The organism is Variovorax paradoxus, assembly GCF_029919115.1.
Classification (GTDB): Bacteria; Pseudomonadota; Gammaproteobacteria; order Burkholderiales; family Burkholderiaceae_C; genus Variovorax; species Variovorax paradoxus_O.
The window spans coordinates 3,072,875-3,130,545 of the sequence record NZ_CP123990.1 but is presented as its reverse complement, the minus strand read 5'-3'; the positions used below and the strand labels follow the sequence as shown (position 1 = coordinate 3,130,545).

Annotated in this window: 44 protein-coding genes and 1 pseudogene (2 of these 45 running past the window's edge); 15 read left to right on the top strand and 30 right to left on the bottom strand. The window is 66.9% G+C overall.

Annotated features, from left to right (window positions below; translation table 11 throughout):
* A protein-coding gene (locus QHG62_RS15175; RefSeq protein WP_281146459.1) for a CMD domain-containing protein crosses the window boundary here: on the bottom strand, window positions 1–374 show its 5' portion. 151 nt of this gene lie to the left of the window's left edge; the window shows 374 of its 525 coding nt (coding positions 1–374); the start codon lies at window positions 372–374; the stop codon falls past the left edge of the window.
* A gap of 37 nt (window positions 375–411) precedes the next feature.
* Window positions 412–1,887: an FAD-dependent oxidoreductase gene (locus QHG62_RS15170; RefSeq protein ID WP_281146458.1), complete on the bottom strand. Its 1,476-nt coding sequence runs from the start codon at window positions 1,885–1,887 to the stop codon at window positions 412–414.
* 141 nt (window positions 1,888–2,028) lie between these two features.
* Between QHG62_RS15170 and QHG62_RS15165 the strand changes: the two genes are divergently transcribed.
* The 6 genes from QHG62_RS15165 to QHG62_RS15140 all read left to right on the top strand — a co-directional run bounded on the left by QHG62_RS15165 (window position 2,029) and on the right by QHG62_RS15140 (window position 13,371).
* The gene (locus tag QHG62_RS15165) at window positions 2,029–3,705 is read left to right on the top strand and encodes an alpha-glucosidase (RefSeq protein WP_281146457.1); all 1,677 of its coding nucleotides are present in this window, start codon (window positions 2,029–2,031) and stop codon (window positions 3,703–3,705) included.
* Window positions 3,706–3,710: 5 nt separating this feature from the next.
* Window positions 3,711–5,882 (top strand): 1,4-alpha-glucan branching protein GlgB, encoded by a 2,172-nt coding sequence (gene glgB / locus QHG62_RS15160; protein ID WP_281151663.1) that lies wholly within the window; start codon window positions 3,711–3,713, stop codon window positions 5,880–5,882.
* A gap of 7 nt (window positions 5,883–5,889) precedes the next feature.
* Window positions 5,890–7,962: a glycogen debranching protein GlgX gene (gene glgX, locus QHG62_RS15155; protein ID WP_281146456.1), complete on the top strand. Its 2,073-nt coding sequence runs from the start codon at window positions 5,890–5,892 to the stop codon at window positions 7,960–7,962.
* A gap of 83 nt (window positions 7,963–8,045) precedes the next feature.
* Entirely contained in the window at window positions 8,046–9,344 is a 1,299-nt protein-coding gene (gene glgC, locus QHG62_RS15150) for a glucose-1-phosphate adenylyltransferase (RefSeq protein WP_281146455.1), read from the top strand.
* Between the two features lie 17 nt (window positions 9,345–9,361).
* Window positions 9,362–10,843, top strand: a complete 1,482-nt coding sequence (gene glgA, locus QHG62_RS15145) for a glycogen synthase GlgA (protein ID WP_281146454.1) — start codon at window positions 9,362–9,364, stop codon at window positions 10,841–10,843.
* 44 nt (window positions 10,844–10,887) lie between these two features.
* Window positions 10,888–13,371, top strand: a complete 2,484-nt coding sequence (locus tag QHG62_RS15140) for a glycogen/starch/alpha-glucan phosphorylase (RefSeq protein WP_281146453.1) — start codon at window positions 10,888–10,890, stop codon at window positions 13,369–13,371.
* A gap of 137 nt (window positions 13,372–13,508) precedes the next feature.
* Here QHG62_RS15140 and QHG62_RS15135 read toward each other — a convergent pair whose 3' ends face one another.
* From QHG62_RS15135 to QHG62_RS15120, 4 genes are all read right to left on the bottom strand, one after another.
* Window positions 13,509–13,979 (bottom strand): ExbD/TolR family protein, encoded by a 471-nt coding sequence (locus QHG62_RS15135; RefSeq protein WP_281146452.1) that lies wholly within the window; start codon window positions 13,977–13,979, stop codon window positions 13,509–13,511.
* A 20-nt stretch (window positions 13,980–13,999) separates the two neighbouring features.
* Complete coding sequence (locus QHG62_RS15130; RefSeq protein WP_281146451.1) at window positions 14,000–14,701, bottom strand: MotA/TolQ/ExbB proton channel family protein; 702 nt, start codon at window positions 14,699–14,701, stop codon at window positions 14,000–14,002.
* A gap of 96 nt (window positions 14,702–14,797) precedes the next feature.
* Window positions 14,798–15,598, bottom strand: coding sequence for a 4-hydroxy-tetrahydrodipicolinate reductase (gene dapB, locus QHG62_RS15125; RefSeq protein WP_432445617.1), 801 nt, complete (start codon window positions 15,596–15,598; stop codon window positions 14,798–14,800).
* Between the two features lie 136 nt (window positions 15,599–15,734).
* A complete protein-coding gene (locus tag QHG62_RS15120) occupies window positions 15,735–16,304 on the bottom strand; it encodes an outer membrane protein assembly factor BamE (RefSeq protein ID WP_281146449.1) in 570 nt (189 codons plus the stop codon).
* 86 nt (window positions 16,305–16,390) lie between these two features.
* Here QHG62_RS15120 and fur point away from each other — a divergent pair, with 86 nt between their 5' ends.
* Entirely contained in the window at window positions 16,391–16,810 is a 420-nt protein-coding gene (gene fur / locus QHG62_RS15115) for a ferric iron uptake transcriptional regulator (RefSeq protein WP_126748814.1), read from the top strand.
* Window positions 16,811–16,909: 99 nt separating this feature from the next.
* On the opposite strand, the gene hprK is transcribed toward fur, so the two are convergent.
* The 4 genes from hprK to QHG62_RS15095 form a co-directional block, all read right to left on the bottom strand.
* A complete protein-coding gene (gene hprK, locus QHG62_RS15110; RefSeq protein ID WP_258503639.1) occupies window positions 16,910–17,869 on the bottom strand; it encodes an HPr(Ser) kinase/phosphatase in 960 nt (319 codons plus the stop codon).
* Between the two features lie 107 nt (window positions 17,870–17,976).
* Entirely contained in the window at window positions 17,977–18,444 is a 468-nt protein-coding gene (locus QHG62_RS15105) for a PTS sugar transporter subunit IIA (RefSeq protein ID WP_126748816.1), read from the bottom strand.
* A 180-nt stretch (window positions 18,445–18,624) separates the two neighbouring features.
* Window positions 18,625–18,954 (bottom strand): ribosome hibernation-promoting factor, HPF/YfiA family, encoded by a 330-nt coding sequence (gene hpf, locus QHG62_RS15100; RefSeq protein WP_126748817.1) that lies wholly within the window; start codon window positions 18,952–18,954, stop codon window positions 18,625–18,627.
* A gap of 222 nt (window positions 18,955–19,176) precedes the next feature.
* Window positions 19,177–21,294, bottom strand: coding sequence for an ATP-dependent helicase (locus tag QHG62_RS15095; RefSeq protein WP_281146448.1), 2,118 nt, complete (start codon window positions 21,292–21,294; stop codon window positions 19,177–19,179).
* Between the two features lie 214 nt (window positions 21,295–21,508).
* Between QHG62_RS15095 and corA the strand changes: the two genes are divergently transcribed.
* Window positions 21,509–22,495, top strand: a complete 987-nt coding sequence (gene corA / locus QHG62_RS15090; protein ID WP_258503637.1) for a magnesium/cobalt transporter CorA — start codon at window positions 21,509–21,511, stop codon at window positions 22,493–22,495.
* Here corA and QHG62_RS15085 read toward each other — a convergent pair.
* The 10 genes from QHG62_RS15085 to QHG62_RS15040 all read right to left on the bottom strand — a co-directional run bounded on the left by QHG62_RS15085 (window position 22,488) and on the right by QHG62_RS15040 (window position 33,679).
* Window positions 22,488–23,273, bottom strand: coding sequence for a 5'-methylthioadenosine/adenosylhomocysteine nucleosidase (locus QHG62_RS15085; protein ID WP_281146447.1), 786 nt, complete (start codon window positions 23,271–23,273; stop codon window positions 22,488–22,490). The genes corA and QHG62_RS15085 overlap by 8 nt on opposite strands.
* 3 nt (window positions 23,274–23,276) lie before the next feature.
* Window positions 23,277–24,911 (bottom strand): ABC transporter substrate-binding protein, encoded by a 1,635-nt coding sequence (locus tag QHG62_RS15080; RefSeq protein ID WP_281146446.1) that lies wholly within the window; start codon window positions 24,909–24,911, stop codon window positions 23,277–23,279.
* A 30-nt stretch (window positions 24,912–24,941) separates the two neighbouring features.
* On the bottom strand, window positions 24,942–25,976 hold the full coding sequence (locus QHG62_RS15075) for a peptide ABC transporter ATP-binding protein (RefSeq protein ID WP_281151662.1): 1,035 nt from the start codon (window positions 25,974–25,976) through the stop codon (window positions 24,942–24,944).
* Between the two features lie 5 nt (window positions 25,977–25,981).
* Window positions 25,982–27,013, bottom strand: coding sequence for an ABC transporter ATP-binding protein (locus tag QHG62_RS15070; RefSeq protein WP_281146445.1), 1,032 nt, complete (start codon window positions 27,011–27,013; stop codon window positions 25,982–25,984).
* Window positions 27,010–27,915 (bottom strand): ABC transporter permease subunit, encoded by a 906-nt coding sequence (locus tag QHG62_RS15065; protein WP_281146444.1) that lies wholly within the window; start codon window positions 27,913–27,915, stop codon window positions 27,010–27,012. Before QHG62_RS15065 ends, QHG62_RS15070 begins: the two co-directional genes overlap by 4 nt.
* An 8-nt stretch (window positions 27,916–27,923) precedes the next feature.
* Window positions 27,924–28,928 carry an ABC transporter permease subunit gene (locus tag QHG62_RS15060; protein ID WP_281146443.1) on the bottom strand — a complete coding sequence of 335 codons (1,005 nt, stop codon included), beginning with the start codon at window positions 28,926–28,928 and terminating at the stop codon, window positions 27,924–27,926.
* A 50-nt stretch (window positions 28,929–28,978) separates the two neighbouring features.
* A complete protein-coding gene (locus QHG62_RS15055; protein ID WP_281146442.1) occupies window positions 28,979–30,658 on the bottom strand; it encodes a long-chain-fatty-acid--CoA ligase in 1,680 nt (559 codons plus the stop codon).
* Between the two features lie 103 nt (window positions 30,659–30,761).
* Entirely contained in the window at window positions 30,762–32,186 is a 1,425-nt protein-coding gene (locus tag QHG62_RS15050) for an NAD(P)(+) transhydrogenase (Re/Si-specific) subunit beta (RefSeq protein ID WP_157611679.1), read from the bottom strand.
* The gene (locus QHG62_RS15045; RefSeq protein WP_126748827.1) at window positions 32,183–32,512 is read right to left on the bottom strand and encodes an NAD(P) transhydrogenase subunit alpha; all 330 of its coding nucleotides are present in this window, start codon (window positions 32,510–32,512) and stop codon (window positions 32,183–32,185) included. Before QHG62_RS15045 ends, QHG62_RS15050 begins: the two co-directional genes overlap by 4 nt.
* Window positions 32,513–32,548: 36 nt before the next feature.
* The gene (locus tag QHG62_RS15040) at window positions 32,549–33,679 is read right to left on the bottom strand and encodes a Re/Si-specific NAD(P)(+) transhydrogenase subunit alpha (RefSeq protein WP_281146441.1); all 1,131 of its coding nucleotides are present in this window, start codon (window positions 33,677–33,679) and stop codon (window positions 32,549–32,551) included.
* A 437-nt stretch (window positions 33,680–34,116) separates the two neighbouring features.
* On the opposite strand from QHG62_RS15040, the pseudogene QHG62_RS15035 reads away from it, so the two are divergent.
* Window positions 34,117–34,830, top strand: a pseudogene (locus QHG62_RS15035) (response regulator transcription factor).
* A 45-nt stretch (window positions 34,831–34,875) separates the two neighbouring features.
* Window positions 34,876–35,355 carry an NUDIX hydrolase gene (locus QHG62_RS15030; protein WP_281146440.1) on the top strand — a complete coding sequence of 160 codons (480 nt, stop codon included), beginning with the start codon at window positions 34,876–34,878 and terminating at the stop codon, window positions 35,353–35,355.
* Between the two features lie 30 nt (window positions 35,356–35,385).
* On the opposite strand, the gene mnmA is transcribed toward QHG62_RS15030, so the two are convergent.
* The 9 genes from mnmA to QHG62_RS14985 all read right to left on the bottom strand — a co-directional run bounded on the left by mnmA (window position 35,386) and on the right by QHG62_RS14985 (window position 50,653).
* On the bottom strand, window positions 35,386–36,498 hold the full coding sequence (gene mnmA / locus QHG62_RS15025) for a tRNA 2-thiouridine(34) synthase MnmA (protein WP_281146439.1): 1,113 nt from the start codon (window positions 36,496–36,498) through the stop codon (window positions 35,386–35,388).
* Between the two features lie 50 nt (window positions 36,499–36,548).
* Entirely contained in the window at window positions 36,549–37,535 is a 987-nt protein-coding gene (locus QHG62_RS15020) for an LLM class flavin-dependent oxidoreductase (RefSeq protein ID WP_281151660.1), read from the bottom strand.
* Between the two features lie 44 nt (window positions 37,536–37,579).
* The gene (locus QHG62_RS15015; RefSeq protein ID WP_281146438.1) at window positions 37,580–39,262 is read right to left on the bottom strand and encodes an FxLYD domain-containing protein; all 1,683 of its coding nucleotides are present in this window, start codon (window positions 39,260–39,262) and stop codon (window positions 37,580–37,582) included.
* Window positions 39,259–41,877, bottom strand: coding sequence for a DUF5682 family protein (locus QHG62_RS15010; protein ID WP_281146437.1), 2,619 nt, complete (start codon window positions 41,875–41,877; stop codon window positions 39,259–39,261). Before QHG62_RS15010 ends, QHG62_RS15015 begins: the two co-directional genes overlap by 4 nt.
* Entirely contained in the window at window positions 41,835–42,956 is a 1,122-nt protein-coding gene (locus QHG62_RS15005; protein WP_281146436.1) for an ATP-binding protein, read from the bottom strand. The genes QHG62_RS15010 and QHG62_RS15005 overlap by 43 nt, the downstream gene beginning before the upstream one ends.
* 43 nt (window positions 42,957–42,999) lie before the next feature.
* Window positions 43,000–46,827, bottom strand: coding sequence for a DUF4132 domain-containing protein (locus tag QHG62_RS15000; protein WP_281146435.1), 3,828 nt, complete (start codon window positions 46,825–46,827; stop codon window positions 43,000–43,002).
* A gap of 94 nt (window positions 46,828–46,921) precedes the next feature.
* Window positions 46,922–48,991: an SWIM zinc finger family protein gene (locus QHG62_RS14995; protein WP_281146434.1), complete on the bottom strand. Its 2,070-nt coding sequence runs from the start codon at window positions 48,989–48,991 to the stop codon at window positions 46,922–46,924.
* On the bottom strand, window positions 48,991–50,118 hold the full coding sequence (locus tag QHG62_RS14990; protein ID WP_281146433.1) for a VWA domain-containing protein: 1,128 nt from the start codon (window positions 50,116–50,118) through the stop codon (window positions 48,991–48,993). The genes QHG62_RS14995 and QHG62_RS14990 overlap by 1 nt, the downstream gene beginning before the upstream one ends.
* A gap of 154 nt (window positions 50,119–50,272) precedes the next feature.
* Complete coding sequence (locus QHG62_RS14985) at window positions 50,273–50,653, bottom strand: helicase SNF2 (RefSeq protein WP_281146432.1); 381 nt, start codon at window positions 50,651–50,653, stop codon at window positions 50,273–50,275.
* Between the two features lie 339 nt (window positions 50,654–50,992).
* Here QHG62_RS14985 and QHG62_RS14980 point away from each other — a divergent pair, with 339 nt between their 5' ends.
* Complete coding sequence (locus tag QHG62_RS14980; protein WP_281146431.1) at window positions 50,993–51,706, top strand: YebC/PmpR family DNA-binding transcriptional regulator; 714 nt, start codon at window positions 50,993–50,995, stop codon at window positions 51,704–51,706.
* Here QHG62_RS14980 and QHG62_RS14975 read toward each other — a convergent pair.
* A complete protein-coding gene (locus QHG62_RS14975; protein ID WP_432445530.1) occupies window positions 51,703–53,724 on the bottom strand; it encodes a sensor histidine kinase in 2,022 nt (673 codons plus the stop codon). The two genes, QHG62_RS14980 and QHG62_RS14975, sit on opposite strands and share 4 nt — an antisense overlap.
* Window positions 53,725–53,974: 250 nt before the next feature.
* Here QHG62_RS14975 and QHG62_RS14970 point away from each other — a divergent pair, with 250 nt between their 5' ends.
* The 4 genes in view from QHG62_RS14970 to QHG62_RS14955 are tightly spaced (at most 40 nt apart) and all read left to right on the top strand, a layout consistent with a single transcriptional unit that may run on beyond the window.
* The gene (locus tag QHG62_RS14970; protein WP_281146430.1) at window positions 53,975–54,487 is read left to right on the top strand and encodes a Csu type fimbrial protein; all 513 of its coding nucleotides are present in this window, start codon (window positions 53,975–53,977) and stop codon (window positions 54,485–54,487) included.
* A 10-nt stretch (window positions 54,488–54,497) separates the two neighbouring features.
* The gene (locus QHG62_RS14965) at window positions 54,498–55,226 is read left to right on the top strand and encodes a fimbrial biogenesis chaperone (RefSeq protein WP_281146429.1); all 729 of its coding nucleotides are present in this window, start codon (window positions 54,498–54,500) and stop codon (window positions 55,224–55,226) included.
* A 40-nt stretch (window positions 55,227–55,266) separates the two neighbouring features.
* Window positions 55,267–57,585: a fimbria/pilus outer membrane usher protein gene (locus QHG62_RS14960; RefSeq protein ID WP_281146428.1), complete on the top strand. Its 2,319-nt coding sequence runs from the start codon at window positions 55,267–55,269 to the stop codon at window positions 57,583–57,585.
* Window positions 57,582–57,671: the 5' end (the start) of a Csu type fimbrial protein gene (locus tag QHG62_RS14955; protein WP_281146427.1), read on the top strand. Its footprint extends 915 nt past the window's final position; 90 of the gene's 1,005 nt are visible here — the first part of the coding sequence; it begins with the start codon at window positions 57,582–57,584; the stop codon falls past the right edge of the window. The genes QHG62_RS14960 and QHG62_RS14955 overlap by 4 nt, the downstream gene beginning before the upstream one ends.

Sequence of the window (57,671 nt, the reverse complement as noted above, 5' to 3'; positions counted from 1 at the left end):
TCGATGGGGCGCTCGATCAGGCTGGCGGTGAACGCCAGCACCGTGCGCAGCCGCGCATCCGCCACCGGGGCGCCGCTCCCGACGGCTGCAACCAGTTCGCGGTCTGCGCCCTCGGCCAGCAAGCGCTCGCGGTAGTGCGCGGCAAGCGTCGCGGCTTTGGAGACGCTGCAGGCGTGCACCGCCACCAGCAGGCGCTCGGCCACCGAAAGGCCTTCGACCGTGGGGGAGAACATGGCGTCGTAGCTGCCCTGCGTGGCCGCCACGACCTTGTCGCGCTGCAGCCGCAGCATGCGGGTGGCCTGGGTTGGCGCGAGCGGCACCGAAGCGTCGACCACGTCGAGCGGTGCGGATGCGTCGTAGGAAGTTGTTGTCATGGGTTTCAGTTCAATCCGGTTCAATGAGTCCGAAGGTTCAGCCACGCTCGGACGGCGGCGGTGCGGGCACCCATTCGTCGCCGAACAGTTCGGGCTCGCTGTAGGCCTCGATGTTGGCAAAGTGGTGCTCGAAATCTTCGCGATAGAACAGGCTGGCCATGCCGCTTGCAAGCCGCTTGGCGCCATCGCTGATAGCGGGAATATCGCCCGACACCGTGCCGTGCGACAAGGCCGCCGGGTAGCAGAAGCAATGGATTCGCTCGAGCCCCGGGCATTCGCCGGCCGTGCGCTCCTGAAACTCGAACACAGGGCCGAGATCGGGCGAGTCGGCCAGCTCCTGGTCTTCGTTGCCGGGCGTGGGCACGAAGCGGTCCTTCCAGGTGCGCACATGCGATGCGATGGCATCGAACTCGGGACGGCTGTTCCAGTCGACCTTGAAGCCGGTCGAGACAATGAGAAAGTCGAAAACGAAATCGCCCTTCGGCGTCGACACCCGCATCGACGCGCCTTGCGGTTCGATCGAAAGAACCGGGCAGCCGAAGTTGAAGAACGCATTCGGAAACCGCGACACGCGCAGCGTGCTGCCGTGCGGCGGCGGCACGTTCGCGACGTTGATGTAGTGGCGAATGCGCCACTTGAGCTCATCGGGCAGGTCGTAGTGCCCCTGCGTCAGGCCCGGCACTCCGGCGCCCTTGCCCTTGTTGACGCGCGGCAGGTCGGGCCGGCGGATCAGCAGCTCGACGCTGTGCGCGCCGCATTCCAGCGCGGTGGCCGCGCTGTCCATGGCCGAAGAGCCCGCACCGATCACACCCACGCGCAGGCCGGCCAGCTTGCCGTAGTCCATGGCGTCGGACGAGTGCGCCCATTGCGAGCGCGGCAATGCGTTGACGAAAGCGGGAACGGCCGGGCCGCCCAGGCCGTCGCGGCCGGTGGCCAGCACCACGCGGCGTGCCAGCACGCGCTGCGCTCCGGCAGGCGTGCGCAGTTCCAGCCGCACCAGCGGTGCATCCGGCAACGGCTTGATCCCCGTGACCGCGGTTTCGTTGCGCACGTCGACGTTCATCACGCGGCGGTACCAGACCAGGTAGTCCATCCACTGGAGGCGCGGGATCTTGTCCAGCGCCGCCCAGGCTTCGGCGCCGAACTGGGCCTCGAACCAGGCGCGGAAGGTCAGCGCGGGCAGGCCGAGCGCAGGGCCGGTCAGTTCCTTGGGCGAACGCAGGGTTTCCATGCGCGCGGTGGTGGCCCATGGCCCTTCGTTGCCTGGCGGCGAGCGGTCGAACACCACGGCGCGGACGCCCTGCTGTGCAAGGGCTGCGGCAGCCGCCAGGCCGGCCTGTCCGCCACCGATGATGGCCACATCGAGCACCGGCTCGCCCGCGTGCTCGCGAACGGGCATCCATGAGCGTGCTGGCCAGCCCAGGCATTCCAGGTCCTTGGCAAGCCGCCGCTCGAGCGCGGCAAGGCCTTCCGGCGAAGAAGAAAGTACGAGGGGAACGGAGTCGGTTGTCATCTTGCGAGCAGGAACGGGAGCGGGGTTCACATGAAACCCCTGCCCAGTGTAGAAAGCTTTTCAGGTGTGCCCGTATAGGCCCATGCATGGACCGGGCCCGGATCTCGCATGCCACAATGATTTTCAGACCACAGGGGCAGCATGCGCAGCAATCACGGCAGTAACAGCGAATGGTGGCGCGGCGCGGTGATCTACCAGATCTACCCGCGCAGCTTCATGGACAGCAACGGCGATGGCATCGGCGACCTGCCTGGCATCACCTCCAGGCTCGAGCACGTGGCGGGCCTGGGAGTCGACGCGATCTGGGTGTCGCCCTTCTTCCGCTCGCCGATGAAGGACTTCGGCTACGACGTGTCCGACTACCGCGACGTCGACCCGATCTTCGGCACCCTGTCCGATTTCGACGAGATGCTGGCCCGCGCGCATTCGCTGGGCCTGAAGATCATCATCGACCAGGTGCTTTCGCATACTTCGGACCAACACGCCTGGTTTGCCGAAAGCCGCTCGAGCCGCACCAACCCGAAGGCAGACTGGTACGTGTGGGCCGACCCGAAGCCCGACGGCACGCCGCCGACCAACTGGCTTTCGGTGTTCGGCGGCCCGGCATGGCAGTGGGACTCGCGCCGCCGGCAGTACTACCTGCACAGCTTTCTCAAGGAGCAGCCCGACCTGAACTTTCACTGCGCCGAGGTGCAGGAGGCCTTGCTCGGCGAAGTGCGTTTCTGGTGCGAGCGCGGCGTGGATGGCTTTCGCTTCGATGCATGCAACCACCAGTTCCACGATGCACTGCTGCGCGACAACCCGCCCGCCAGCACGGCCGCGCTGGACGAGGTGAGCACCGTGCGCGCCGACAACCCCTATGCGATGCAGCAGCACCTCTACGACAAGAGCCAGATGGAGAACCTGCTCTTTCTCGAAAGCCTGCGCAAGCTGCTCGATGACTACGGTGCGGTCGCGCTCGGCGAGGTGGGCGACGAGAACGCGCCGCCCGTGATGGCGCAGTACACCGAACTGGGCCGGCGCCTGCACCTGGCCTACAGCTTCAGCCTGCTGACGGCCGACCACAGCGCGCAGCACCTGCGCCACCAGGTCGAAACGCTCGATCAGGCGCTCGCACCCATGGGTGGTTGGGGCTGCTGGGCGGTGTCCAACCACGATGTGCCCCGCGTGGCCACGCGCTGGAGCAACGGCAAACCGGAAGACACCCGGCGCGACCGGCTCTGGCTCACGCTGCTGCTCACCCTGCGCGGCAGCGCCAGCATCTACCAGGGCGAGGAACTCGGCCTGCCCGAGGCCGAGGTGCCGTTCGAGTTGCTGCAAGACCCGTACGGCCGCGCGTTCTGGCCTGAGTTCAAGGGCCGCGACGGCTGCCGCACGCCCATGCCCTGGAAGGCCGACGAGCTTCACGCCGGGTTCACCACAGGCGGGCCCTGGCTGCCGGTCCACGGCCGCCACCTGCCGCTGGCGGTCGATCGCCAATCGACCGACCCCGACTCCATGCTCGCCTTCAGCCGCGCGCTGCTGCACTGGCGCCGCACGCAGCCGCTGTTGCGCACCGGCAGCATCGCTTTCTTCGATGCGCCCGAGCCGGTGCTGTGGTTCGAGCGGCGCGAGGGCAGCCAATCGCTGCAGGCGCTCTTCAACCTGGGCGACGAATCCGTTTCGGTCGCGTTGCGCGAGCCGCTCTCGCCGTTGCCGGGACACCCGCATTCGCCGCCGGCCGGCGCGCGCGTGCAGGCAACCGGCGACACGTGCACGCTGACCTTGGCACCCTACGGCGTCTTTTTTGGCCGCCCCGCCAGCGAAGAGCAAATGTGAAGAACATGCCACCGATGCTGCTGCCCGAACGCGAAGCGCGCGCGCTGATGCGCGCCGAACACGGCGACCCGTTTGCGGTGCTCGGGCCGCACGAGACACGCGACGGCCTGCAGGTGCGTGCACTCTTGCCCGGCGCGCACAGCGTGGCGGTGATGCACACGCGCACGGGCTGGCCGCTGGCCATGCTCGCCCGGCAAGACGGCACCGACATCTTTTCGGGCCTGGTGCCGGCGGCAGAGGCGCTGCTGGGCTATTCGTTCCAGGTCGACTGGGGCACGCACACCTCGCGGCTCGAAGACCCTTACCGCTTTCCGTTCGTGCTCGGCGAAACGGACGTGTGGCTGCTGGCCGAGGGCACGCACCTGCGGCCGTGGGAGCGGCTGGGCGCGCACCTGCGCGAAATGGATGGCGTCAAGGGCGTGGCCTTTGCGGTGTGGGCACCGAATGCGCGGCGCGTGTCGGTGGTGGGCGACTTCAACAATTGGGACGGCCGGCGCCACATGATGCGGTTGCGCCGCGAGTGCGGCGTGTGGGAAATCTTCGCGCCGCAAGTGGCCACCGGCGACAGCTACGAGTTCGAGATTCTTTCGTCCGAAGGCGAAGTGCTGCGCAAGGCCGACCCGTTCGCCTTTTCTTCGCGCCTGCGGCCTGAAACCGCCTGCGTGGTGGCACCGCTGCCTGCGCCGGTGGCCATGCCGCCCGAACGGACGGCGGCCAACGGCCGCGATGCGCCGGTCAGCATCTACGAAGTGCACCTGGGCTCGTGGCGCCGCAAGAATGGGCACGAATGGCTGGACTACCGCGAGCTGGCCGAAACGCTGGTGCCGTATGCGCGCGACATGGGCTTCACGCACATCGAGCTGCTGCCGGTCAGCGAGCATCCGTTCGACGGCTCGTGGGGCTACCAGCCCATCGGGCTGTATGCACCCACCTCGCGCTTCGGCACGCCGGGCGACTTTCGCCACTTTGTCGAAACCGCGCATGCGGCGGGGCTGGGCGTCATCCTCGATTGGGTGCCCGCGCACTTTCCGACCGATGCGCACGGCCTCGGCCGCTTCGACGGCACCGCGCTCTACGAGTATGCCGATCCGCGCGAAGGCTTTCACAACGACTGGAAGACGCTCATCTTCAACTACGCGCGCACCGAAGTGCGCAACTACCTGGTCGGCAATGCGCTGTACTGGCTCGAACGCTACGGCGTGGATGGCCTGCGCGTCGATGCGGTGGCTTCCATGCTCTACCGCGACTACAGCCGCAAGGCCGGCGAGTGGGTGCCCAACGCCTATGGCGGACGCGAGAACCTCGAGGCCATCGGCTTCCTGCGTCGCATGAACCACGTGGTGGGCGTGGAGCGGCCGGGCGCCATCACGCTGGCCGAGGAGTCGACGAGTTTTCCGGGCGTGACCCGGCCGCCCGAAGACGGCGGCCTGGGCTTTCACTACAAATGGAACATGGGCTGGATGAACGATACGCTCGCCTATGCGGGCACCGACCCGGTTCATCGCAAGCACCATCACCAGCAGATCACCTTCGGGTTGATGTATGCGCACAGCGAGAACTTCGTGCTGCCGCTGTCGCACGACGAGGTGGTGCACGGCAAGGGTTCGATGTTCGGGCGCATGCCCGGCGACGAATGGCAGAAGTTCGCGGGGCTGCGCAACCTCTACGGCTACCTGTGGGCCTACCCGGGAAAGAAGCTGCTTTTCATGGGGAGCGAATTCGCCCAGGTGGCCGAATGGAACGCGGACCGCAGCCTGGACTGGCACCTGCTGGAGCACCCGATGCACCAGGGGGTGCGCCGTCTGGTGCGCGACCTGAACAATGTGTACCGGCACTTCCCTGCCCTGTACGAGCTGGACACCGAAAGAGCCGGCTTCGAGTGGATCGTGCACGACGATGCCGACCAGTCGGTGTTCGCCTTCGTGCGCCGGGCGCGCGACGGCTCGTTCGTGGTGGCGGTGTGCAACTTCACGCCGCTGCCGCGTCACGGCTATCGGCTGGGGGTGCCTGCGGCAGGCGCGTACCGCGAGGCCATCAACACCGATGCCGCGGTGTACGGCGGCAGCGGTGTGGGCAATGGCGTGGTCGAGAGTTCATCGACCCGCTGGCACGGGAAAGACCATGCAATTGAAATCAGCGTGCCGCCCTTGGCCACGGTGATGTGGGTATTGGCTTGATCGAACGATGCTGAATACAGGCTCCCCCTTTCCCCTTGGCGCAACGCTTTCGCCAAACGGCGTGAACTTTGCGCTCGTGGCGCCGAACGCCGAGGCTGTCGAGCTTTGCCTGTTCGACGCGACGGGCCGCAACGAGCAGCAACGCATCCGGCTGCCCTCCTTCGCCGATGGCGTCTGGCACGGCCTGCTGCCGAGCGGACGCGCCGGGCTGGTCTACGGCTATCGAGTGCACGGCCCCTGGGCGCCGCACAAGGGGCAGCGGTTCAACGCCGCCAAGGTGCTGCTCGACCCGTATGCGCGCGAGATCGTCGGCGCATACGACGGCAGCGACCTGTTCCTGGGGCATGACCCTGCGAGCCCGGACCAAAGGAATACGCGCGACAACGCCGCCGTGGCGCTCAAGGCCCGCGTGGCGGCGCCCGGCGACACGGCGGCAGCCCCGGGCCATGCCCGCATTCCGGCCGGCGAGCGCGTGCTCTACGAACTGCATGTGCGAGGGCAGACCCGGCTGCACCCCGCCGTGCCCGCCGCACTGCGCGGCACCTACGCCGGCCTGGCCGAGCCCGCGGTGCTCGACCATCTGCAGTCCCTTGGCGTGACCACGCTGAGCCTGATGCCGGTGCAGCACCGCGCCGACGAGCAGCGGCTGCTCGCCATGGGCCTCAGCAACTACTGGGGCTACAACACCATCGGCTGGTTTGCGCCCGAGGCGCGCTACTGGAGCGGCCGCCCGGGCACCACGCCGGCCAGCGAGTTCCGCGCCATGGCCGACGCGGTGCACGCGCGCGGCATGGAGCTGGTGATCGACGTGGTCTACAACCACAGCGCCGAGACCGACGAGTTCGGCCCCACGCTCTCGCTGCGCGGCATCGACAACGCGCTGTACTACCACCTGCGTTCGGACGACCGCGCGCTGTATGCCAACTGGACCGGCTGCGGCAACTGCTTGAATCTGGCCGAGCCGCGCGTGCTGCAGCTGGTAATGGACAGCCTGCGCCATTGGGTTTGCGAACTCGGGGTGGACGGCTTCCGCTTCGACCTGGCGCCGGTATTGGGGCGCGGTGCCGATGGCAACTTCGACCCGCGCGCGCCCTTCTTCGCGGCCGTTGCGCAAGACCCGGTGCTCTCGCGCACGCTGCTGATCGCGGAGCCCTGGGACATCGGCGCGGGCGGCTACCGGCTCGGCGAATTTCCACCGGGCTGGCTCGAGTGGAACGACCGCTACCGCGATACGCAGCGCGGCTTCTGGCTGCGGCAGGGGCGCGGGGGCGCGGCGGGCCTTGGCGATTTTGCGCATCGCTTCACCGCATCGAGCACGCAGTTTGCCCACCACGGCCGTGCGCCCACCGCGAGCGTCAACTTCATCACCGCGCACGACGGCTTTACGCTGCGCGACCTGCTGAGCTACGAGGAGCGGCACAACCAGGCCAACGGCGAGAACAACCGCGACGGGCATGCCCACAACCTGGGCAACAACTTCGGGGTCGAAGGGCCGAGCGACGACCCCGCCGTGCGGGCCGCGCGCGGCCGGCTGCAGCGGGCACTGCTCGCCACGCTGCTGCTCTCGCAAGGCACGCCCATGCTGCTGGCCGGCGACGAGCTCGGCCACAGCCAGCAAGGCAACAACAACGCCTACTGCCAGGACAACGAAACCACCTGGCTCACGTGGATCGGCACGCATGAACCCGCAACCGATGCCGCCCGCCTGAGCGCCTTCGTCGCACGGCTCATCGCCCTGCGCCGCGAAGCGCCCGCGCTGCGCAGCACGCGCTGGTGGCCTGCGCGGCAGGCACCGGGAACACCGGGCATCCGCTGGCTGCGGCCCGACGGATCGCCCATGCAAGACGCCGACTGGAACCACGGCACGGCGCTTGCAATCCTTTTCGAAGCCGCGGCGGCGGATGGAGCCGACTGGCTGGTGCTGGTGAATGCGGGGCCGGAGGGCGTTTCATTCGAACTGCCTCCCGGCGGCTGGGAGTGCCGGCTCGCGACCGCCTCCGAGGCGGACCTCGCTACCGACCAGACCCATGCGGGCGCGGTGGAAGTGCCGTGCTCTAGCCTGTGGATTGCAAGAACGTAGGAGCCAGCCGTGCGGCACGGTGCTAGGCTGGCTGCGGAAACCCTGACGACGACGAGACGACCCGACAACGAACGGAGACCCCAATGGACAACAACAGCACGCCGCACGCACCCCTTCAGGCGCATCAACTGGTTCGCCGCACCATCGCGCTGGTGCTGGCCGGCGGGCGCGGTTCGCGCCTGAAGCAGCTGACCGACCGGCGGGCCAAGCCGGCGGTCTACTTCGGTGGCAAGTTCCGCATCATCGATTTCGCGCTGTCCAACTGCCTCAACTCCGGCATCCGGCGCATGGCGGTGGTCACGCAGTACAAGTCGCACTCGCTCATGCGCCACCTGCAGCGCGGCTGGAGCTTCCTGCGCGCGGAGCTCAACGAAATGGTCGACGTGCTGCCCGCCCAGCAGCGCACGGGCGACGAGCATTGGTACCGCGGCACGGCCGATGCGGTGTTCCAGAACCTGGACATCATCCAGACCCGCTCGACCAAGCACGACTACGTGGTGGTGCTGGCCGGCGACCACATCTACAAGATGGACTACTCGATCATGGTCAAGGACCATGCCGAACGCGGCCTGGGCTGCACGGTCGGCTGCATCGAGGTGCCGCGCATGGAGGCCACGGCGTTCGGCGTGATGGCCATCGACGATGGGCGCCAGATCACCGCCTTTCTCGAAAAGCCGGCCGATCCGCCCGCCATGCCGGGCCACCCGGACCTGGCGCTGGCCAGCATGGGCATCTACGTGTTCGACTCCGAATACCTCTACCAGCTGCTCGAGGAAGACGCCGCCAACCCCGACTCGAGCCACGACTTCGGCAAGGACATCATCCCGCGCGCCGTGGCGCAGGGCCGCGCGCTGGCGCATCCGTTCGGCATGTCTTGCGTTACCCGGGCCTCGCGCGGACCCGACGCCAGGGCCTACTGGCGCGACGTGGGCACGATTGATGCATTCTGGGCAGCCAACCTCGATCTGGCCTCGATCACCCCCGAGCTCGACATCTATGACACAGACTGGCCCATCTGGACCTACCAGCGGCAGTTGCCGCCGGCCAAGTTCGTGCTCGACCGGGACGGCAAGCACGGCATGACCGTCAACACCATCGTGTCAGGCGGCTGCATCGTCTCGGGCTCCAAGGTGAGCAGCTCGGTGCTGTTCTCGGGCGTGCGCATCCATTCGTTCTGCGAAATCAACGAGGCCGTGCTGCTGCCCGATGTGGAGGTCGGCCGTGGCTGCAAGCTCAACCGCGTGGTCATCGACCGCGGCTGCGTCATTCCGGACGACATGGTGATCGGCGAAGACGCAGAGGCCGACGCCGCGAACTTCGAGCGCACGGAAACCGGCGTGGTGCTGGTCACGCGCGAAATGCTCAAGCGACTGGCTGCCTGAGGCCGCACCGCCCCACGATGCGAATACTCCAGGTCAGCGCCGAACTCTTTCCCCTGCTCAAGACCGGCGGCCTTGCCGACGTGGCGGGCGCGTTGCCGCTCGCCCTCATGGCCGCGGGGCAAGACGCGCGAGTGCTGTTACCGGGTTTTCCGGCCATTCTGGCCAGCGTGCGCGACCTGGCGCTGGTGGCAGAGTTTGCCGCGCCATGGGGCGAGCGCTTCGCTCTGCGCGCGGGGCGCATTGCCATCGACGGCAATGCGCCGATTCCGGCCTACGTGATCGATGCGCCGACGCTCTACGACCGGCCCGGCAATCCCTACGAGGACAGCACGCGCCAGCCCTACGGCGACAACCACCGGCGCTTCGCGCTGCTGGGCTGGGCGGCGGCGCAGCTGGCCCAGGGGCTCGACCCCACGTGGCAGCCCGAGGTCGTGCATGCCCACGACTGGCATGCGGGCCTGGCGTCGGCCTACCTGCACTTTGCGCGGCAAACCGGTGCGCCCCGCGTGGGCAGCGTGTTCACCGTGCACAACTTGGCCTACCAGGGCATCTCGGCGCCATGGAACTTTGCCGACCTGGGTCTGCCGGGGCCGGCATTCCACATGAACGGGCTCGAATACCACGGGCAGGTGTCGTTCATGAAAGGCGGCCTCTACTTTGCAGACCGCCTGACCACCGTAAGCCCGACCTACGCGCGCGAAATCCAGACGCCCGAGCAGGGCTTCGGCCTCGACGGCCTGCTGCGCCTGCGTGGCGGCGTGCTCACGGGCATCCTCAACGCCGTCGACGACAAGGTCTGGAACCCGGCCATCGACCCAACGCTGGTGCAGGGCTTCCACGCGCCCGAGGGCCGCCACATGGCGGGCAAGGCGCGCTGCAAGGCGGTGCTGCAGCATCAGCTGGGCCTGGCCGTGCGGCCCGATGCGCCGCTCTTCATCCTCGTGAGCCGGCTTACCGAGCAGAAGGGCCTGCACCTGGTGCTCGGTGGGCTCGATGCGCTGCTGGCCGAAGGCGGCCAGCTTGCGCTGCTGGGCAGCGGCGAAGCCGGGCTCGAAGAAGCCTTTCGCCAGCGCGCGGCGACGGCGCCGCAGTCGGTCAGCGTCACCATCGGCTACAACGAAACCCTGGCGCACCAGCTTTTCGGCGGCGGCGACGTGACGCTGGTGCCCTCGCTCTTCGAGCCCTGCGGCCTCACGCAGATGTACGGCCTGAAATACGGTAGCCTGCCGCTGGTGCGCCGCGTCGGCGGCTTGGCCGATACAGTGGTCGACTGCACGCTCGAAGACCTGGCAAGCGGCGACGCCACCGGCTTCGTGTTCGACCGCTTCGACGACGCCGACTACAACCGCGCGCTGCGGCGCGCCTTCGCTCTTTACCAGCGCGCGCCCGACTGGCGGCGGGTGCGCGGCAACGCCATGCGGCGCCCGGCAGACTGGGCCACCGCGGCCGCCCAATACATCGAGGTGTACCGGCAGGCGCTCGAGCCCGCTGTCGCCTGATTGCGCCACGGCGCACAACCCACAACCATTTACCACCGAAGCCCATGACCATCAAAGACTTCGCTTATGACCATCCCGACCGCGACGTGGCCGCCTTCAAGCGCGCAGTGGCCAACAAGCTCATCTACGCCGTCGGCAAAGACCCTGTCGCCGCGAGCCAGGACGACTGGCTGATTGCCACCTCCATGGCGGTGCGCGACCAACTGGTCGAGCGCTGGATGGCGACCACGCGGGCCAACTATGCGCAGGACCTGAAGCGCGTTTACTACCTCTCGATGGAGTTCCTGATCGGGCGCACCTTCACCAATGCGCTGCTGGCGGTCGACCTGTACGACACCGTGCGAGACGCGCTGGCCGATTTCGGTGTCGACATGGCTGCGCTGGCCGAGCGCGAGCCCGATGCGGCGCTGGGCAACGGAGGCCTGGGCCGGCTCGCGGCCTGTTTTCTCGATTCGATGGCCACGCTCGGCGTGCCGGGCATGGGCTACGGCATTCGCTACGAATACGGCATGTTCCGCCAGCGCATCGTCGACGGCCAACAGGTGGAAACGCCCGACTACTGGCTCACGCGCGGCAACCCGTGGGAGTTTCAGCGGCCCGAGGTGAACTACCGCGTGCGCTTCGGCGGCCACGTGCAAAGGCGCGAAGGCACCAACGCACCCTACGGCGCGGCCGACTGGGTCGACACGCACGACGTGCTGGCCGTGGCGTACGACACCATCATTCCGGGCTACGGCACGCAGGCCACGAACACGCTGCGGCTGTGGTCGGCGCGCGCCACCGAGGAGATCGATCTCTCGGCCTTCAACCGCGGCAACTACATGGCGGCGGTGGAAAGCAAGAACCACTCGGAGAACGTTTCGCGCGTGCTCTACCCCGACGACTCCACGCCATCGGGCCGGGAGCTGCGGCTGCACCAGGAGTATTTTTTCTGCAGCGCCAGCGTGCAAGACCTGCTGCGGCGGTACCTGCGCAACCACAAGACCTTCGACCAACTGGCCGACAAGGTGAGCATTCACCTGAACGACACGCACCCGGTGCTCGCAGTGCCCGAGCTCATGCGCCTGTTGCTCGACGAGCACGGCCTGGCGTGGGACGTGGCCTGGGCCCACACGCAGAAGGTGTTCAGCTACACCAACCACACGCTCATGCACGAGGCGCTCGAGACATGGCCGGTCGAGATGCTGGGGCGCATCCTGCCGCGGCACCTGCAGATCATCTACGACATGAACGCGAAGTTCCTGGCCACCGTGACACAGAAGGCCGGCAACGACGTGGAGCTGCTGCGCCGGCTCTCGCTGGTCGACGAGGCCGGCGAGCGCCGCGTGCGCATGGCGTACGTGGCGGTACTCGCAAGCCATTCGATCAACGGCGTGTCGGGCCTCCATTCGGAGCTCATGAAGCAATCGATCTTTGCGGACTTCGCAAAGATCTTTCCGGAGCGCTTCAACAACAAGACCAACGGCGTGACGCCGCGGCGCTGGCTTGCGCAAGCCAACCCGCCGCTTGCGAGCCTGCTCGACCAGCGCCTGGGCAAAGGCTGGCGGCGCGATCTTTCGCAGCTCGAGGCACTGCGGCCGATGGCGGCGCAGCCCGCCTTTGCGCGCGCCTTCCGGCATGCCAAGCGCGAGAACAAGCTGCGCCTGGCCAACTGGGTGGAGCAGCACATGGGCGTGGTGCTCGACACCGACGCGATGTTCGACGTGCAGGTGAAGCGCATCCACGAATACAAGCGGCAGCTGCTCAACGTGCTGCACGTGATCACGCGCTACCACCGCATCCTCGATGCGCAGGCCGCGGGCGGAACCATCGACATCGTGCCGCGCGTGGTGGTGTTCGCGGGCAAGGCGGCATCGGCCTACCAGATGGCCAAGCTCGTGATCCGGCTGATCAACGACGTGGCGAGCACCATCAACAACGACGCGCGGGTGGGCAAGCTGCTGAAGGTGGTGTTCCTGCCCAACTACAGCGTGAGCCTGGCTGAGGTGATCATGCCCGCGGCCGATTTGTCGGAGCAGATCTCGACGGCGGGCACCGAGGCCTCGGGCACCGGCAACATGAAGTTTGCGCTCAATGGGGCACTCACCATCGGCACGCTCGACGGCGCCAACGTGGAGATGCGCGACAACGTGGGGGCGGAGAACATCTTCATCTTCGGCAATACCACGCCGCAGGTGGCCGACATTCGCGCCCATGGCTACCAGCCGCGCGACATCTACGAGGCCGACCCCGAGCTCAAGCGCGTACTCGATGCCATTCGCGACGGCGCCTTCTCGCACGGAGAGACGGCGCGCTATCAAGGCATCTTCGACGCGCTGGTGAACTGGGGCGACCACTATCTGCTGCTGGCCGACTACGCAAGCTACGTCGCAAAACAGGCCGAAGTCGATGCGCTGTATCGGGACTCGGACGCATGGACGCGCATGGCCATCCTGAACGTGGCGGGCATGGGGGCGTTTTCGTCGGACCGGACGATCGCGGAGTACGCGCATGAGATCTGGCGCACCAAGCCGGTGGTGCTGGGCTGAGTCTTCGTCTTTCTCCCTCCCCCGCCGGGGGAGGGCCGGGGTGGGGGCACGACGGCGTTCAATGAACCACTGCCGTGCATCGAGAGCCGCTGGGCCCCCATCCCAACCTTCCCCCAAAGGAGGAAGGAGCAAAGCCCTCAGCGCGGTTTTGCCGGCGCCGCCTCGGCCTCGGTCACAAACCCGATACGGCTCAGGCCCGCCTTGTTCGCAATGCCCATGAGCGCCACGACCTTGCCGTAGGGCACGGTCTGGTCGGCGCGCAGCTGCACCTCGGTGTCCTTGCTGTCGGCGGCGGCCTTCTGGAAGCGGCCGGCCAGTTCTTCATCAGTGACCGCCTGGTCGTTGAAGAAAACCTTGCCCGATGAATCGACGGAAACGCTCACGAACTTGGGCGTGTCGTTGGGCTGGCCGGCATCGGTCTGCGGCAGGTCGAGCTTGATCGAGCTTGCCATCAGCGGCGCCGTGATGATGAAGATCACCAGCAGCACCAGCATCACGTCGACCAGCGGCGTGACGTTGATGTCGGACAGCGGCCGCTGTCCGCCGGCGCCTGTCGCGCGCCCACCGCCAGCGGCACTGCTGCCGAGCGAAGTGCGACCGAAGGCCATGTGTGCCGAGCCCCGTTCGATCAGGCCGAAACCGGCATCGGCCTTGCGGGCGGCGGCGCGGCCGGCGCCGGCGCGCTGCCGAAGCTGCCGAGAAGGTCGTGCGCAAAGCCTTCGAGCTCTGCCTCGACACGGCCGATGACGCGGCCGAACACGTTATAGGCCAGCACGGCCGGAATGGCCACGGCCAGGCCGAAAGCTGTCATCACCAGCGCCTCGCCCACGGGGCCCGCCACCTTGTCGATGGTGAAGCCGCCCGTTTGCCCGGCAATGCCGGAGAGCGCGCCGTAAATGCCCCACACCGTGCCGAGCAGGCCGACGAATGGAGCGGTGGCACCAACGGTGGCAAGCAGGATCTGGCCGGACTGCAGGCGGCGCAGCGCACCGTGCAGTGCCTCGCGCAGGGCCCGCGTGAGGCGCTGGTTGCGGTCGCCGGTGGCGCCGAGGGTTGCGGTATTCACTTCGGCGGCGGCATTCTTGATGGCGTTCACCGCCGGCAGTACCAGCGTGGCGCGATCGAACGCCTTCAGCCGCTGCTCCGCGTCGGCCAGCGTGGCCGATTGCCAGAACGCCGCAATGCTGCGCAGCACGTCGCGCGTGCCGCCGCGCAGCAACCAGGCTTTCCAGAGAATGACGACCCAGCTCGAGATCGACATCGCGAGCAGCAGCGCGGCCACCGAGCGGCTGACGCCGTCGCCCTGGGTCAGCAGTTCGAGCACGCTCATCGGTTGCGGCCGCCGCCGGGCCGCCCCAAGGCGAGCCGCGCCTCACCCACGGGGGGTGGCGAAACACACGAAGTGGTAAGCCGGGGGGCCGTCATTTCAGCGCAGGCCGAGCACGTCGAACATGTCGAAGAGGCCCGACTTCTGGCCCGCCAGGAAGCGCACGGCGCGCAGAGCGCCCTGTGCGTAGGTCACGCGGCTGGCGGATTTGTGGGTGATTTCGATGCGCTCGCCGGTGCCGGCGAACAGCACGGTGTGGTCGCCGACGATGTCGCCGCCGCGGATGGCGGAGAAGCCGATGGTGGAAGGGTCGCGCTCTCCGGTGATGCCTTCGCGCGCGTAGACCGCGCATTCCTTCAGGTCGCGGCCGAGCGCCCCGGCGATGACTTCGCCCATCTTGAGCGCGGTGCCCGAAGGCGCATCGACCTTGTGGCGGTGGTGGGCCTCGATGATCTCGATGTCGTAGCCGGTCGACATGGCCTTGGCTGCCATTTCGAGCAGCTTGAAGGTGACATTGACGCCCACGCTCATGTTGGGCGAGACCATGATCGCGATGTCCTTCGAGATCTCGGCGATCTCGGCCTTTTGCGCGTCGCTGAAGCCGGTGGTGCCGATGACGGCCTGCACGCCGAGTTCACGGCAGATGGCCAGGTGCGCGAGCGTGCCCTCGGGCCGGGTGAAGTCGATGAGCACCTGGGCGTCCTGCAGGCCGGTGCGCAGGTCGGAGACGATGGGTACGCCGCTCGTGAAGCCGAGGAAGGCGGCTGCATCGGCGCCGATGGCATCGCTGCCCGCCATGTCGAGCGCGCCGGCAAGGCGGCAATCCTGCGCCTCGCGCACGGCCTCGACCAGCATGCGGCCCATGCGGCCCGAAGCCCCTGCGATGGCAATGCGTCGCAAAGCAGGCGTGGAGGATTCGGAAAGAGGAGAAGAAATGGGTTCAGTCACGCGGATTCAGCCTTCGAAATGTGGCACGGAAGCCGGCAGCACCCGCCTGACTCGGCGGGTGCGCCCGCCCTCGCTGGTTGGCGCGTGCTCAGCGCGCCGCTTCGAGCGGGGGATACGCCGCCGGCAGCGGCGGCAGGTTGGGGGCGGCAGCGGTGGCGTCGGCCTTTTTGCTGCTGTCGTCCTTGTCCTTGGGGGCGAATTTCTTCAGCTCTTCTTCCGTGGCCTCGAGCGGCGGAACCTTGCCGCTCTTCTTGCGGGTGTCGAGCGTGGCGACGAATTCTTCTTCGCTCGGCATCGGGTCGCCTTCGAAGCGGTCGAGCAGTTCGCCGTTGAAGAAGACCGTGAGACGGCGCTCCTGCGGATCGACGCCCTGGCGCTTGATGGTGAAGACGTAGTCCCAGCGGTCCTTGTGGAAGACGTCGGTCAGGAGGGAAGTGCCGAGGATTTCACGCACCTGCTGGCGCGACATGCCGGGCTTGAGCGCCTCGACTTGCTCCTTGGACACGAAATTGCCCTGGACCACTTCGACCTTGTAGGGCGTGATGGCCGAAAGCGCACCCCGCGTGCGATCGCTGAAGCCGCTGCAGGCGCTGAGGCAGAACGTCGCTGCGACGGCCGCGGCCAGCAGCCAGGGGCGGCGTTGGAGAATGGCAGGCATGGGAGAAAAGAGGGGTAGCGATATGATCGGCCATTGTAGCGGCTGGCCCCTGGGGGACCTGACCGCAGCACTGGGCAGGAACCATCATGGCCAATATCGACGAACTCAAGAATACCGGCCTCAAGGCCACACTGCCACGCCTGAAGATCCTGGAGATCTTCCAAACCGGCAGCCAGCGCCACATGACAGCCGAAGACGTGTTTCGCGTGCTGTTGAACGAACACTCCGACATCGGCCTGGCCACCGTCTACCGCGTGCTGACGCAGTTCGAACAGGCCGGCATCCTCGAGCGCAGCCACTTCGAAAGCGGCAAGGCGGTGTACGAACTCAATGAGGGCACGCACCACGACCACCTGATCTGCACGTCATGCGGCAAGGTCGAGGAGTTCTACGACGCCGAGATCGAGCGCCGCCAGCAGATGATTGCCAAGGACAAGGGCTGGATCCTGCAGGACCACGCGATGTCGCTGTATGGCCTCTGCGCCGATTGCGTCAGCAAGCGTTAGCCCCCCGGCTTTTCACTTCGCTTCGCTGCGTGTAACTCCACCCCCGAGGGGGAGGCGCGGACCGCCTTGGGGCGGCCCGGCGGCGGCCGCATCGCTCGGTCAGTCCCCGTCGCGGCCGCTTTCCATGGCCTTGTGGTGGCGCGCGACGAAGTCGGCATAGGTGTCGATGCCGCGCAGCTGCAGGATTGAATTGCGCACGGCGGCCTCCACCAGCACGGCAATGTTCCGCCCGGCCACCACCTGGATGATGACCTTGCGCACCGGAATGCCCAGCACGTCCTGCGTGAGAGGCGCCGAGGGCATGCGCTCGTAGTCGCGCTCGAAGCTGTCGCGCCGCACCAGGTGCACGATGAGCTTGAGCCGCATCTTCCGGCGCACCGCCGTCTCGCCGAAGATCGCGCGAATATCCAGCAAGCCGATGCCGCGCACTTCCAGCAGGTTGAGCAGCAGGTCGGGGCAGCGCCCTTCAATGGTGTTCTGGTTGATGCGGTAAAGATCGACCGCATCGTCGGCCACCAGGCCGTTGCCGCGCGAAATCAGCTCAAGACCGAGCTCGCTTTTGCCGAGCCCCGATTCGCCGGTGATCATCACGCCCATGCCCAGGATGTCCATGAACACGCCGTGCATCGAGGTGCGCTCGGCGAAATGCTTGGACAGGTACGCCCGCAGCAGGTCGATCACGAAAGCCGACGATTCGCGGGTGGCGAACAGCGGCAGCTGGGCGCGCTCGCAAATCGATAGCAACTCGTCCGGGGCGGCCTGGCCGTCGGCCAGCACCAGCATCGGAGGCTCCAGGGTGACGATGCGGGCAATGCGGCGGGCGCAGTCTTCCTGGCTGCCGCGCGTCAGGTAGGCGACCTCGCGGGCGCCCAGGATCTGCACGCGGTAGGGGTGGATGTAGTTGAGGTAACCGACCAGGTCGGCCGCAGACTGCGCGCGGCTGATGACTTCGGGGTCGAATTGGCGTTCGGAGGCACCGAGCCCTGCGAGCCACTCCCAGCGGAGCGAACCGCGGAATTCCTCGAACATGGCATCGGCGCTGATGACGGTCGGCTTCATGCGTGCGGGAGATGGCGCTCAGCGCCTGGTGTTGGAGCGGGCCAGAATAACCCGGAACAGGCGCTGCGGGGCCGCTGCTGCGGCGCTGAAGGGTGCGGGAAGCACCTCTACGCGACTTGCGTGGACTGCCAGCCGGCAATGAGCCCGTGCAGCGCGGCGGCGTCGGTGCTCGACTTGATCTGCTCGCGCAGGCCGGCGTCGCTCAGCAGCTCGGCAATTTCGGAAAGGATTTCAAGGTGCTTCTGGGTGGCCGCCTCGGGCACCAGCAGAAAGATGAGCAGGCCGACGGGCTGCTCGTCCGGCGCGTCGAATCCGATAGGGTTGGCCAGCTGGAAGACGGCGGCCATGGGAGCCTTCAGGCCCTTGATTCGGCCATGCGGAATGGCAACCCCGTGGCCGAGCCCGGTGGAGCCCAGACGCTCGCGCGCAAACAGGCTGTCGGTGATCAGGGCACGGCCCAGGCCGTGAAGGCTCTCGAACAACAAGCCTGCTTCTTCGAAAGCACGCTTCTTGCTCGTAGCGTCAACGCTCACGAGGACTTGAGCGGGCGGCAGGATGGACGCGAGGCGATTCATGGTGGGTGCGGGGCGGGGGCGATTATGCACCTGCTTGGTAAAAACCCCCAGTCCGGTTACTTACTTTTTATCTACATGTTGCCCGGAGGCCCGTGGATCAAGGGCCGAAAAGACGTAATAAAAAGCAAAAGCCGCCCGGAGGCGGCTTTGCGCAGGCCGGCCGCAGCCGGCACTGTGCCCTTACATCACGCGCTTGGGCGCCGCGTGATGGTGGTCTTGCAGGCGGTCCTTGTGGCGCACCACTTGCCGGTCGAGCTTGTCGACCAGCTCATCGACCGCGGCGTAGAGATCAGCGTGGCTCGATTCCGCGAACATGTCATTGCCCTTGACGTGAATGTTGCATTCCGCCTTTTGCCGGCGTTCCTTTTCCTTCTGCTTTTCCACCGTAAGGATCACCTTGACATCGACCACCTGGTCGAAATGCCGGGTAATCCGGTCCAGCTTGCTCGTGACGTAAGTGCGCAAGGCAGGTGTGACGTCGAGGTGATGACCGCTGATCGTCAAATTCATGAAAGACCTCCTGGAATTGACGGGTTGGGGAAATGACCAGCACTCCGGAATGAAGCGTGGCCGGCGACATACAGATGAAATGGGTGCGGGGGAGAGAAAGAGAAGAAGAGAAAGAGGAGAAGGTCGATTCACTATGCCCAAGCTGTCACGGTATTGCAATACCTGAGTTGCCCGGGGGGTCGCGCTGCGTCCTCGCCCGGTTACAGGCGGGCCGGGCCTGGTTCAGCTCCAGGCAGCGCGCATGCGGTTGCGCAGGTCGATGACCGCGGCGGGCGGCGGTACCGCAGGCGGCCGCTCGGGCGGAGGCGGCCAGGTCTGCTGCTCGAAGCCTGCAAGGTCACGCTCGGAGATGAAGCGTGTGCGGTTGGCATAAAGATGCCGGTCGCCGCGCACGGCCTGCTGCGTCACGTAGAAGCGCTGCGGCACCAGCAGGTGCAGGTGGTCGCGCGCCCGGGTCATTGCCACGTAGAGCAGGCGCCGCTCCTCTTCGAGCTCATGCGCGCTCTGCGCCACGTCGGCCGGCAGGCAGCCATCGACCACGTTGAGCACATGCACGGAGTTCCACTCCTGCCCCTTGGCCGAATGGATGGTCGAGAGGATCAGGTAATCCTCGTCGAGCAGCGGCGGGCCGGGGCGGTCGCTGGTGGCTTCGGGTGGATCGAGCGTGAGTTCGGTGAGGAAGCGTTCGCGCGAACCGTAGCCTGCCGCAAGCCGCGCAAGCTGCTCGATGTCGCCGCGCCGCACGCCCGAGGGATCGTCATACAGCCGCTCCAGGTGCGGCAAGTACCAGCCGACCGCCAGTTCCACATCGGCCGGCCACGGCAACGAGGGCGCACGCAGCGCGGCATAGGCTTCTGCAAACACCGCCCATTCGGCACGCGCCGCGGCCGGCGGCACGAAGTCGCGCACCGCCGCGGCCGGGTCGGCGGCCTGGTCCATGGCGTCGAGCAGCCGAGCGCCCGTGGCGGGCCCGATGCCCGGAATGAGCTGCGTCACGCGAAAACCCGCCATGCGCCCGCGCGGGTTTTCCGCGAAGCGCAGCACCGCGAGCAGGTCTTTCACGTGCGAGGCCTCGAGAAACTTGAGGCCGCCGTATTTCACGAACGGAATGTTGCGGCGCGCCAGTTCAAGCTCGAGCGCCGCGCTGTGCGTGGACGTGCGAAAAAGCACCGCTTGCGACTTGAGCGCGAGGCCGCCTTCGCGATGCTCGAGCACCTTGTCGGCCACCCACACCGCCTGCTGCGCCTCGTCGGGCACCAGCACCAGCTGCGGTCGGCCGGCAGATGGCTTGTCGGTCCAGAGCGTCTTGGCGTGCCGCTCGGCGGCCTGGGCAATGACCCGATTCGAAACGTCGAGAATCGGCTGCGTCGAGCGATAGTTTCGCTCCAGCGTGACCACACGCGCGGCCTGCGAAAACTGCGATGGGAAGTCGAGGATGTTACGGACCGTTGCGCCCCTGAATGAGTAAATCGACTGCGCGTCGTCCCCCACCACCATTACGCCGCGGCCATCGGGCTTGAGCGCGAGAAGAATCGAGGACTGCAGCAGGTTGGTGTCTTGGTATTCATCGACCAGCACGTGGTCGAAGCGCGACCCAACCAGTGCGGCCAGCGCAGGCTCGGCCACCATGCCCGCCCAGTAGAGCAGCAGGTCGTCGTAATCGAGCACGTTCTGCTGCTGCTTGGCCTCTACATAGGCACCGAACAAGCGCTTGAGCTCGGCCTCCCACTCGGAGCACCAGGGAAACGCTTCGGACAGCACCTGGGCCAGCGGAGCGCGCGTGTTGACGCAGCGCGAGTAGATGGAAAGACAGGTGCCCTTGCGCGGAAAGCGGTTGACGCTCGTCGACAGGCCGAGATCGTGGCGCACCAGGCCCATCAGGTCCTCGGCGTCGCCCCGGTCGTGAATGGTGAAGTTGTCGTTCAGCCCGATGTGCGCGGCGTACTCGCGCAGCAAGCGCGCGCCAATGCCGTGGAAAGTGCCGGCCCACGGAAGCGCCGGCGGCTTTTCGGACTTGAGCCCGAGCACACGAGCCAGCACCTGTCCGGCGCGGCGTTCCATTTCTTGCGCGGCACGGCGTGAAAAAGTGAGCAGCAGCAAACGCTGCGGATCGACGCCGCCGGCGATCAGGTGCGCCACGCGGTGCGCCAGCGTGCTGGTCTTGCCCGAGCCCGCCCCGGCAATGACCAGCAGCGGGCGCTCGTCGCGGCCTACCAGCGTGCCGATGCCATGTTCGACCGCGGCGCGCTGCTCGTCGTTGAGCGTGCCGAGCGCGGCGGCCAGGCGGTCGGCCTGCGTGGCACCGGCGGTAGAAAAAACGGAGAGCGCAGCGGTCTGCATGACCGTGACTTTACTGTATGTCCATCCAGATCGGCGAGCCTGCCGTCATATGGCCGATGACATAATCGCGCCTCGCTGCAACTGGAGACCGCATCATGGAAACCGCCCCGTCTCGGCAGCTTTCAACTCCCCTCTGACGCCTGCTTGCCGGGCCTGGGATTTGAAAGCGCCCCTCCCTCGCCCCATCGCCTCAGTCATTTCACGGGAGTGAGCCATGCTCAATATCTTTACGCTCGCCAACGGTCGCCTTGTCCAGGAAGAGATCGAATCGCTGGAGGAGCTTTCCAAGTTCCAGCCGATCTGGGTCGATCTCGAATCGCCCACGCTCGAGGAAAAGCGCTGGATCAAGCAGTACTACGGCCTCTCGATTCCCGAAGACGCGATGGACGAGGACATCGAGGAATCGGCGCGCTTCTATGAAGAAGACAACGGCGAGCTGCACATCCGCTCCGACTTTCTGATCGACGACGACGAAGACCCGCGCTCGGTGCGCGTCGCGTTCATCCTGAACCAGCACAACACCGAGCTTCGCAGCCGCGGCGTGCTGTTTTCGATCCATGACGAAGACGTGCCGGTGTTCCGCCTGCTGCGCATGCGTGCGCGCCGCGCGCCGGGGCTGATCGAAGACGCGAAGGAAGTGCTGCTCAAGCTGTTCGACGCCGACGCCGAATACTCGGCCGACACGCTCGAGAACATCTACGACGAGCTCGAGATTGCCGGCAAGAAGGTGCTCGAAGGCAACGTGAGCGACGAGCTGGCCGGCGAGGTGCTGGGCGCCATTGCGCGGCAGGAAGACTTGAACGGCCGCATCCGCCGCAACGTGATGGACACACGCCGCGCGGTGAGCTTCATGATGCGCAGCCGCATGCTCAATGCCGAGCAGTTCGAAGAGGCGCGGCAGATTCTTCGCGACATCGAATCGCTCGACAATCACACGGCGTTTCTGTTCGACAAAATCAACTTTTTGATGGATGCGACCGTCGGTTTCATCAACATCAACCAGAACAAGACCATCAAGATCTTCTCGGTGGCCAGCGTGGCGCTGCTGCCGCCCACGTTGATCGCGAGCATCTACGGCATGAACTTCAAGTTCATGCCTGAGCTCGACTGGTCGCTGGGCTATCCGTATGCGCTGGCGCTGATGGCGGCCAGCGCGCTGGTGCCGATGTGGTACTTCCGCCGGCGCGGCTGGCTCAAGTAGCAGCAGAGCTTTCGTCGGAAGGCGGCAGCGTGGCCAGCCACGTGCTTACCAGCGCAAGGCTGTAGCGGCTCGCCACTTCGACGACGAAGCGGGCGAAGTCGCCATGCGCCGCGTCGTCGGCGCGGTCCGAGATGGTGCGCATGGCTGCGAACGGCACGCCGTAGTCGTGGCACACCTGCGCCATTGCGGCACCTTCCATTTCCACCGCCAGTGCATCGGGAAGATCGCGCCGCAATGCCTCGCTTTCGGCGCTGGTCGATACGAAGCGATCTCCGCTCACCAGCAGGCCACGATGCACCCTGGGCGCTTCAATGCCGAACTCGTCGATCGCCTTCTGGCCGATCAGTGCGGCCGGATCGCGCAGCACCTGCGTTGCCACGACGGAAAGCGCATCGGCAATGGGAGCATCGGCCGTGAAGCGCGCCATGCCCATGAGCGGCACTTCGTACTTCGGAAAGATCGGCGAGACATCGAGGTCGTGCTGCAGCAGTTCCGACGCAACCACCACGTCGCCCACATTCACGTCCGGCGCAAGCCCACCGGCAACGCCCGTGAACACGACGGCCCGCACGCCAAAGCGCTCGAGCAGCACCGTGGCCGTGACCGCCGCGGCCACCTTGCCGATGCGCGACAGCACCGCCACCACCGGCTGGCCGTGCAGGTGGCCGACCCAGAAGTCGCGCCCCGCCGCCCGCACGCGCTGCTCGTCGGGCATCTGCGCGAGGAGCGCGCTCAGCTCCTCATGCATGGCCGCGACGATGGCAACGGGTGCGCTCATCGGCTACTTGATGTCCACGCCGTAGAAGGTGTGGCGCCCGAACGGGCTGAGCTTGAAGTCGACCACTTCCTTGCGCACCGGCTTCAGCTGCACCGCATGCGCAATGGTGAACCACGGCGCCTGCTCCTTGAAGATGACTTGCGCCTTCTTGTAGAGCGCGTCGCGGTCGGCCTGCTTGGTTGCGGTCTTGGCCTTGAGCACAAGGTCTTCGTAGGGCTGGTAGCAGAACTTGGAGATGTTGCTGCCGCTTGCCGATTGCGCCGATGCGCAGCCCAGCAGGGTGTAGAGGAAGTTGTCGGGGTCGCCGTTGTCGCCGGTCCAGCCCAGCATGCCCATCTGGTGCTCGCCGGCCTGCAGGCGCTTGCGGTACTCGCCCCATTCGAAGCTCTTGATCTCGGCCTTGACGCCGATCTTGGCAAGGTCGGCCTGCATGAGCTCGGCAATGCGCTTGGCGTTCGGGTTGTAGGGCCGCTGCACCGGCATGGCCCAGAGGTCGGTGCTGAAGCCGTCGGCCAGGCCGGCCTGCGCCAGCAGCTTCTTCGCGGCTTCAGGGTCGTATGCGTCGTCCTTGGTCGCGTCGTTGTAGGACCACATGGTCGGCGGAATCGGGTTCTTCGCGGCCACGCCCGTCGAGAGGTACACGCCGTCGATGATCGCCTTCTTGTTGATGGCCATGTTGATGGCCTTGCGCACGCGCACGTCGTCGAAGGGCTTCTTCGTGGTGTTGTACGAGAGATAGCCGACGTTGAGGCCGGGCTGCTCCAGCAGCTGCACGTTCGGGTCCTTGCGGATGGCGTCGAGGTCGGCCGGGTTCGGGTAGGGCATCACGTGGCACTCGCCCTTTTGCAGCTTGGCCCAGCGCACCGAGGCATCCGGCGTGATCGCGAACACCAGGTCGTCGATCTTGGCCTTGCCGCCCCAATACTGCGGAAAGGCCTTGAAGCGGATGACCGCATCCTTCTGGTACTGCACGAGGTAGAACGGGCCGGTGCCGATCGGATCCTGGTCGACCTTCTCCGGCGTGCCCGCCTTCAGCATGGCAATGGCGTATTCCTTCGACTGGATGCCCGCGTACTGCATGGCAAGGTTGGCAAGGAACGGCGCCTCGGCCTTGTTGAGCACGATCTTCACCGTGTACTCGTCAATGCGGTCGACTGACTTCAGCAGCTTGGGCATGCCCATGTCGTTGAAGTAGGAGTGGTTCTGGCTCGTGACCTTGAAGAAGGGGTCGCTCTCCTTCCACTGCCGCTCGAGCATGAAGATGAAGTCGTCGGCGTTGAAGTCGCGCGTCGGCTTGAAGCTCTTGCTGGTGCTGTGCCACTTCACGCCTTTGCGCAGGTGAAAGGTGTACTGCGTGCCGTCGGCAGAGATGTCCCATTTTTCGGCCAGGCCGGGCACGACCTTGGTGCCGCCGCGCTCGAACTCGACAATGGTGTTGTAGACCTGCGTGGTCACATCGAACGAGGTGCCGGTGGTGTTCACGCCCGGATAGAAGTTCTCGGGGCTGCCCTCCGAGCAATAGACCAGCGTCTTGGCGGACACGGCTCCGCCGGCCAGGGTAAGCACGGCAAGTGCCGTGGGCGCGAGCAGCGCGGCGAGCTTTCGCGAACGGCGCGAAACGAATGGCTGGGTCTTCATGGAAACTCCTTCAGGCACGGTGGAAGAGAACTAGAGGTTCGCCGCCAGGGGCGCGGCGAACGGCGGAGACAACGGCGCATCGGCGCGAACCGGAGGCGAGCCGTCAAGAAACTTCTCGGCGTAGTGGCACGCCACCAGCCGCTCGTCGAGCGCGCGCAGCAGGGGCCGCTCATCGCGGCAGCGCTGCGTCACATGCGGGCAGCGCGTGCTGAAGACGCAGCCCGTGGGTGGGTTGAGCGGCGAAGGCAGCTCGCCCTTGAGCACGATGCGCTGGCTGCTCAGGCCGGGCGTGGAAGCAAGCAGCGCCTGCGTGTAAGGGTGCAGCGGCCGCGCAAAGATGCGCGCCTTGGGCCCCTGCTCCACTGCATGGCCGAGGTACATCACCAGCACGTCGTGCGCAATGTGCCGCACCACGCCGAGGTCGTGCGAAATGAAGAGATAAGCCAGGCCGAGTTCGGCCTGCAGGTCGGCCAGCAGGTTGAGCACCTGCGCCTGGATCGACACGTCGAGCGCCGACACCGGCTCATCGGCCACCAAGAGGCGCGGCTCCAGCATGAGCGCGCGTGCAATTGCAATGCGCTGGCGCTGGCCGCCCGAGAACATGTGCGGATAGCGGTTTGCATACTCCGGCCGCAGGCCCACGCGGGCAAGCATGTCGCGGGCCTTGGCCGCGCGCTCCGTTTTGCCGAAGCTCGTATTGATGGCGAGCGGATCCTCCAGCACCGTACTGATCTTCTTGCGCGGATTGAGCGAGCCGTAGGGGTTCTGAAACACCAGTTGCACGGCCTGCCGCAACTCGCGCCGGCGCTCGGGCGGCTGGCTTACCGCGTTGTGGCCGACCAGCGTGAGTTCCCCGGCGGTGGGCTTTTCGATGAGCGCAACCATGCGCGCGAGCGTGGACTTGCCGCAGCCCGATTCGCCGACCACCGCGAGCGTCCGGCCGCGCTCGATGCGAAAGGAAATATCGCCCACTGCCCGCAATTGCGCAGGCGGGCGAAACAGGCCGCACCGCACTTCATAGGTGCGCTGCAGATTGCGCGCTTCCACGACGACATCACCCGGCATTGCGCTCACGACGATGTCTCCACCACTCTTGGCCGGTCTGCCTCGATGGCCGCCATGCGCCCGGGCTCTCCGAGCGGAAAGTGGCACCGCACCTGGGCGCCTTGCTGCGACGCAGCCGCGCGCAGCGGCGGGCGCACGTTGCAGGCCTTCGTCGTCACGTAGCTGCAGCGCGGTGCGAAGAGGCAGCCCTCCGGCCGGTCGTGCACGCCGGGCACCACGCCCGCGATGGTGGCAAGCCGGCCCTCGGGCGCGGCGCGCTCAGGCAGCGCAGCCAGCAAGGCCTCGGTGTAAGGGTGCTGCGGGTTCGCAAAGAGGCGGTCCACACGCTGCTGCTCCATGACCTGGCCCGCATACATCACCGCAATGCGCTGCGCCATTTCGCTGACCACGCCCATGTTGTGGGTGATGAGCACCAGCGCCATGCCGCGCTCTTTCTGCAGCTCGCGCAGCAGGTCCAGGATCTGCGCCTGGATGGTCACGTCGAGCGCGGTGGTCGGCTCGTCGGCAATCAAGAGGCGCGGGTTGCAGGCAATGGCCATCGCAATCATCACGCGCTGGTTCATGCCGCCCGAAAGCTGGTGCGGATAGCTGCCCAGGCGCGACGAGGCGGCGGGTATGCCGACCTGCTCGAGCAACTCGGTTGCGCGTTTCCTTGCGGTGCGCTTGTCCAGATGCAGGTGCAGCCGCAGCGTTTCCATGAGCTGGAAGCCGATGGTGAAGCAGGGGTTGAGACTGGTGGTCGGCTCCTGGAAGATCATTGCGACTTCCTTGCCGACCAGCGTGCGGCGCGCCTTGTCGGAAATGCCGAGCAACTCCTTGCCCGCAAAGCGCATGTGGTCCGCGCGCACGCGGCCCGGATAGCCGACGAGCCCCATCAGCGCCATCATCGTCACGCTCTTGCCCGAGCCCGATTCGCCGACGATGCCGAGCACCTCGCCTTCCTCGAGCGAAAGGCTCACGCCATCGACCGCGTGCAGCACGCCGCCCTGGGTGGGAAATTCGACGTGCAGGTCCTTGATGTCCAGGAGCATGTTCATCTCTTGAGCTTCGGGTCGAGCGCGTCGCGCAGGCCGTCGCCGAGCAGGTTGAAGGCCAGCACGGCCGCAAGGATCGCCAGGCCCGGAAAGGTGACGACCCACCAGGCGCGCAGCACGAACTCGCGCGCGTCGGCCAGCATCGTTCCCCATTCGGGCGAAGGCGGCTGCGCGCCGAGGCCGATGAAGCCCAGCGCTGCCGCGTCGAGGATGGCGGTGGAGATGCCGAGCGAAGCCTGCACGATCAGCGGCGCCGCGCAGTTGGGCAGCACTTCGCGGAACATCAGCCGCAGCGTGCCGGCGCCGCTCACGCGCGCGGCGGTCACGTAGTCGCGCGAGATCTCGGCAATGACCGCGGCGCGCGTGATGCGCACGTAGTGCGGCAGCACGACGATGGCCACCGCGACCATGGCGTTGATCAGCCCCGGCCCGAGAATCGCGACGATCACGATGGCCATCAGCAGGCTGGGCATCGTGAGCACGATGTCCATCATCCGCATGATCGCGATCTCCAGCACGCCGCGAAAGAAGCCCGCGACCAGCCCGAGCACCACGCCGACGACCACCGACAGCGCCACCACCGCAACGCCAATGGACAGCGAGAGGCGTGCGCCGTACATCAGCCGCGAAAGAATGTCGCGTCCGATGGCGTCGGTGCCCAGCAGATAGCTCGCGGAGCCGCCCTGCTGCCATGCCGGCGGCAGCAGGAAGACGGCACTGTTGGTCTCGTTGGGCGCATGCGGCGCGATCCACGGCGCGAACAGCGCGACGAACAACAGCAGGACGATGGTGGCAAGGCCGATCACCGCACCCCGGTTGGCCGAGAAGGCCGTCCAGAACTCGCGCCAGGGGCCGGGGGGTGCAGAGCCCCCGGCACTGCTTGAAACTGCGTGTGTCGTTGCCATGGAATCAGTCAGTGCCGGATGCGTGGGTTGATGACGCCGTAGGTCACGTCGACCAGCAGGTTGATCAGCATCACGATGCCGCCGAGCAGCAGCATGCCGCCCTGCAGCACCGGATAGTCGCGCCGCCCGATCGCCTCGATGAGCCACTTGCCGACGCCGGGCCAGGAGAAGATGGTCTCGGTCAGAATCGCACCGGTAAAGAGCACGCCCACCTGCAGCCCGATGACGGTGACCACCGGGATCAGCGCATTGCGCAGCGCGTGCAGCCCCACCACGCGAAACCGCGAGAGACCCTTGGCGCGCGCGGTGCGAATGTAGTCTTCGCCGAGCACCTCGAGCATTGCCGAGCGCGTCATGCGCGCAATGACCGCAAGCGGCACGGTGCCCAGCACAATGGCCGGAAGAATCAGGTGATGCAGCGCCGACCAGAAGGCATCGGTGTCGCCGGCCCGCAGCGCATCGATCAGAAGAAAGCCGGTCTGCGGCTCGACGAAATACTGCACCGAGATGCGGCCTGAAACGGGCGTCCACCCCAGCTGCACCGAGAAGAACAGGATCAGCAGCAGGCCCCACCAGAAGATCGGCATCGAATAGCCGGTGAGCGAGGTGGCCATGACCCCGTGGTCGAAGATGGAATTGCGCCGCACCGCCGCAAGAATGCCGGCCGGAAGCCCCAGCAGCAGCGCAAAGGCAATTGCGCACACGCCCAGCTCCATCGTGGCCGGGAACAGCGCCAGGAACTCGCCCATCACCGAATCCTGCGTGATGAGCGACTTGCCAAGGTCGCCGTGCAGTACGCGGCCAATGTAGATGCCGTATTGCACGATCACCGGCTTGTCGAAGCCGTAGGCCGTGCGCAGCTGGGCGTGGCGCGCAGGGTCGATCCCGCGCTCCCCAGCCATGGTTTCAATAGGGTCGCCCGGCACCAGCCGGATGAGAAAGAAGGCAAGCAGCGTCATGCCGATGAAGGTCGGCACCAGCAAGCTCACACGCGTGAGTAGGAAGCGAAGCATCGCCCCGCAATATGCAAGATCGATGCCGCCGACCCACCCGGGCCGAACCCTTACTTTTTGGCGTCGCGCAACTCGCGCCGCAGGATCTTTCCGACCGGCGTCTTCGGCATGTCGGTGCGGAACTCCACGATCCTCGGCTGCTTGTAACCCGTTAGGTTTGCTTTGCAGTATTCGCGAACCTGCGCTTCGGTCAGCGAATCGTCCTTCTTGACGATCACGAGCTTGACGGCCTCGCCGGTCTTCTCGTCGACGATGCCGACCGCGGCGCATTCGAGCACGCCCGGAATCTGCGCCACCACGTCTTCGATCTCGTTCGGGTACACGTTGAAGCCCGAGACCAGGATCATGTCCTTCTTGCGGTCGACCACCTTGAAGTAGCCGCGCTCGTCGACCATGCCGATGTCGCCGGTCTTGAAATAGCCGTCCGGCGTCATGACCTTTGCGGTTTCGTCGGGCCGCTGCCAGTAGCCCGCCATCACCTGCGGGCCCTTGATTGCGATTTCGCCGGGCTGGCCCGGCGGCACTTCGCGCCCTTCGTCATCGAGCAGCTTGAGCGAGGTGCTCGGCAGCGGCAGGCCGATGGTGCCGGTGTAGGCCTTGCTGTCGGTCGGATTGCAGGTGGCCGACGGAGAGGTTTCCGAGAGGCCGTAGCCCTCGCAGATGGGGCAACCCGTCTTTTCGAGCCAGAGCTTTGCCACCGCGGCCTGCACGGCCATGCCGCCGCCCACCGAGACCTTGAGGTTCTTCCAGTTGACGGTGTTGAAATCAGGGTGGTTGGCCAGCCCGTTGAACAGCGTGTTGACGGCCGGGAAGGTGTGGATCGTGTGCTTGGAGAGTTCCTTGAGCACGCCCGCCAGGTCGCGCGGATTGGGAATGAGGATGAGCTTGCCGCCCGTGCGCATGCTCAGCATCATGCCCACCGTGAAAGCGAAGATGTGATACAGCGGCAGCGCGCAAACGCCCGTGGGTTGCTCGCCCGCCGGCACCTGCGCCATGGCGGGCTCGTTCCAGGCTTCGGACTGCAGCACGTTGGCAATCACGTTGCGGTGCAGCAGCACCGCCCCCTTCGAAACGCCCGTGGTGCCGCCGGTGTACTGCAGCACGGCCACGTCGTCGGGCCCGATCACCGGCAGCTGCAGCGTGCGGCCCGCGCCCTGGTCGAGCGCATCGTTGAAGCGCACCGCGCCGGGCAGGCTGAAGTGCGGCACCAGCTTCTTGACGTTGCGCACCACGTAGTTGACCAGCGCACCTTTCAGAAAACCGAGCCGGTCGCCCATGGCCGCCAGCACGATGTGCTTGATGGGCGTGGCCGCGATGCATTGCTGCAGCGTGGTGCCGAAGTTCTCCATGATGATGATGGCCTTGGCGCCCGAATCCTTGAGCTGGTGCTCGAGTTCGCGCGGCGTGTACAGCGGGTTCACGTTCACCAGGATGAGGCCGGCGCGCAGGATGGCCGCCACCGCAATCGGGTACTGCGGGCAATTGGGCATCATGACCGCGACCCGGTCGCCCTTGGCCAGTGCCAGGCCTTGAAGGTAAGCCGCGAACGCCCTGCTGAGCCTGTCGGTCTCCCGGTAGCTCACGTCCTTGCCCATGAAGCTGTAGGCCGTGCGGTCGGCGTACTTGGCGAAGCTCTCTTCCATGAGCGCCACCAGCGACTGGTACTGGGAAGGATCGATATCGGCAGGCACGCCTTGCGGGTAGCTGCCGAGCCAGGGACGATCGGTCATGGATGTGTCTCCTCCAAAAATCGGGTATTTGAAAAACGAAAACGGCGCACTTGATGGCGCCGCGATGATCTGGCCCGCGCTGCGCGGGCGCGGAACCTTTGGCCTATTCGATGGCCTTGCCCATATCTTCCACTACTTTTTTCGCATCGCCAAAGACCATCATCGTCTTGTCCATGTAGAAGAGCTCGTTGTCCAGGCCGGCATAGCCCGCCGCCATGGAGCGCTTGTTCACGATCACCGTCTTGGCCTTGTAGGCTTCGAGAATCGGCATGCCGTAGATCGGGCTGCCCTTGGTGTGCGCGGCGGGGTTCACCACGTCGTTGGCGCCCAGGATGATGGCAACGTCGGCCTGGCCGAATTCGCCGTTGATGTCTTCCATTTCGAACACCTGGTCGTACGGCACTTCGGCCTCGGCCAGCAGCACGTTCATGTGGCCCGGCATGCGGCCCGCCACCGGGTGAATGGCGTACTTCACGGTAATGCCCTTGTCGGTGAGCTTTTGCGCCAGCTCCTTCACCGCATGCTGCGCACGTGCCACCGCCAGGCCGTAGCCCGGCACGATGACCACCGTCTCGGCATTGCCGAGCACAAAGGCTGCGTCGTCGGCGCTGCCGCTCTTGACCGGACGCTGCTCCTTCGCGCCGCCTGTGGCTGCGGCTGCGTCGCCGCCGAAGCCGCCCAGGATCACGTTGAAGAACGAGCGGTTCATGGCCTTGCACATGATATAGCTCAGGATTGCGCCCGAAGAGCCCACCAGCGAACCGGCCACGATCAGCATCGCGTTGTTCAGGCTGAAACCGATGCCCGCCGCCGCCCAGCCCGAGTAGCTGTTGAGCATCGACACCACCACCGGCATGTCGGCGCCGCCGATCGGAATGATGATGAGCACGCCCATCACGAAGGCCAGCGCCAGCATCGCGAAGAAGGCGGGCCAGCTTTCGGTGAACATGAACACCAGGCCCAGCCCGATGGTGGCCACGCCGAGCACCAGGTTCAGCATGTGCTGGCCGGCAAACTGAACAGGCGCGCCCTGGAACAGGCGGAACTTGTACTTGCCCGACAGCTTGCCGAAGGCGATGACAGAGCCGCTGAAGGTGATGGCGCCGATGGCCGCACCCAGGAACAGCTCCAGCCGGTTGCCCGCGGGAATCATCTCGCCCTTGGGCGTGATGTTGAAGGCGTACGGCTCGGCCACGGCCGCCACCGCGATGAACACCGCGGCCAGGCCGATCATGCTGTGCATGAAGGCGACCAGCTCGGGCATCTTGGTCATCTCGACCTTGTTGGCCATGTAGGCGCCCAGGCCGCCGCCCAGCACCAGCGCAACCAGCACGTAGCCCAGGCCGGTGAGGCTGCCGCCTGCCAGCTTGTAGATGAGCGCACCGGTCGTCAGCACGGCAATGGCCATGCCGGTCATGCCGAAGACGTTGCCCCGGATGGAGGTGGTGGGATGGGAGAGGCCTTTCAGGGCCTGGATGAAGCAGATGCTGGCAACGAGGTACAGCAGCGTGACGAGATTCATGCTCACTTGGCGACTCCCTCTTCAGCCTTGGGTGCGGCCTTCTTTTCTTTCTTCTTGAACATCTCGAGCATGCGCCGCGTGACGAGGAAGCCGCCGAAGACGTTCACCGCGGCCAGCGCCACCGCCAGCACGCCCATCGTCTTGCCCAAACCGGTTTCGGTGAGCGCCGCCGCGAGCATGGCGCCCACGATCACGATGGCCGAGATCGCGTTGGTCACCGCCATCAGCGGCGTGTGCAGCGCGGGCGTCACCGTCCAGACCACGTGGTAGCCCACGTAGATGGCCAGCACGAAGATGATCAGGTTGATGACTGTGTGGGAAACGATGTCCATGGGTTCTTCTCCTCGTTCGAACGCTGGGGGGGCCGCTTACTTCTTCGTGACCTGGCCGTCGTGCGCAACGCGGCAGGCGGCGACGATGTCGTCCTCGAGGTCGATCTTGAGCGCGCCCTCCTTGGTGACGATGAGCTTGAGGAAGTCCAGCACGTTGCGCGCATAGAGCGCCGACGCATCGGCCGCCACCAGCGCGGGAAGATTGGTTTCGCCCACGATGGTCACGCCGTGCTTCACCACCGTGCGGTCGGCCTCCGACAGCGGGCAGTTGCCGCCCACGCCGTCCGGACCCTTGCCGGCGGCAATGTCGACGATCACCGAGCCGGGCTTCATGGACTTGACCATGTCCTCGGTGATGAGCGTAGGTGCCGCGCGGCCGGGAATGAGCGCGGTGCTGATGACGATGTCGGCCAGTGCCACGCGCTTGGCCACCTCGACCTGCTGGCGCGCGAGCCAGCTCGCGGGCATGGGCTTGGCGTAGCCGCCGACGCCCACGGCGGCTTCTTTCTCCTCGTCGGTGTCGTAGGACACTTCGATGAACTTGCCGCCGAGCGATTCGATCTGCTCCTTCACGCTCGGGCGCACGTCCGAAGCTTCGATGACCGCGCCCAGGCGCTTGGCCGTGGCGATGGCCTGCAGGCCCGCCACGCCCACGCCCAGGATGACCACGCGTGCCGCCTTCACGGTGCCGGCGGCGGTCATCAGCATGGGGAAGAAGCGCTGATATTTGTCGGCCGCCATGATCACGGCCTTGTAGCCCGCAATGTTGGCCTGCGAGCTGAGCACGTCCATGCTCTGGGCCCGGGTGGTGCGCGGCGCGGCTTCGAGCGCAAAAGCCGTGAGACCCGCCGTGGCCAGGCGCTGCAGCCCCGCGGCGTCGAAGGGGTTCAGCATGCCGATGACAACGGTGCCCGGCTTCATCAGCGCGGCTTCGGCGTCGCTGGGCGAGCGCACCTTGAGCACCATGCCGGCCCCGAAGGCGCCTGCAACGTCGGTGATTTCGGCACCGGCTGCAATGTAGGCCGCGTCGGTGACGCTGGCTGCAACGCCGGCTCCGGACTGCACGCGAATGGTGTGCCCCGCAGTGACAAGTTTCTTCACCGTTTCGGGTGTAACGGCCACACGGGTTTCGCCGGCCGTCGTTTCGGCGGGCACGCCAATCAGCATAGAGATCTCCTCAGGGCAAGGGCAACACGGAACGCGGGCAGAGCTTACAGCAAGATTACGGGCATCACTGTCGCCTGAAGGCAGCATCTATTTGCCTCTTGATGACCGTGATCATTGCGTTTGTAGCTACATAAATGCTAGCGGCTACATGGGATTGGAGGCACGCATCCCGGTTTGCCTCACTCACAGAAGTGAAGGCGGGTTGCTTTCCTTGCGCGTTCCGGCGCGTATCGACAAACCTCGCAGCTCACCGCGCGGCGCTGGCTACTCTGGGCAAAGAGCGAATCTGTTTTCAATTGTTCTCAACTGCTTCCAGTTTGCAGCAATCGGGCTCCATACCGTGCATTAATTACGGGCAACATTTATTACCCCAGACGCAGATAGATACACTTCTTCGACGGCACTCAGAGGCTGGCACGTCGGAAGAAGGGGATGGAATGCGTATTGCGGTACTTGATCACGAGCCTGATCAGCTTCAACTGATCAACCAGGCCATGGCGGGGTTCGGGCACGAATGCCACCCCTACACCGAGGGGCGAACGTTGCTGCAGGCGTTGCGCCGGCAAACCTTCGATCTCCTGATCCTCGATTGGGGGCTGCCCGACATCCGCGGCATCGACGTGGTGAAGACCGTTCGCAACGACCTCAAGAGCCGCCTGCCCATCCTCTTCGTCAACGCGCAACGCGACGATCCCGAAGTGGTCTAAGGGCTCAATGCCGGCGCCGACGACTTCATGGCGAATCCGGACCATGCCAAGGAACTGGAAGCCCGCGTCAACGCACTGCTCCGCCGGTCCTACCCCGCCCAGCACGAAGCAGAGCTGGTGTTCGGCGACTACCACTTCTTTCCGCCTTCACGCGTCCTCAAGGTCAGGGGCGTGCAGGTCGACCTGAAAAACCGCGAGTACGAACTGGCCCTCTTCCTGTTCCAGAACCTGGGGCGCCTGCTTTCGCGCGAGTATCTTCACGAGGCGGTCTGGGGCTTGGGCGTCGAAGCGCTCTCGCGGTCGCTCGACACCCATATCTCGCGGCTGCGAACCAAGCTCGCCTTGCGTCCTTCGAGCGGGTTCCTTCTGCTGGCTATCTACGGCATGGGCTACAGGCTGGAAACCGTCGAGCCAAATACGCGTCCCAGCGCCTTTGCCCAGTAGACTGCGCTTCAGCGGCTATGCGCTGCGCCAGAAAACCGTAGACAGATGACAACTCCGCGCTGGAAACCCAATGTCACCGTGGCCGCGGTGATCGAGCAGAACGGCCGCTTCCTGCTGGTCGAGGAGCACACAGCCCAGGGGCTCCGGCTCAATACGCCGGCGGGGCACCTCGACCCCGGCGAATCCCCCATCGAGGGCTGCGCCCGCGAAACGCTCGAGGAAACCGCCCACGCCTTCACGCCCACCGCGCTGATCGGCATCTACATGGCGCGCTCCAGCCATCGCACGGGCAGCAAGGAAGACGTGACCTACATGCGCTTCGCCTTTGCCGGAACGCTTGGCGCGGAAGAAGCCGGCCGGCCGCTCGACGAAGGCATTGTGCGCACCGTGTGGATGAGCGCCGATGAAATCCGCGCCAGCGTGCCGCGCCACCGCAGCCCGCTGCTCTTGCAGTGCGTCGAAGACTATCTGGCGGGCAAGCGGTATCCGCTCGACCTGATCCGCGTCGACGAATCGGTGCGCTGACAGGCGCTGCGCACTGCGGCGGCAGGCGAGTCAGACGATGACGCCGCCCCCGAGGCAGCGCTCGCCGTCGTAGAGCACGGCCGATTGGCCGGGCGTGACGGCCCACTGCGGTTCGCCGAAGCGCAGGCTGAAGGCCGCTTCACTACCGGCATCCTCCACGCTGGCCATGTCGCAGGCCGCATCGGCTTGGCGGTAGCGCGCCTTGGAACCGTAGCTGCCCGGCGCGGGCGCCTCGCCGGAAACCCAGCTCGCATCGCCGGCCTTGAGCGCAGAAGACAGCAGCCAGGGATGGTCGTGCCCCTGCACCACCCAGAGCGTGTTCTTCTCGACGTCCTTGCGCGCCACGAACCACGGCGAGTGGTCACCCGACCCGCGCTGCGCGCCCTTCTCCTTGACGCCGCCGATGCCGAGCCCCTGCCGCTGGCCGAGCGTGTAGAAGCTCAGGCCCTGGTGCTCGCCGAGCTTGCGGCCGCGGTCATCCTTGATCGGGCCCGGCTCCTTGGAGATGTACCGGTTCAGGAACTCGCGGAACGGCCGCTCGCCGATGAAGCAGATGCCGGTCGAATCCTTCTTCTTCGCGTTGGGCAGGCCGATCTCTTCCGCAATGCGGCGCACTTCGGTCTTGTGCAGTTCGCCCACCGGGAACAGCGTTTTCGACAGCTGCGCCTGATTGAGCCGGTGCAAAAAGTAGCTCTGGTCCTTGGACGGGTCGAGCCCCTTGAGCAGTTCGTGCTTGCCCGTGGCCTCGTTCAGCCGCACGCGCGCGTAGTGGCCGGTGGCGATCTTCTCGGCGCCCAGACGCATCGCATGATCGAGAAAGGCCTTGAACTTGATTTCGGCATTGCACAGCACGTCGGGGTTGGGCGTGCGGCCGGCCTTGTATTCGCGCAGGAACTCGGCGAACACGCGGTCCTTGTAGTCGGCCGCGAAATTGACGTGCTCGATCTCGATGCCCAGCACGTCGGCCACGCTGGCGGCATCCACGAAGTCGATGTTCGACGAGCAGTATTCGCTGTCGTCGTCGTCTTCCCAGTTCTTCATGAAGATGCCGACCACCTCGTGCCCCTGCTTCTTGAGCAGGTGCGCCGTCACCGCGGAATCGACTCCGCCGCTCAGTCCCACCACGATCCGTTGCTTTTCCATAAGCCCGCCATTGTCCCAGCCCCGCGCCCGGGGCGGCGGCGTGGGGGAAATCAGCCCTGGCTGCGCAGGCCGGCCAGCAGCTCGTACGAGCGCAGCCGCGCCACGTGGTCGAACACCTGCGAGGTGATCATCAGCTCGTCGGCACCGGTGCGCTCGATGAAGGCCTGTACGCCTTCGCGCACCCTGGCGGGCGAACCCACGGCCGAGCACGACAGCACCGAATCGAGCAGCGCGTTCTCCGCCGGGCCCACTTTCTGCCGATAGTTCTCGACAGGTGGCGGCAGGCGCCCCGGCCGGCCGCTGCGCAGGTTCACGAAGGCCTGCTGCCATGAGGTGGCGCGGAATTCGGCCTCTTGGTCGGTGTCGGCCACGAACACGTTGAAGCCCAGCATCACGTACGGCTTCTGCAACTGGGCCGAGGGCTTGAAGGTCTCGCGGTAGATCTGGATTGCCTGCATGAGCTGCTGCGGGGCAAAGTGCGAGGCAAACGCATAGGGCAGGCCCAGGTGTGCAGCCAGCTGGGCGCCGAAGGTGCTCGAGCCCAGAATCCACACCGGCACTTCGAGCCCCGCGCCGGGCACCGCGCGCACCGGCTGCTGCGGCTCCTTGGACATGAAATCCATCAGCTCGACCACGTCCTGCGGAAACCGGTCGGCGTCCGACTCGAGATTGCGGCGCAGCGCACGCGCGGTGCGCTGGTCGGAGCCGGGCGCGCGGCCCAGGCCAAGATCGATGCGCCCCGGGTACAGCGACTCCAGCGTGCCGAACTGCTCGGCAATCACCAGCGGCGAATGGTTGGGCAGCATCACGCCGCCGGCGCCGATGCGGATGGTGGAGGTGCCCGCGCCGATGTACGACAGCAGCACCGCGGTCGCGGCGCTCGCAATGCCCGGCATGCCGTGGTGCTCCGCCAGCCAGTAGCGCGTGTAGCCCAGCTTTTCGCCGTGCTGCGCAAGCGAGAGCGAGTTGCGGAACGACTGCGCGGCGTCGCTGCCCTCGGTGATCGGGGAGAGGTCGAGGATCGAGAACGGAATCATGGGCGCCATCATGGCGCGAACCGCTCAACGCCGCCTCGGCGGGGCTATTCGGTTTGGTATAGCGTCGAAACGCTCGCAAAATCCCGCCCGTTCTGCTCCACGTCTACCTGGAACGGCACGCTCTCGCCCGGCGCAATGGCCGGCAGGTTCTGCACCTGCTTGAAGCCGGTGAGCTGCCCGTTGCGGTCGCGCAGGCTCACCCACAGGCGCACCTTGCCGACCACGTTGTTGCCCGGGTTCTTCACCGTGCCCGTGACCTCCACGCTCTTGTAAGTGAAGCGCTGGCTGAAGTTGAGCAGCACGCTGCCGGTCTCGGCCTTGGTGCCCGTGACCCGCACCTCCAGCGGTGCGCGCGGGCCCGGCAGCGCGGCACGGCGCATCGGCTTCCATTCGACACGGGTCTGGGTGATGCGCTCCACGGCGTTCGGCTCCAGCACTATGGGAAACCGATCGCCCGGGTACAGGTAGGCCAGCCCCGCAATGGCGGTGGTGCCGTCGGCCTTGCTGCCGCCGAAGCGCGAGATCACGCCGCCCGGCGCCACCACCACCGCGTCGGCGCTTCGGTTCACCAGCTCGGTCAGGAACAGCGGCCGCTGGATGTTGCTGCGCCCCGCCACCAGCGGCAGCAACTCCAGCTGATTCGCATCGAAGCGCTCGCTGTCCTCGGCCAGCAGGTCTTCGGTGCTCAGGCGCAGGTCGGGGTTGAAGCTTTCCGGCGCCCCCACGGCGCGCACCACCCGCTCGGCGTTGAGCACCGCGGTGCGCGAGCCGCCGGCATCGACGGTGTTGTAGCCGATGCGGTAGTCCCAGGCCGCAATGGCCGCCGCACGGCCGAAGCGGGCAATGCTCAGGTCCACCGAGGTCGGCGCGCCGGGCTTGAGCTCGTTGGCTTGCGCATAGCCGCGGCCCAAGCCGATTACCTGCCCCGCATCGTCGTACAGCGTGGCCAGCACGTCGATGCCGGAGAGCATGGCCGCATCCTTGCGTGCGTTGACGATGCGGCCCACCAGCCGCACCCGATCGGCCTGCTGCACCAGCCGCACGCGCGCAAAGGTCATGCGCTCGCCCTGCGCGGCCTTGTACGGTTCTGCCAGCTTCTGCACGCTCAATTCCTGGCGCGTGACGTTCTTGCCATTCGGCATGTCGATCAGGACTGGCGCAGTCTCGCCCGGCTCCAGCACGGAGATCGGCAGCGTCTCGGTGCGCTCTTCTACGCGGTTGTCGCCGTCGTAGTACACGGCCTTGATGCCGGCGCGTGCGAGCGGCTTGCCGGTTTCGTTGCGCGCCACTACCAGCAGCTTGGGCACGGCCGAGCTGCCGCCGCCCACCAGCACCTGACGCGGCTCGCCGAGCTTCAGGCCTTCCGTCGGAATGGTCCGGTCGACAGGCGGCGCAACCACGGGCCGCGCCGCGGGGGCGTTTGTCGATGGCCGTGGGCCGGACAGCATTCCGATCACCGCGCTCACCAGCAGCACAACCGCCACGACGGCCATGCCGATGCCGGCATTGCGCAGCATGGCCTTGCGCCGCTGCGCCTCGTCGGCCGCGAGCCGGCGCCCGGCCTCGTTCTTGACCTGTTCGAGCACACGGTCGAGCCGGTCGGAAACGTTGTCCTCCACCAGCGTTACCGAGCCGCAATGCTGGCAGGCGTACTGGTTCAGGCCGGTGCGCTTGAGCGCGCTGCTGCCGCATTCGCCGCACTTGAGCGTCTGGAGATCGATGGTCATGACCCGCTTTCGACGTTGTTGTTCTTCTTGTGCTCTGGGGCGGCCAGCCACGCGGCAAGGCCGTCGCGGCGCATGCACTCGGCCAGCGCGAGCTGCAGCTGTGCGCCTTCGTGCAGGTCTTGTTCGGTGGTTTCGTAGTGCATCTGGTAGAGCGCCTGGCCCTCTGCTTCGCCCATGCCGTGCAGCGCGGCAACGCGGCCGGCCAGGTCCGACGTCTCTTGCGGCTTCAGGCGCGTGAAGGCCTGCCGCAGATCGGGCAGATGCGCCACGAAGGCTTCGGCGTCCCAACCCTGCACCAGGCCGTCGAGGCCCTCGAGCAGCGCGGGCAGGCGCAGCAGCAGTTCAGGCGCCGCGGCCATCACCCCGTTCAGAAAACGCACCGCTTCGCGCGGCTCTGCGCCCGCGCCGAAGCGCTGGCGCACCACGGTGTCGAGCGCGTTCTCGTCCCAGTGCCCGTCAAGGTACAGCAGGGCCGAAGCAGCGCCGGCCACGGCGGGCGCGGCCGATGCACCGGTCGCGAATCGTTCGAGCTGCGTCCGCAGCAGGTCGAGGTCGACGGCACCGTCGCCGGCTTCCTCCAGTTCGGCTTGCAGCGAGGCCAGCAGGCGCCCGAGCTCGCGCAGCGAAAGCAGCTGCTTCACCGCGCCCGCCTCGCCCTCTTCAGGGCAACCGCCCACATCGGGCAGCAGGAACAGCGCCGCGGGCCACACCCGCTCCAGCAGGCTTCGCAGCTGCGGATGCTGCTGCACGCCCAGCGGCTCCCGCGCACGCCAGAGCGTGACGAGCCGGTGCCCGCACTCGACCACCGAGCCGAGCGAGGCATCTTCGTCGAGGTGCGTGGACAGCATCGAGAGCAGCTGGGGAAGGCGCGACTGCAGACCGACCAGGCAGGCGCGCATCAACAGCGCCACGGCGGCACTGGCGCTGCGCCCGCGGCCCTGGTCGGACAGCGCAGCCTCTTCCTTGCGCAGCTTGGCCATGCAGACGGCCTCCACGCTTGCGCCTTCGGCCGCCAGCTCGATGAGCCGGGCCTCCACCAGCGGCGACCAGGCGGCGCGCCACTCTTCGAACAGCAGGTGCAATCGGCTGTTGCCAAGAAAATCCGGCCCCGCGAGCCAGGTGCCCAGCCCCGTGTCGAGGTACGCCATGGCATGGAAGAAACGGCTGCGCTCGCGGTGCGAAGGCTTGCGATAAAGGTCCAGCCGCGCCACGCGCGCGGTGCTGTCGTCCAGCCGCACGCCGGCCTGGCGGGCGAGCCTGCGCGCATCCTCGATCAGCGGCGGCGAGCCTGCCGAAGGCGGCACGTCGCCGATGCGCGTGCCGCTCAAGAAGTTGCGCAGGTCGGCGATAAAGCCGCGTGTGCCTTCGTCGATGGCGCCCTTGATGAAGCAGGAGCGGATCGCATCGAGCAGGTCCTGCCGGCCGGGACCGGCATTGCCGCGCAGCGCCGCAAGCCGCATGGCCTGCGCGGCGGCGGCCTGCACGAGCGCGGTGGACACCGCATCGGCATGGTCCTGCGCGCGCGTCTGGCGCGCAAAGCGGGTGAGGCTGTCGAGCGCCACCGCGGTAAACGGGTCGGCATCGCCGGCTTCAAGGCGCTCCCACACCTGCTGGTAGTAGCCGGGCGATGGCATGCCCGAGGCATAGCCGTTGAGCGCGTCGAGCCGCTCGAAGCTGTAGCGGATCAGCCATGCGTTGTCCGGTGCGTCCTTGCCGGCGGGCGCCTTCGAAGGCTTGGCCTTCTGCCACCGGTTGACCAGTTCGAGCGTGTGGAAGCCGCCGGTGACGACCACGATCGGCCCCTCGACCTCGTTGCGCCAGCGGCGGATGTGCGCCGCCATGTGGCGCTCCCGCGGCAGGCTCAGCTCGGCCTCGAGCACCTCGGGCTCGTAGTCGAGCCGCGCCATCGCGCACCAGCTGAACACGTCGGAGAAGAAGGCGCGCCAGTCGCCGAGAGCGGCCGACGTGCGCAGTTCGAACAGCCGGTCCCACAGCTCCTGGTGGTCGACGCAGCCGAGCTGGGCGGCCATGGCGTTCAGGTAGCGGCTGTGTGCGAAATGGCGCTCTTCCATCAGGCTGCGCGCTGCGTCGCGTGCATCGCCGTCACTCGGGTCGCCCTCACCCTGATCGCTTTCGCGGCGATGCCAGGCCTTGTCGCTCCAGGGAAGATCGATCAGCCCCAGGCGTGCGCCGAGCGCCGCGCCTTCGCGCACGGCAATCCACTCGGGGCTGTAGTCGCAAAACGGAAAGAACGACGCGCGCGATTCCGTGCGCGTCTTCTCTTCCGAGTCGGGGTCGTCGACCGGCACCTGCCGGGTGCTCTGGCACAGCCATGCAACGGGAGCCGTGGTCCGTGCGTGCTGCAGCAGCGGCAGCAGGGCGTTCAGGTCGTCCGGTCCTTCGACCAGCACAGCCGCCGGCCTGATCTCGCGCAGCAGCGCCCTCAATGCGAATGCGCAGGCCGGGCTGTGGTGCCTCACGGGCACGAAGAACAGGCCCTCGCCATCCTCGCCGAACAGCCGGCCGCGCGCGGCCTCCAGCGCCGCAGGCAGAACGCTGCCGGCTTCCGCAGCTACTGCCACAGCGCGCGCGCCGCGTCGTGAAAGGTCTTCCATTGCGCGTCGCGCTTGCCGCGTTCGCGCACCACCGTGTCGAAGTAATGGCGCACGCGCTTGACATCGTCGGTGCTGTCCTTCAGAACCACGCCTTGCAGCTGGCCTGCGATCTCGCGCGCTGTGAGCTGGCCGCCGTTGAAATGGCGCGCCTGCAGGGCCGCCGCATAAGCCACGTTCACGGCCTCGGCGGTGGACATCACGGCATCGAGACCCTTGATGGCGGTGCCGTCCTGCGTCTGGCCCGCGCGGAGTTCCTGGAAGGTGGTGACCAGCAGCGCCACCACGTCGCGCGGCACCTCGACCGGCGATTCGCCGCCGCCGTCGAGTTCGCGCTTCAACTGGGCCATCACCAGCTCGACCTCGAACGAATGGTCGCGGATGGGCTTTACCGTTTCGAAGTTGAAGCGGCGCTTGAGCGCGGACGACATCTCGTGCACGCCGCGGTCGCGCAGGTTGGCCGTGGCAATGATGTTGAAGCCGCGCTGTGCATAGAGCCGGGCATCGTCGCCCAGCTCCGGAATCATGAGCTGCTTGTCGCTCATCAACGAAATCAGCACGTCCTGGATCTCGGGCGGGCAGCGCGTGATTTCCTCGAAGCGCACCAGCTTGCCCGCGCGCATGGCCTGGTAGAGCGGAGAAGGCACCAGCGCGCGCTGGCTCGGCCCCTCGGCCAGCAGCAGCGCGTAATTCCAGCTGTACTTGATGTGGTCTTCCGTGGTGCCCGCCGTGCCCTGTACGGTGAGCCCCGAATCGCCGCTGATGGCGGCCGCGAGCAGTTCCGAGAGCAGCGACTTCGCGGTGCCCGGCTCGCCCACCAGCATCAGGCCCTGGTGGCCCATGAGCGTGACGATGGCGCGGTCCACCAGCGGATCGTCGCCGTAGAACTTGCGGCTCACCTGCAGCTTCTCGTCGCCGAGGATGAAGCGCCGCACCGCGCGCGGCGAGAGCTTCCATCCGGTGGGCCGCGCATCGGTGTCGGCCGCATGCAGGCGCGCAAGCTCGTCCGCATAGCGCGCCTCGGGGGCGAGGCGCACGGCCTGGGTCGCGGGGGAAGAAGACGGTGATGTGCCGGTGCTCATGATGGTGTTGCTGCTGGTTCTTCTGTGTGTCGGCGCGGCGGGCTTACCACGGCATCTTCTTTTCCCAGCCCGCGTCGAACCCGGCGCAGGCCTGGGCAATGGCCAGGTAGTCGGCATAGGCCTCGGCCAGCAGCACCGGCGGCACGCTCGACAGCGGCAGCGCACGGTCGCCGTAGCCGCGGGTCTTCATGTCCTCGAAGCCCAGTGTCTTGAGCGCCGCGGGCACGTTCTCCTCCGGCAGGGTGTTGCCCGAGAACTCGATGGCCACCCGTACGCCGGCCGACGAGAACTCCTTGGTGTACTGGTAGAAGAAGCCGCCGTCCTCGGCCTGCGCGCGCTGGTAGCCGAGCTTGGCAAAGCTGCCGCGCAGCGTGAAGGTGTCGCTGATCCAGCCCAGCCGGTCGTTGATCTCGCTCACCGGCTGTCCCTTGCCGTCGGTGAACGCCACGGCCGGCGGCTTGCGCGTCATCTGCGCGAAGAGCGGCACCAGCTTGTAGTCCTTGAAGTGCTTGTTCCACGCGGCGGCCGTGGCCTCGTCCACCAGAGAGGCATGGCCCAGGCGCAGTTGGCTGTCGGCCGCAAGGTCGACCTCGTCGTCCTCCGTGTCGATCAGGCTGCCGTCCTCGGTGGGGCGGAAGCTGCCGCGCACCGCGCCTTCCGCGTCGAGCTCGAGCCACACGAGCCGCTGTATCAGCCGTCCGGCAATCGGGTGCCGGTGCAGGTATTCGCGCCACTCGCTCTGCGGCCAGACACGGCCCGTGCACATGGCCTCGAACAGCCGCGCGGTCTGCAGGTCGATGACCTGCTTGAGCTCTTTCTTGCTGGTCGAGAACTGGGCCTTCGCGTCCTTGATGAGCGCGGGGTCGTCGTTCTGGCGCGGCTCGGGCAGCGCCTTGACGATCTTGCCCTCGGGGTTGCGCAGCTCGGGCTTCATCGCGGCGTCGAGCACCATGGTGAAGATGCGGTCGCCGTATGCGAGTTCGAGCTTGCCGGTGTCGTCCAGGCCCGCGGTGGGAATGGTGCGGTCGGCCAGTTGGTCCTGCGTCCAGCTGTTGCGGTCGGCAATCTGCTGCACCAGCGCGCGCGCCTTCTCCTGGACCGAGGCGGTGCGGTAGCGGCGCGAGATGCCCAGCAGCAGCTGGATCACCACTGGGTCGTTGCCCGGCGCCACGCCTTCGAGCATGGCTTCGATCTGCGAGCGGCGCTGGTAGTGGTCGCGCATGTACTGCTGCAGCAGCGTGACGACCTCGTGCCCCGGCGTGTGGGCCGTCAGGGCAAGAATGCCTTTTTCGCCGATCGCGCTGCCGAGGTATTCGCTCATCTTCTCGCGCTTGCACTCTTCGAAGACCTGATCCTGCGTCTTCTGGAAGTCGGCTTCGTAGTACTGCTTGTGCTCGGCCTTCGCGTTCTGGTAGCGCTGCTGGTTGCCCTGGTAGCGCTGCGGCGCATGAGCGTTGGCATGCGCAATGCCTTCATCGAGCGTGGGGTGGCGCGTGTCCTGCGCAATGAACTGGCGCAGCACCAGGCTGCCGACGGCCTGGCGGCTGGCTGCGTCGAGCAGGCCGAGGTAGCGCGTGAGCAGCGCGTTGCCGCCCGGCTCCTTGAGCTTGCAGGCGAGCACCACCCACCAGCGCACGATCTCGGGTTCTACCGCGCTGCCGTCCAGCCATTTGCAGGCGGGCAGTGCATCGAGGGAGAACCACGCAAGGCCCGCAGGGGGCTTGGCCTTCAGGCCCTTCTTCGCTTCGGCCAGAAGAATGGCGGGCGCAAGCCGCGCGGAGATGTCGTCGCCCAGCGCTTCGAGCGCCGTGAGATAGGCCGCGCGCACGGTCTCGCGGGTTTCCTTCTCGAGCGCCTTGGTGATGGCGGGCACGGCATCGGCGTACTTGAGCTCGGCCAGCCAGTTGGCGGCCTCGATGCGCACCTCGCTCTTGGTGGAGCCGAGCGACTCGACCACGCGCCGGCCGATGTCGGGCAGCATCGACAGCGCCTTCTGAGCGGCTGCGCGGTGCGTCTTGCCTTCGCCGAGCGCCAGTTCCATCACCCGCGGCAGCCAGCGCGCCTGCACGGTCGGAAAGACGGCCAGCGTGCGCAGCGTGGCGTTCAGGTCGAGCTGGGTCTGGCGGCCTTCGCGCTTTGGCGGCGCAATGAGGCCCAGGCCTTCGTCGATGTACTCGGGGTGCTCCGCGAAGAAGGGCCACACGCGGTCGGCGGGCAACACCTCGACCGCCGTAGGCTGGTTCCAGTACTGGTAGAGCGCGGTGTGGGCCACATCGTCGATCGACATGCCGGAGCGCTGGAGCAACTCGGCCAGCGCGCGCAGGTCGACCGAGCCCACGGGCTGGCGCCCGAGCCACTTGTGAAAGCCGTCGTCGAACCAGAAGCTGGTCCAGTGGCGCGACACGGCCAGCCAGCGGATCAGGTGCGGCATACCGAACCCGGGCATCGACTGCAGGCGATTGCCGAAGCCCACCACCTGGTGCAGTTGGCCGTTCTTCACGCGATTCTGGTCGTGCTTGCTGCCCTGTCCGTTGAGCACGCGCACGGCCACGCGCATGTCCTCGTCGGTGAGCTTCTTGTGGGCGGCGTAGTTGTCCTGGCGCCACTTGTACCTGTAGGTCTGCATGGAGGCCTTGTTCTCCTCGATCTCGGCCTCGGCGGCGATGCGGTTTTTCTCGAGCAGCTCGATGCGGTTGGCGATGAGCAGTTGCACCGCCTCTTCGCCGAGCGGAATGTCCTCGAAGGGCTGCCAGGCCGGCGGCTCGGGCAATTCGAGCTCGCCCGCGTCGCCCGCGGCGTCGAGCCGCGACATGGCCGAGCGGATGGCCTGCTGCACGGCCTTGCTGGTCTCGGTTTCTGCGGCCGTGGCAAGCAGCGCGCGCGCCGCGTCGCCCGGCAGGCGCGCAAGCAGCTCGGCGGCCTGCGTGCGCTGGGTGGTGTCGCCGTCCTTCAGCAGCTGCCCCAGGAGTTCGAGCCGCTGCGCCTCGGCAATGCCTTCGAGGTGCGGTGTCGCCTCGGCGCGCACCGTCTTGCTGCCGTCGATCGCCAGGCGCACGAACAGCGGCGCAAAGTCGTTCAAGAGCGCCTTGTCCTTGCCGATGCGCCTGGCCAGCAGAACGCGGCCCGCGGCCGACAGCTTCGCAGGCAGCGCCTCGGTCGCGTCGCGCTGGCTTCGCATGTAGTCGGCCACCGCAGGGGCCTCGACCAGGCCGTCGAGCCGGTCGTGGTACCAGCTGTCCAGTCCCTTGCGCTCGAAGACCTCTTGCAGGGCGATATGCGGATCGAGCCCTTCGTGCGCAAGCAGGGCTGCAATGAGATGCACGTTCCACGCGGGCCGGTGCTTGGCGAGATCGCGTTCGGCGGCATTGCTGGAGCTGCTCTTGTTGAAGCTCGCGAACACCGCGTCGTTGACGAGGTACTGAAGCCACTCCGGCACCGGCGCGCCGGGGTGCTCGAGCGACTGTCCGCCGTCGGCCGCCGCGAGCACCTTGCCCAGCCGCACCAGCACATCGAGCGGAGGCGCACCGGCATCCACGCTGGCGTAGAAGCGGCCGCGCTGCTCGAGGCTCTGGTTGCCGATTTTCTCCAGCGGCTTGTTCTGGTAGTTGCTGTAACCCCAGCGCAGGCGGCCGGGCGCTCCGAGCAGTTGCCCGGGCTCGAAGGACCTGGCCGCCTGCAGGTCGAGCAGCACGGTTTCCTGCGTGCCGTCGACCAGGAACGCGGCCGCCTTGTCGGGCAGTTCCTTGCCTGCTTTTTCGAGCGGCTCGAAGGCCTGCTTCAACAGCTGCGCCTGCTCGCGCGTCAAGCCGTTGGCGGCTGCGGTGCCGGCGCCGCCCGTGACGGCGCCCAAGATCTTGTCCAGAAATCCCATGCGTTCTCCTCGTTCTCCTGGGCACTGATTTTGGCAGTTGGACGTGACGCTTCGGCCAACTCGCGGCCTGCAGAGGCAACCGAAGCCAAAGGTTCTAAGCCGGCTGTGCTTTCCTTTGCTCCGGCAAGCCGTCGAGTTCGCCAAGCAACTGGCACAGAAAACCCAGCTTCAGCAACGGCACCGCGGCCGGCGCGGCAAGGTGCATGCGCAGCGCACTCGACAGCACCTCCAGGCCGACCGAGCTCGCGCGGTCGAGTGCCTCGTGCAGGCGCTGCCGCTGCGCCACGGTCAATGCCATGCGCCCTGTGGCGGCCTGCGTCTCGGCCACCTCGGTCACGGGCGCGAGCAGGCGCGCCGCGAGCGTGGGCGCACCCACGGGCGCCGCCTGCCGTTGTTGCTGCCGCGCCTCGAACATGCGCAGGATGCGGTTGGCCAGCGACGTGGTGCGCGCGGCCTCGCCGGCAAAGTCGAGCGACACCGCCTGCAGCGCCTTCTTCGCATTGCTGCTCAGCACAGCGATGGGCATGAGTTCGGTGCTGGCGGCGGCGCGCTCGATGCGCACCAGCACCGCATGCACCGGCGCGCGGCGCGCGGTGAGGCGGTCGAGGTTGTCGACGCGCTGCCGGTGCTCCGGACCGATGGGGATGCCAAGCCGCAGCCATTGGCCCTCGTCGTCCTGCACCAGCCAGTCGAGGCGCTGCTGTGCTTCGTCAAGCACCGGAGGGCGCGTGTCCGCGGGCCGCAGCAGCACCGCATCGAAAGGCTCGGCCGCAAGGCCGGTGGCGCCGCGCAGGCGCTCGCCGAGTTCGGACCAGTTGCCGCAGCCGATCGACTTCAGTCGCGGATCGTCGGCCGCCCACGCAGGCAGGGGCTGGGCACGGGTGGCGCCGCCGACCGCCAGGCGGCCGTCTTCGGCGAGGCGGGGTTGCTCGAGGCGCAGGGCGGCTTCGCACACGCTTTGCGCGGCACCCGCGCCGGACCACAACGCGTTCGCGGACCATGCGCCGCTGCAAGTGAAGGCCGTGTCGCTGCCGTCGGGGCGGGCCAGCGAGGCCTGCAGCACGCGCGCACCGGCCAGGTCCCAGAACGCGACGGTGAGCCCCCGCGCGCCGCCGCGCGTCTGCCACCAGTGGGCACCGAGCGGCAGCAGGTCGAGGGCGGCCGATTCGTCGAAGTCGCGCTTGAGCCGGCCGCGCAATGCCACGGCGAGCTCGCCCTCGGCCCGCGCGAGCGCCGCGCACAGCGCATGGATGCGCGCCATGAGCGCGAAGGCGTCGCGCTCCTCGGCGCGGTGGTCGCGCCGCACCAGCAGGTCGACCGTGCCGCCGAGGTTTCGCAGCAAGGCCGCCAGGCGCGGCAAGCCCTCGCCGCGCGCGGACATGTTGAGTGCCAGGAGGCGCGCCGACGTCAGCTCGCTCACATGCGAGAGGCCGCCCGTCAGCAGTTCTTCCAGCATCGATTCGACCTGCAGCAGGAACGCGCGCTCCCGCTCGCCGAGGCGCGCGATGTCTGCGACCGGTGCGGGCCGCGCGCCCTCGGGCCATGCGAGGGGCTGCCCGTGCGCGCTGCGCAGCGCGGCAACGGCAATCAGGTGGACCGCCTTGCGCTCCGCGGCAGGTACCTCGGACACCATGCCCGTATAGCCCGCGCCCGCCACCCAGCGACAGGAGGCGCCGAGCTCGGGCAAGTCCACGACGAGGGTGCCGCCCTGCACCCGCCATTCGACGACGCTGCTGGCAGCTGCCGCGGCACGCCGCACGGCCGCCGCACCCGCGGCCTTGAAAAGTGCCGCGGCATCGAGCGCGAGGATTTCCGCGAGCGGGTCGGCAAAGGGCGGCGCCTGTCTGTCTTCCTGCTCGGGCGAGGGCGCTCCGGCTGCGATGCCCGAAGCCGCCGGCTCCAACGCCCGCAGCCACAGCGCCGCGCCGAGTATGTGCTTGCAGATGCCCGGAGCCGGACAGTCGCAGCGCGCCTGCTGCGGGCCACGCGCATCGAGTTGCACGCGCTGGCCGTCGGCCGCCACCACGCCTCCCTCGGCGCCCTGCTCCGCCCATGCGACCTTGCCCGCCTCCACATCCTTTGCGGCGCGCCGGAGCAGGCCGGGGTTGGCGAGCGTGGCCAGGGTGTCGTCGTCGTGGGCGCGGTAGCCGTCGTACCAGGCCATCAGTTCATCACTTCCGCGAGCCACTGCGCGAAATGCGTGGGCGTGAGGGCAGCCACATGCATGCCCTTGTCGGCCAGGCGCTGCGCCATTTGGCGGTCGTACATGGGGTTGGCCGATTCGTCGAGCGCGGCCAGCCCGAGCTGCTTGACGCGCGCCTGCGCCATGCGTTGCACCGCGGCCAGGAGCGGCCCGGGCGCGGCGCCTTCCATGAAGTCGCTGATGAGAGCGAACACGGTGCGCTGCGGGTTGCCCACCAGCGACTCGCAATACGCCACCGCACGGCCGATGTCGGTGCCGCCGCCGAGCTGCACCGTGAGCAGCACCTCGACCGGATCGTGCGCCAGGTGCGTGAGATCGACCACGCTGGTGTCGAACACCACCAGCTTCACACGCACCGCGGGCAGCGAGCTCATGATGCCGGCAATAACGGCGCTGTAGATCACCGAATCCATCATCGAGCCGCTCTGGTCGACGCAAAGCACCACGTCCCAGGGCAGGTTGCGCTTCACGCGCGCGTTGAAGCGCGGATGCTCGATGACGAGCTGCTTGCGCTCCACGTCGTAGTGCTTCAGGTTGGCCGCGATGGTGGCGCGCGCATCGAAGTTCTGCGCGCTCTTGATGTGCGAGCGCCGCATGCGGTTGCGCCGCCCGACGAGCGCGTTGACAAAGTCGTTCCTGAGCTTGCGCGTGATCTCGTCGACGGTTTTCTGGATTACCTCGCGGACCGCGTCGCGCATCTGGCCCGAGAGCCGCCCGCGCATGCCGAGCAGCGCCTTGGCGAGGCCGGGCGTGGCGTCGAGCGAGCGCAGCACCGCCGGGTCGGAGAGCAGGTCGGTCAGCTGGTAGCGGTCGATCGCCTGCGTCTGCATGCGCTCGAACACCTCTTGGGGAAAGAGACTTCGCGAGCGGTTGAGCCAGTCGACGGCGCGTAACTGGCTCGGGTCGAGCGAACCCGGCCCGCCGCTCGGCCTGGCCAGGCCGCGGCCTTCGTATTCGCGGCCGTAGAGGTATTCGAGGGCCTGGTCGAGCTTCCAGTCGCCCGCCGAGAACTGCGTCTGCGACAGGGGTTGCGCCGCATAGCGGCCGAGGATCAGGCGCCAGCGGCGCAGGGTTTCTTCGGACGACATGCGCAATGCATTCGCAAGGACAGGTGGAAGGAAACGGTCAGGGAAGAGAGGAGCGCAGGCAGCTTATCAGACGGCCAAGTACGCCAAGGCAGAAAAGAAAAAGCCGGCCCATGCTTTCGCATGGCCGGCTTCTGGAGCGAGCGCTCGCCGAGGATTACAGCGGCAGCGAGTCGCCGCGAGCGGCGGCGCGGGCTGCGGCACGCACCGTGGCGCGGTCCACCGTGCTGGCCACGATGGGTGCCACGCCGGCGGAAGCGCCTTCGGCGTACGGATCGGCGCTGCGGGCGGCTGCAACGGCGTCGGCACGGACTGCATCACGGCTGGTCGACGAAACGAACACTTGGGCCGGGCCTGCATTGGCGCCGGTGGCATAGGGGTTGGCGCTGTGCGCGGCAACCACGGCCTGGTTGGCGACTTCGGCGCGGCTGGCGGCCGAGGTCAGTTGATGCACGCCTTCATAGGTTTCGGCGTGGGCGGCACCGGCAACGGCCATGAGGGCAACAGCGACGGCGGAGAGGATCTTCGAGGCGTTCATTTTGATTTCCTTCAATTCAGTTCAGTTTTGACTTTGGATGATTTCGAACCGGTCTTGGGTGGGTCACCGTCCCTTCGGGGGGCGGCCACCTCGCTCGGGGCCCTGTTCACCCAGATCGGCTTGGTGGCCGGTCTGTGAGATGAATTGTGCGCCGTTCTCTAAGTAAAAACCCTCATCAAAAGGAACCTCGGCGTTCACAGAACGGAAACAATGGCGGCGCCAGGAGGCACAAGACCTGAGCTGCCTGGAAGAAAATCGCTGCCTGCGGGCTCCGGCTAAAGTAGTCGCCCCAACCGGCTGTCCAGCAACGCCGTACACACAACACACAGGAACATCAGCATGGGCGCACAGTGGAAAGCAAAGCACAAGGATCTGGCCGCCAATGCCAAGGGCCGCCTGTTCGGAAAGCTGGCCAAGGAAATCATGATCGCCGCACGCAGCGGCGCCGATCCAGCCTCGAATGCGCGGCTGCGGCTGGTGGTGGAGCAGGCCCGCAAGGTCTCGATGCCCAAGGACACGCTGGACCGCGCCATCAAGAAGGGCGCCGGGCTCACGGGCGAGGCGGTGCATTTCGAACACGTGATCTACGAAGGCTTTGCGCCGCACCAGGTGCCCGTGATGGTCGAGTGCCTCACGGACAACGTGAACCGCACCGCGCCTGAAATGCGCGTGCTGTTCCGCAAGGGCCAGCTGGGCACTTCGGGCTCGGTGTCGTGGGACTTCGACCACGTGGGCATGATCGAAGCCGAGCCTTCGCGGCCGGATGCCGACGCCGAAACGGCCGCCATCGAAGCAGGCGCGCAAGACTTCGAGCCGGCCGGCGAAAACGGCGCCACGGTGTTTCTGACGGACCCGACCGACCTCGACCTGGTGAGCCGCGCGCTGCCGGCGCAGGGCTTTGCCGTGCTGTCGGCCAAGCTGGGCTACAAGCCCAAGAACCCCGTCGATCCCGCCAGCCTGAGCGCCGAGCACCTGGAAGAGGTCGAAGTATTCCTGGCGGCCATCGACGCGAACGACGACGTGCAGAACGTTTTTGTGGGTCTGGCGGGCTAAGCCACGGCCGGGTCTGGATTTGCCGGGCCAGCCGGCCCACCGCGCTTGAGCGGCAGCCACAGCGTGAAGAGCGTGCCCTCCGGCCCGGAGCGCCACGAGACCCTGCCTCCCACCAATTGCGCCCGGCGCTGCTGGTTCTGCATGCCGCGCCCCTTGGCTTCAGTCATTGTCTTTTCCACCTGAAAGCCCTGGCCGTTGTCTTCGATGGTCACTTGCACGCCTGCAGCGTCGGCCGCGGTGGCCACGCGTATCTCGCTTGCGCGGGTGTGGCGCAATATGTTGGCGATGCTCTCCTGGACGATGCGCAGGATGTGCAGGGCGCTGGTCGGGTCGAGCCAGTCCAGCGCGGGAAGCTCCTGCACGTTCCACTGCAGGGCAACGCCCGAACTCTCGAGCCGGGGACCCAGCCGATAGCGCAGCGTGGCCAGCAGCAGCAGCAAGTCGTCTTCGAGCGGCTCCATCGAGTCGATGGTCAGCTTCAGGTCGTCCAGGCAGCTCTTCAGCAGCTGCGACACCTTGTCGTCGCTCATGCCGCCGCTTTCCACCGAGTGGATGGCGCTGATGAGCGACGAACCCAGGCCGTCATGCATGTCCTGCATCAGGCGCTGTCGCTCGTCGCTGATGGTCTGCAGCTTCTCGACCTCCCGCAGCCGCTGGTGGCTGAGCTCGAGCTCGGCTTCTCGCGCGCGCAGGCGCTCGGCCAGGCCGGCGTTGACCCGCTCCACCTCGGCAATGGCGCTGACGTAGCGCCGGTACATCAGCACCCCGAAGACGCTGAAGGTGACTGCGTTGGTGTACGCCCCGAGGTACCAGCCCTCGGGGCTGACGAAGTTGTTCTGCAGCAGCCAGTCTGACACCCCCAGCAGCACGCACATGCCGATGCCCACCGCCACCAGCCGCCCTTCGCTGGAGCGGCGCCATGCGCTGACGCCGCCCACCAGTGCAACGGCCACGCCCATCAGTGCCGCGCCGATGTAGATCAACGGCGTGACCTGCGGGGTGTTTCTCAATATGGCCGGCCCCGGCAGCGTCAGCATGCCGATCAGCACAGTCCAGGCCACCACCCCGAAGGTCAGCCACCTGAGCGGCCGGCCATGCAGCTGGCGCAGCGCAAAGTGCACCACCGCGACCAGCCAGAACAGGGAGTTGACCGTCAGCCAGGCAAACCAGTCGTTGGCAACCGGAACGCTCACATAGAAGTGGAGGCCGCGCAGGAAAGACGTGGTCGCCAGGTTGAAGAAAAGCAGGTAGCCGGTTTCATGGCTGCGCTTGAACCACACGAAAAGGGCAAACACGCCCACGGCCATGAACGCTGCGCTGAGCATGGCCGGCAGGTCTTGCTGGAGCCACTGGCGCATCCGGTATCGGACTTCCAGCGCCTCGACGGGGCCCAGCCACAGCGACGACACCGCCACCTGCACGCTTCGTTTGTGCTCGATCCGAAGCAGGATCTCGTCCAGCGGCGCGCCATCGGGCGTCTTGCCCAGCAATACCCACAGCGGCGTGCGCGTGCTGTTCCACAACAGGCCCTGCACTTGCGCCCGGTACGCCAGCCGGCCGTTGGCGTACACCGCGATCGGGCCGTCCGTCTTGATGCGCGCACCGTACAGCGCAAGCGGCGCCGAGGTGGCGGGCACGTCGCGCGCGGAAAGCCGCAGCCATGTCGTGCGGGTTGCGGCTGCCGAAGCGCTGCCATCGGCCTGGCGCAGCAAGGCAACAGGCAGCGCCAGGGGCAGTTCGACGGGCTGCCAGGCGGCCGGCAGCGCCCTGCTGTCCACGGCGAAGGGCATCGGGCGAAAGCCCGGCGCAGCCGCGTCCTCTTCCTGCCACTCGGCGCGCGCCATGTGCAGGACGGCCGATTCGTGCTCGATACCGGCCGCGCTGAAGTACGCCGCCATGATCACCAGCAGCGCCAGGGAGACGACCAGCACCGCGTTCGCCCAGAACGAAGCGAAACGGTATCTGGAAAAGCTTTCGAGGAAGCGCGCACGCAGCCGGCGCGGAAATGCGGAGCTCATTGACGCACCGACGTGTCCTCAAAGTCGAATTGGCAACATTTTGTCCGCGTTCCGGACTGTTGTTTACGTTTTCGGCACCACGCGCGTCTTTTCGGGACGTCCGAGATGTAACGGAAGTTGTTAAATACTTCCGACGCATTGCAACTAAATGTGCAATTCTGTGAACTATTCTACTATTCATCCACGACAATAGACGGCACCATCCGCACCCGTTCTCCCGTCGTTTTCTTCACAACTGTTGGCATCTACCATGAAAAAACCTTCCCTCCTCCTCGCCTCCGTCCTCGCAATCACGGCCACCAGCGCTGTGATGGCCGCCCAGAGCACTTCCACCTTCCAAGTTCTGATCACGGTCGCCAAGGCCTGCTCGGTCACGGCAGGCAACGCCTCCAACATCGACTTCGGCACGGTCAACTCGTCGGCCACCGGCCTGGTTGCTTCCAGCAACATCAGCGTTACATGTTCCAAGACGACGCCCTACAACGTGGGCCTGATGCCTTCGAACACCAACACCTCGGGCGCCGGTGTGATGAAGTCGTCCGTGCCGGCCACCAATACGGACACGGTTGCCTACCAACTCCGCTCGGTGAGCGGCACGGGCCCGATCTGGGGCAGCACCGCCACCCCCACCGCAGTGGGCAACGGCGTGGCCGGCACCGGCACTGGCGCGGCGCAGTCGATCCCGGTGTTTGCCACGGTCGCCAACGCCAACGTGACGCCTGACTCCTACTCCGACACCGTGACCGTCACGGTCAACTACTGATCGACTCCCCGTGCACCACTTGCTCCGTTACACCGCCGCCCTCGCGCTCGCCTTGGCGCACGCGTTCGCCGCGGCGAGCGGGCTGCAGGTTTCCCCGGTCACGCTGACGCTCCAGGCCACCCAGAACGCGGATGGCCTTTGGCTCAGCAACACCGGCGAGACGGTGGTGCACGCCCAGGTCCGTGTCTATCAGTGGACGCAGGAAAACGGCGCCGAAAAGCTGACGCCCTCGCGCGAACTTCTCGTAAGTCCGCCGATGGTGCAGCTTGACCCGTCCGCGCGGCAACTGATCCGCGTCATCCGCACCGGCGTTCCCGCCGGGACGGTCGAGGGCTCGTACCGGGTCATCATCGATGAGCTGCCGGTCGAGATGAAGGAAAAGAAGGGCCTGCAGCTGGTGCTGCGCTATTCGGTGCCCATCTTCATCGCGGCCGCGGGCGCGCAGTCGCCCGCACCCCAGCTCACATGGTCGCTTCGCAGGGAAGACGGCCAGGCAGTGCTCGAAGTCGCCAACAACGGCGGCATGCACGCGCAACTGGCCGACCTGGATTTTGTCGACACCGTCGGCCGCCGCACTCCCGTGCATGCCGGACTGATGGGCTATGTCTTGCCCGGCGCGCGCATGCGCTGGCCACTGAAGACATCCACAGAAACATTCGCCCTCGGGGGCGTTCTGGAAACGAAGATCAATGGCAACGCGACGCAGGAAAACATCCCGCCGCTCCAACGCGTCCGCTAAGCGCCTGCTGCCACTGTTGCTTCTTTCCGGTCTGGCGTCCTTGGCCGCCCAGGCGCAGAACGTTGCAGCCGTGTCCAGCGCGCTGGTGGCCGCGTCTGCGGAAGAAAACCTCGCCGGCACCGGCGGCACCGACCTTTACCTGGAGCTCAGTCTCAACGGCAACCCCCAGGGCCTGGTGCACTTCGGCCTGCGCGGCAAAGATCTCTGGGCCGGCGCCGACACCCTGCGGCAACTGGGCTTCATTCTGCCGGCCGGCGTGGCCGACCCCGTTCAGATCAAGAGCCTTCCGGGCGTGCAGGTCGAATACGACGCGGCAACCCAGCGCGTCTCCATCATGGCCACCCCCGATGTGCTGCGCCTGCCCACGACCGTGGTCGACACCTCGATGATCACCGCGCAAAGCGCCAGCTCGTCGCGCGGCCTGCTGCTCAACTACGACCTCTACGGCACGCAAGGCCGCGGCAATACGTCCAGCTTCAATGCGCTGACGGAGCTGCGCGCCTTCAGCGGCAGCGCGGTGCTCAGCAACACGATGATGTCGCGCGCCTCCCGCATCGGCGGGGAAGGCTGGAAGCATGACTCGGTTCGGCTCGACACCACCTGGAGCCGGTCGTTCCCCGATGACATGCTCACGCTTCGCGTGGGCGACACCACCACGGCGTCGCTGCCGTGGTCGCGCTCCACCCGCATCGGCGGCATCCAGCTTTCGCGCAACTTTGCGCTGCAGCCGTATCGCACCACCACCCCCCTTCCGGCGTTTTTGGGCTCGGCCACGCTGCCCTCGCAGGTGGAGCTCTACATCAACGGCCTGCGCCAATACTCGGGCCAGGTGCCGGCCGGGCCTTTCCAGCTCAAGACGGTGCCGAGCATCAATGGCGCCGGCAACGCGCAGGTGGTGCTGACCGACGCCTTCGGCCGCGCCACCACGCTGGATTTTTCGCTCTACGACACCCAGCGGCTGCTGCAGGAGGGCCTGTCCGACTGGTCCGTAGACCTGGGCATGGTGCGCAAGAGCTACGGCCTGCGCTCCTTCGACTACGGCAACGACGCCGCTGCATCCGGCACGTGGCGCTACGGTGTGAGCAACAGCTTCACTCTGGAGGCGCATGGCGAGGCGACTCGCGGCCTGGTGAAGGGCGGCGTCGGCGGTGCATGGCTGCTCGGCCAAAGCGGCGTGGTCTCGGGCGCCGTGGCGCACAGCAGCTACGGCGGCGAGCAGGGCTCGCTGGCCAACCTGGGCTACAGCTGGCGCGACAACCAATTCAACTTTGCCGTCGAAGGCACCCGCACGCGCGGCGAGTACCGCGATGTGGCATCGCTGTACGGCGGCCCGCCGCCGCGCGGCTCGGGCCGGGCCTCGATCGGCTACACCACCGGCAACTTCGGCAGCTTCGGCCTCAGCTACCTTTACCTACGCTATCCCGCGCAGCAGGCAACGCGCCTGGCAAGCGTCTACTGGTTCAGGGCCGTGGGCCGCAACGCCTCGGTGAACGTCAGCCTGAACCAGAACCTGGACGACCGCCGCGAGCGCAGCCTGTTCGTCGGGTTCACTTGGGCGCTGGATGGCAACGTCACGGCCAGCGCCGGCCTCCAGCGCGAGCGCGACCGCAATATCTACACCGCCGATGCGCAGAGCTCCACGCCGGGCGAGGGCGGCATCGGCTGGCGCGCCGGCCTGCGCCAGGGCGGTGGCCAGAACGGCGGCCAGGCCGAGATCGAATACCTGGGCCGCTACGGCCGCGCCATGGCCGGCATCAGCGTGCTTGGCGACAGCCGCTACGCCTATGCCGGCGCTACGGGCTCGGTCGTGTTCATGGGCGGCCAGACTTTTGCGGCGCGCCGCATCGACGACGCCTTCGCGCTGGTCTCCACCGACGGGATCGCCGGCGTGCCGGTGAGGCTGGAGAACCGGGACATCGGCACCACTGACCCCAACGGCATGCTGCTGGTGGCACCGCTCAGCGCCTACCAGAACAACCAGCTGTCCATCGACCCGATGCAATTGCCGGCCGACGTGAGGATCGAGCGCGTCAAGACGGTTGCCACGCCGAGCGACCGCGCCGGCACGCTGGTGCGATTCGGCATCACGCCCATCAGCGCGGCCGCGCTCATCCTGGTGGATGAGGAAGGCAAGCCCCTGCCGCTGGGCAGCCGTGTGCGCGCCAACTCGCAAGGCAGCGATCCCGCGCTGGTCGGCTTCGACGGCGCGGTGTACCTCGAAACGCTCCAGCCCCGCAACACCCTCGAGGTACAGACGCCCGCCGGCCGCTGCCGCGCGAGCTTCGACTATCGCAAGGACGGCGCCGGGATTCCGCAGATCGGGCCGCTGCGCTGTGCCAAGGAAACCAAGACGCCATGAGCTTTCTGAACCGCTCCTTGAAGGCCCTCGGCCTGCCGCTGCTCTGCGCATTCCTGTGGTGGCTGCCCGCGGGCAGCGCGCAGGCG

What these genes read in the sequence shown, in the direction of transcription:
- QHG62_RS15080 (WP_281146446.1), bottom strand. Translation starts at nt 24,911, where the DNA reads ATGAAGACCCAGCCATTCGTTTCGCGCCGTTCGCGAAAGCTCGCCGCG.
- QHG62_RS15095 (WP_281146448.1), bottom strand. Translation starts at nt 21,294, where the DNA reads ATGCAGACCGCTGCGCTCTCCGTTTTTTCTACCGCCGGTGCCACGCAG.
- QHG62_RS15135 (WP_281146452.1), bottom strand. Translation starts at nt 13,979, where the DNA reads ATGGCCTTCGGTCGCACTTCGCTCGGCAGCAGTGCCGCTGGCGGTGGG.
- QHG62_RS15070 (WP_281146445.1), bottom strand. Translation starts at nt 27,013, where the DNA reads ATGAACATGCTCCTGGACATCAAGGACCTGCACGTCGAATTTCCCACC.
- QHG62_RS15105 (WP_126748816.1), bottom strand. Translation starts at nt 18,444, where the DNA reads ATGAATCGCCTCGCGTCCATCCTGCCGCCCGCTCAAGTCCTCGTGAGC.
- QHG62_RS14975 (WP_432445530.1), bottom strand. Translation starts at nt 53,724, where the DNA reads ATGAGCTCCGCATTTCCGCGCCGGCTGCGTGCGCGCTTCCTCGAAAGC.
- glgB (WP_281151663.1), top strand. Translation starts at nt 3,711, where the DNA reads ATGCCACCGATGCTGCTGCCCGAACGCGAAGCGCGCGCGCTGATGCGC.
- hprK (WP_258503639.1), bottom strand. Translation starts at nt 17,869, where the DNA reads ATGAAGCCGACCGTCATCAGCGCCGATGCCATGTTCGAGGAATTCCGC.
- QHG62_RS15165 (WP_281146457.1), top strand. Translation starts at nt 2,029, where the DNA reads ATGCGCAGCAATCACGGCAGTAACAGCGAATGGTGGCGCGGCGCGGTG.
- QHG62_RS14995 (WP_281146434.1), bottom strand. Translation starts at nt 48,991, where the DNA reads ATGGCCTGGTACGACGGCTACCGCGCCCACGACGACGACACCCTGGCC.
- QHG62_RS14980 (WP_281146431.1), top strand. Translation starts at nt 50,993, where the DNA reads ATGGGCGCACAGTGGAAAGCAAAGCACAAGGATCTGGCCGCCAATGCC.
- QHG62_RS15020 (WP_281151660.1), bottom strand. Translation starts at nt 37,535, where the DNA reads ATGATTCCGTTCTCGATCCTCGACCTCTCCCCGATCACCGAGGGCAGC.
- QHG62_RS15045 (WP_126748827.1), bottom strand. Translation starts at nt 32,512, where the DNA reads ATGGACATCGTTTCCCACACAGTCATCAACCTGATCATCTTCGTGCTG.
- QHG62_RS15010 (WP_281146437.1), bottom strand. Translation starts at nt 41,877, where the DNA reads ATGGAAGACCTTTCACGACGCGGCGCGCGCGCTGTGGCAGTAGCTGCG.
- QHG62_RS15065 (WP_281146444.1), bottom strand. Translation starts at nt 27,915, where the DNA reads ATGGCAACGACACACGCAGTTTCAAGCAGTGCCGGGGGCTCTGCACCC.
- corA (WP_258503637.1), top strand. Translation starts at nt 21,509, where the DNA reads ATGCTCAATATCTTTACGCTCGCCAACGGTCGCCTTGTCCAGGAAGAG.
- QHG62_RS14985 (WP_281146432.1), bottom strand. Translation starts at nt 50,653, where the DNA reads ATGAACGCCTCGAAGATCCTCTCCGCCGTCGCTGTTGCCCTCATGGCC.
- QHG62_RS15170 (WP_281146458.1), bottom strand. Translation starts at nt 1,887, where the DNA reads ATGACAACCGACTCCGTTCCCCTCGTACTTTCTTCTTCGCCGGAAGGC.
- QHG62_RS15060 (WP_281146443.1), bottom strand. Translation starts at nt 28,928, where the DNA reads ATGCTTCGCTTCCTACTCACGCGTGTGAGCTTGCTGGTGCCGACCTTC.
- QHG62_RS14970 (WP_281146430.1), top strand. Translation starts at nt 53,975, where the DNA reads ATGAAAAAACCTTCCCTCCTCCTCGCCTCCGTCCTCGCAATCACGGCC.
- QHG62_RS15130 (WP_281146451.1), bottom strand. Translation starts at nt 14,701, where the DNA reads ATGAGCGTGCTCGAACTGCTGACCCAGGGCGACGGCGTCAGCCGCTCG.
- QHG62_RS15085 (WP_281146447.1), bottom strand. Translation starts at nt 23,273, where the DNA reads ATGAGCGCACCCGTTGCCATCGTCGCGGCCATGCATGAGGAGCTGAGC.
- mnmA (WP_281146439.1), bottom strand. Translation starts at nt 36,498, where the DNA reads ATGGAAAAGCAACGGATCGTGGTGGGACTGAGCGGCGGAGTCGATTCC.
- QHG62_RS15005 (WP_281146436.1), bottom strand. Translation starts at nt 42,956, where the DNA reads ATGAGCACCGGCACATCACCGTCTTCTTCCCCCGCGACCCAGGCCGTG.
- QHG62_RS15040 (WP_281146441.1), bottom strand. Translation starts at nt 33,679, where the DNA reads ATGCTGATTGGCGTGCCCGCCGAAACGACGGCCGGCGAAACCCGTGTG.
- QHG62_RS14990 (WP_281146433.1), bottom strand. Translation starts at nt 50,118, where the DNA reads ATGTCGTCCGAAGAAACCCTGCGCCGCTGGCGCCTGATCCTCGGCCGC.
- hpf (WP_126748817.1), bottom strand. Translation starts at nt 18,954, where the DNA reads ATGAATTTGACGATCAGCGGTCATCACCTCGACGTCACACCTGCCTTG.
- glgA (WP_281146454.1), top strand. Translation starts at nt 9,362, where the DNA reads ATGCGAATACTCCAGGTCAGCGCCGAACTCTTTCCCCTGCTCAAGACC.
- glgC (WP_281146455.1), top strand. Translation starts at nt 8,046, where the DNA reads ATGGACAACAACAGCACGCCGCACGCACCCCTTCAGGCGCATCAACTG.
- QHG62_RS15030 (WP_281146440.1), top strand. Translation starts at nt 34,876, where the DNA reads ATGACAACTCCGCGCTGGAAACCCAATGTCACCGTGGCCGCGGTGATC.
- QHG62_RS15120 (WP_281146449.1), bottom strand. Translation starts at nt 16,304, where the DNA reads ATGCCTGCCATTCTCCAACGCCGCCCCTGGCTGCTGGCCGCGGCCGTC.
- fur (WP_126748814.1), top strand. Translation starts at nt 16,391, where the DNA reads ATGGCCAATATCGACGAACTCAAGAATACCGGCCTCAAGGCCACACTG.
- QHG62_RS15015 (WP_281146438.1), bottom strand. Translation starts at nt 39,262, where the DNA reads ATGACCATCGATCTCCAGACGCTCAAGTGCGGCGAATGCGGCAGCAGC.
- QHG62_RS15140 (WP_281146453.1), top strand. Translation starts at nt 10,888, where the DNA reads ATGACCATCAAAGACTTCGCTTATGACCATCCCGACCGCGACGTGGCC.
- glgX (WP_281146456.1), top strand. Translation starts at nt 5,890, where the DNA reads ATGCTGAATACAGGCTCCCCCTTTCCCCTTGGCGCAACGCTTTCGCCA.
- QHG62_RS15075 (WP_281151662.1), bottom strand. Translation starts at nt 25,976, where the DNA reads ATGCCGGGTGATGTCGTCGTGGAAGCGCGCAATCTGCAGCGCACCTAT.
- QHG62_RS15055 (WP_281146442.1), bottom strand. Translation starts at nt 30,658, where the DNA reads ATGACCGATCGTCCCTGGCTCGGCAGCTACCCGCAAGGCGTGCCTGCC.
- QHG62_RS15000 (WP_281146435.1), bottom strand. Translation starts at nt 46,827, where the DNA reads ATGGGATTTCTGGACAAGATCTTGGGCGCCGTCACGGGCGGCGCCGGC.